Source organism: Paenarthrobacter sp. PAE-2 (genome assembly GCF_026013155.1).
In the GTDB taxonomy this organism is placed as follows: Bacteria; Actinomycetota; Actinomycetes; order Actinomycetales; family Micrococcaceae; genus Arthrobacter; species Arthrobacter ureafaciens.
In genome coordinates this window covers 57,347-113,465 of the sequence record NZ_JAPDNV010000004.1, presented here as the reverse complement: position 1 = coordinate 113,465, position 56,119 = coordinate 57,347, and the positions used below count along the sequence as shown (strand labels likewise).

The following is a 56,119-nucleotide window of genomic DNA, read 5'->3' as shown; positions in this document are numbered from 1 at the left end:
GCGCTGGCGCGCAATGCGGCAAGCTCCGCATCACGGCGCTTGGCTTCGCGCAGGAGCTCCTCGAGGTTCGAGGCGTTGACCGGGATCTGGTCGGCAACAAACTCGAGGGTAGGCGTCAGGCGCACGGTGATGTTGCGGCCGACTTCCTGCCGCAGTACGCCCTTGGCCTTCTCCAAGGCCTTTGCGGCATCGGACTGTGCAACCTCGTCGCCGAACACGGTGTAGTACACCGTGGCATGCTGCAGGTCGTTGGTGACGCGGGCGTCGGTGACGGTGACGGACTCGACGCGCGGATCCTTGACCCGACGCCCGAGGGCCTCGGCAACCACGACCTTAATCCGCTGTGCCAATTTGGCAGCGCGTGCCGGATCAGCCATGACTTCCTCCTGGAAAGTAGAAACGGGAACGGAACGGGTCCGCCGGGATAATCCCGGCGGACCCGCTCCAACGGAACCTTAGACGCGCGGCTTCTCGCGCATCTCGAAGGTCTCGATGATGTCGCCTTCGGCGATGTCGTTGTACGAGCCAAGACCGATACCACACTCGAAGTCGCTGCGGACTTCGGTGGCGTCGTCCTTGAACCGCTTGAGGGTCTCAACGGTGAGGTTGTCACCGATGACCTTGCCGTCACGGCTGACGCGTGCCTTGGCGTTACGGCGGATGATGCCCGTACGGACGATCGAGCCGGCGATGTTTCCGAACTTGGAAGAACGGAAGACCTCGCGGACCTCGGCGGTACCAAGCTGGACTTCCTCGTACTCCGGCTTGAGCATGCCCTTGAGGGCCATCTCGATGTCATCGATTGCTGCGTAGATGACGGAGTAGAAGCGCATGTCCACGCCTTCGCGGTCGGCCAGTTCGGCCACCCGCTCGGCAGGCTTGACGTTGAAGCCGATGATGATGGCGTTGTCCACCGTCGCCAGGTTGACGTCATTCTGCGTGATGGCACCCACACCGCGGTGGATGACGCGGAGCTGAACGTCGTCGTCGCCGACGTCGATCTTGAGCAAGGCATCTTCGAGGGCTTCCACGGCACCGGAAACGTCACCCTTGAGGATGAGGTTGAGGGTGTCGATCTTGCCTTCGGCAACAGCCTGGTCGAAGTCTTCGAGGCTGATGCGCTTGCGGCGCTTGGCCAGTGCGGCGTTACGGTCCGCGGCTTCACGCTTCTCGGCGATCTGGCGGGCCGTACGCTCGTCCGGCGTCACCAGGAAGGTGTCACCTGCACGCGGCACGTTGGACAAACCGAGGACCTGGACCGGACGCGACGGCAGTGCCACGTCCAGTGCCTCACCGTTCTCGTCGAACATGGCGCGGACGCGGCCGTGTGCAGTACCTGCAACGATCGTGTCTCCGACGGCCAGGGTTCCGGACTGCACCAGGACGGTGGCAACCGCACCGCGGCCCTTGTCCAGGTTCGCTTCGATGGCAATGCCGCGAGCGTCCTTGTCCGGGTTGGCACGCAGGTCCAAGGCGGCGTCGGCCGTGAGCAGGACAGCGTCGATCAGTTCATCGATGTTCAGGTTCTGGCGTGCAGAGACCTCAACGAACATGGTGTCGCCACCGTATTCTTCGGGAACCAGGCCGTACTCGGTGAGCTGGCCCTTGACCTTGTCCGGGTTGGCGCCTTCCTTGTCGATCTTGTTCACGGCCACCACGATCGGCACACCGGCCGCCTGGGCGTGGTTGAGCGCTTCAACCGTCTGCGGCATGACGCCGTCATCGGCTGCGACAACCAGGATCGCGATGTCGGTGACCTTGGCACCACGGGCACGCATGGCCGTGAAGGCCTCGTGACCCGGGGTGTCAATGAACGTGATGTCGCGGGCAGTGCCCTCGTGGACGTGGCTGATCTGGTAAGCACCGATGTGCTGGGTGATGCCGCCGTGTTCGCCGGCCACAACATTGGAGTTGCGGATGGCGTCCAGGAGGCGGGTCTTACCGTGATCAACGTGGCCCATGACCGTAACAACGGGTGCACGCGGCTCAAGGACGTCGTCACCTTCGGCATCCAGTTCACCCTGGAGGTCGATGTCGAACGAGTCGAGGAGTTCGCGCTCCTCGTCTTCCGGAGAGACAACCTGCAGCTTGTAGCCGAGTTCCTCGCCGAGCAGGGCGAAGGTGTCCTCGTCCAAGGACTGCGTTGCCGTAGCCATCTCGCCGAGGTGGAACAGAACCGTCACCAGCGAGGCGGGGTTTGCATCAATCTTCTCTGCGAAGTCAGTGATGGAGGAACCACGACGCAAGCGGATGATCGTTTCGCCGTCGCCGCGGGGTACGGTGACGCCGCCCAGCGACGGAGCGCTCATCTGCTCCAGTTCCTGGCGCTTTGCGCGCTTCGACTTACGCTGCTTGCCACGGCCTGCGCCGCCCTTGCCGAACGCACCCTGGGTACCACCGCGACCGCGGCCACCCTTGCCGAAGCCACCGCCGGCGGGAGCTCCGCCACCGGTGCCACCACCGGGTCCGCCGCCGGGACGGCCCGGACCACCCGGACGACCCGGACCACCCGGGCGACCCCCGGTGGGAGCCGGACGCTCAGTGCGGTTGGGCATCATGCCCGGTGTAGGACGGTTTCCGCCAGGGCCCCCGCCGGGGCGGGGAGCACCGGGACGGGGAGCGCCGGGACGGGGAGCGCCGGGGCGCGGACCGCCTGAGCCTGCAGCGGGACGGGGACCACCGGAACCGGCTGCCGGACGGGGACCGCCGGCGCCTGCTGCAGGGCGGGGACCGCCGGAACGCTCACCGTCAGTGCGGCCACCCGGACGGGGCATGCCCTGGGACGTTGCAAAGGGGTTGTTGCCCGGACGCGGCGGACGTTCACCATCGCCACCACGGCCGCGGGGCATGCCCTGGGACGTAGCGAACGGGTTGTTGCCCGGACGCGGACCGCCCGGACGGGGTGCCTGTCCACCCGGACGGGCAGAGGACGAGTCCGACTTGGGAGCAGGCCGGGCACCGGGCTTTGCCGCAGACGGAGCGGATGCAGCCGGAGTGGACGCAGCCGGAGCCGCGGGCGCCGCCGGAGCAGGCGTGGAGGCAGCCGGAGCTGCCGGAGCCGGAGCAGCCGGAGCCTTCGGTGCTGCAGGTCCCGGAGTCGGCGCAGCCGGACGGGATGCTGCCGGTGTTGAGGGACGTGCTGCAGGTGCAGCTGAGGGGGCGGCGGACTTTGCAGCGCCGGCACCCGGGAAAGCGTCGCGAAGCTTCTTCACGACGGGGGCCTCAATGGTGGAAGAGGCGGAGCGAACGAATTCGCCCAATTCCTGCAGTTTGGTTACTGCATCTTTGGAAGTAATACCGAGCTCTTTGGCGAGCTCATGTACGCGGACCTTGGCCACATTTCTCCTGTCTCGGTCCGCACCGAGCCAGGCACGAACCGTCTACTTCTTACTGCGGGCCCTTACCGCTTCCACGGCGGACAGGCCCATTGCAGAGCGCAACAAAGTTGTCATCGTTACGCACTCATCGCTGGGAACTCATCGGGTTTCCATCAGATTTCTGACCCGCTTTCAGGTTTGGACGGTTTTCCCGCGGAGGCCTGGGCCTCCGCAAGTGGCATACCCGGCATGAAATAGCGTTCGACGGCGGTCGTTTCGGCAGCGCCCGCAAGGGCCCTTCCGAAAGCGCGCCGCTTGATCGCCAATGCCAGGCATTTTTCGTCGGGGTGCAGCCACGCACCCCTGCCGGCCATCCGGCGTCGTTCATCCACTACGACAACGGACGAACCGTTGCCTTGGGCGACCAGCCGGAGGAGCTCGGACCGGGAGCCTTGCTTCCGGCATCCAATGCAGGTGCGGACAGGGCCAGGGCCATGTCCGGGCAGTTCAGCCACTATGTGTCCCAACCTGCCTTACGCACCTCCACGAACGGATACCGGACGTAAGCCCGGTTCCATCTATTCTAGCCCCCTGCTCCTGACAGCCGAAACCGGAACCCCCGCGGGGAATGGCGGGGGCTCACGGCACAGGCCTTATTCAGTCAGTTTTAGTGCCGGCAGCGTCGGACACGATGTCGATCCGCCAGCCGGTCAGCTTGGCGGCGAGCCGCGCATTCTGGCCCTCCTTGCCGATGGCCAGTGACAGCTGGTAGTCCGGCACAACCACACGTGCCGAACGCGTGGCCTCATCAGTGATGGTGACCGAACTCACCCTCGACGGCGACAACGAGTTCGCGATGAACGTTGCGGGATCCTCGCTGTAGTCGACGATGTCGATTTTTTCGTCGTTCAGCTCGGTCATGACCGCGCGGACACGGGAGCCCATCTCGCCGATGCATGCACCCTTGGCGTTGACGCCGGGGGCGTTGGCCTTGACTGCAATCTTGGTCCGGTGCCCGGCCTCGCGGGCGAGTGCCACGATCTCCACGGAACGGTCAGCGATCTCCGGGACTTCCATTTCGAAGAGCTTGCGGACCAAGCCGGGGTGCGAACGGGACAGGGTGATGGACGGACCCTTGGCGCCACGGTGGACATCGACGACGAAGGCACGCAAGCGGCTTCCGTGCAGGTACTTCTCCCCCGGAACCTGTTCGGGCGGCGGCAGCAAAGCCTCCACCGTGCCCAGGTTGACCTGGATCATGTGCGGGTTGTTGCCCTGCTGGATCATGCCGGCCACGAGTTCGCCCTCACGGCCCTTGAACTCACCAAGGACGTTGTCGTCCTCGACGTCGCGAAGGCGCTGGAGGATGATCTGGCGTGCGGTGCTGGCCGCAATGCGGCCGAACCCTGCAGGGGTGTCCTCGAACTCGCCAACGGCCTCGCCGTCGTCGTCGATTTCGGTTGCCCAGATGGTCACGTGCCCGCTCTTGCGGTCAAGCTCTGCGCGGGCCCGCTCGAAGGCGCCGGGCGTCTTGTGGTAGGCCACCAGGAGCGCCTGCTCGATGGTGGGGATCAGGAGGTCCAGCGGGATTTCACGCTCACGCTCCAGAAGTCTCAGTGCGCTCATGTCAATATCCATTAGGCCTCCTCGGAAGGTCCATTGTGTTCGTCTGCCAGCCCGGCCTCCTGGAGGTGGCTGAATTCAATCTCGACTTTTCCTTGGCGGATCCTGTCGAAAGGAATAGTGATGGGGTCACCCTGCTTGGGCTTCATGCCCTTCTTGACCTCGTGCTCGGGGATAAGGGTCACACCCGAATCATCCACGGATGCGATGCGCCCGAGGATGTTTTCTCCCTGAATGACGTTGACCTTGACCATGCGGCCACGTGCGCGGTGCCAATGCCGCGGTTCGGTCAACGGGCGTCCGACGCCGGGCGAGGACACCTCGAGGTCATAGGGACGGCCGTCGTCGTGGGGATCGTTGTCAAGGATATCGGACAGCCCACGGGACACATCGGCGATCGCGTCAAGGCTGACACCGCCGGTCTCCTCCTGGGGCAGGTCCACCACCACATGAACGGTCCGGTGCGACCCGGCGACATGGATGGAGACGTCCTCAAGGTAGAGCCTGTTGGCCAGGACAGCCGGCTCCAGCAGGGCCTTGAGCCTGCTTTCTTCCGGGTTGTGGACGGTGGCCGATGAGTCCGTGCCAGCACGGTCTGTTGAAGTAGTGGCTTCCGAGTCACTCACGCTGCCCGCCGCCTCCCGATAGATGTTGTTGTGACTACTAGCCTAACGATTTTCGCGGCAACATGGTGCACCGGCTTCACCCGCCGCATGACACCATGGTGATTTGTGAACAAGCTGATGAGCCCGAAAAAGACGCCGCGTCATTGGCCGCGCATCGTGCTCGTTGGCTTGGTTGCGCTGCTGGTGGCCGCTACCGGAATGGTCATCCTTCCGCGGGATTCCGGGGATCCTGAGCCGGTTCCGTTCTCTGAAAGTGCACGCGCGGCCGCCTACGAAGACGCGGCAGCCCTGCGGGAATCCGCCGGTCGGCTGGTGGACGCGCAAGGAAGCAACGCTGCGGATACCGCGTTGGCCGACGCTGTGACATTGCTGACAACCCATGCACGGGCCCTGCTGAAGGCCGGGGACCGTCCACCCGTGGAATCCCCGACACGTACCGGCGTTACGGACCTGGACACCCCGGCTGACGTGGCTACCCGCCTTTCCGCCAGCGGAGGACAGCGCCTCCGCGATGCAGAGAAGGCCGACGGCGGGACATCCCGGCTGCTGGCCGCCGTCGGAACCGCCCAGGTCCTGGAAGCCGAAAGAATCGCAGCCCGGCTCAAGCTGCCCGCCCCCGCTCCTGCAGGACCCGCCGCTTCTCCAGCACCCGCTGCTTCTCCAGTGCCAGCTGCTTCGGACTCCGGCGGACAGGACGCGGCCTGCTCATCGGCCAGCCCGGCGACGGATCCGGCCGCCGCGACCACGGCGTCGGCCTTGGCTGCTGCCGTGCGGTTGGAACACGAATCGGTCTACGTCTATCAGGTAGCACTGAAGCGGCTCCCGGAGGCGGAGGCAAGCGCAGCCGCGAAGTCGTTGGCGGCACATCAGCAGCTGCTCAAGGAAGCCGAGCTGCTGACGCGTGCCAACTGCGCGGATGTTCCCCGGCGAGAGGCAGGCTACCGCCTCGGCGAGCACTTCACGGAGGACCCTGCCGCCGCCCTGGGCATGATGGAAATCGGCTCCCTGCCGGCGTTTGGTGACCTGATCGCCCTCTCTGACGGACGGACCCGGGCGTGGGCCGCCGAAGCCCTGATGGCAGCCACACGGCGCGCCCTGGCCTGGGGTGCTGCGTGGCCCGCGCTGCCGGGCCTGGCGGTGGACGTTGAGGACCTGCCTGCACTGCCAACGCCTGTTCCCACCGCGGCGGGCAATTAGCGGGGCGTGTCCCGGCCAGGAACGGCAACAACCCGGGTGCGGGAGCTAGGCTGAGGACGTGGGACCACACGCTGCGATTCCGATCCCGGGCGAGCTGCACGCCCGGTACAACCGCGACTCCGCCGGGCGGGATTGGCTGGCAAGCCTCCCCGGGCTCATCCGGGGCGCAGTGGACCGCTGGGACCTCCAAGTGGACCTCGGGCCAGGGAACCAACCATGGAACGGCCACGGGGCCGTGGTTATCCCGGTTCTCCGCAACAACAAGCCGGCAGCCCTGAAGATCGCCTACCCCCACGACGAAGCCATTGCCGAGCCCCTCGCCCTGGCACTCTGGAACGGAAACGGCGCGGTGCGACTCCTCGAGGTGGACAGCCGGAACTGTTCAATGCTGCTGGACCGCTTGGACGCATCGGCGTCGCTGCAGGATGTACCGGTGGACCAGGCGCGCGAGGTCTGGGCCGACGTCGTCCGTCGATTGTCGATCACCCCGGACGACAGGCCGGAATGGCTGGCCATGGATCACATTGCAGCGACTGCCGAGCGATGGACTGATGAGCTCCCGCAGGACTGGGCACTCCTGGGCATGCCCTTCCCCCGCTGGCTGCTGGAAGCGGCACTGGAGGTCTGCCAGACCCGCGGCGCAGTGGGCCGCCGCTCAGGCAAGGACGTCCTGGTCCACACTGACCTTCACTTCATGAACATTCTGGCCACAGAGGACGGAAAGGGCTGTCTGGCCATCGATCCCCAACCGCAGATCGGCGAGGCCGAGTTTGCTGTGGCACCTGTTCTGTGGAACCGGATCCCGGACCTGCCGCCCGCAGACCCGGAGACGGGATTACGTGAGCGGTGCCTGGGGTTCAGCATCGCAGCCGGACTCGATCCCGAGGCCGCCCGGCAGTGGAGCATCGCCCGCGAGGTCCACAACGCCCTGTGGTATGCCCAAAAACACGGCCACAGCGGCGACGTGGCGCGTTCCCTGTGGGTGGCCAGCACGCTGGCAGGCAAGACCCTGGACGGTCTCCCCCGCGCCCACGAGCTTCCGGTTCCAGGAGCGGCCCGGAGCTAAGCGAAGTTCTCGTTCCACACGTCAATGCCAAGCTTGATGACCAGCGCGGCGACGACCACCAGGAAGACCAGCCGGACAAAACGGCTCCCCCTGGCCACGGCCGTGCGGGCTCCGAGGTAGCCGCCGGCCATGTTGGAGAACCCCAGGACGAGGCCAACGCCCCACATCAAGGAGCCGTGCGGGAGGAAGAAGAGCAGAGCACCGGCGTTGGTGGCCATGTTGACGATCTTCGCCTTGGCGCTGGCTTCCAGGAACGCATAACCGAGCGCGGACACCAAGGCGACGACCAGGAACGAGCCCGTGCCCGGTCCGATCAGGCCGTCATAGAAACCGATGACGCCGCCAATCAGGCAGGCAATGACGTAATGCCTGTGTCCGTCGTGGCGTAACGCCGTCAACTCGCCTGCGTTCGGGCGCACGGCAGTAAAAACGGCGACGACGATGAGCGCCAGCACAATAATGGGCTTGAAAACGCTGGCCGGCAGCGACGCGGCAAGAACCGCCCCGCCGAAGCTGCCGGCGAGGGCGATGACTGCCATGGGAACGGCCGTCCTGAGGTCAGGACCAACGCGCCGGTAATACGTGGCGGCACTGGTGGCAGTACCAAAGATGGACCCCATCTTGTTGGTGGCCAGCGCCTGGACAGGGGTGATCCCCGGTACCAGGAGCAATGCGGGCAACTGGATCAGTCCGCCGCCGCCCACCACTGCGTCAACCCAGCCGGCCGCGAATCCAGCCACCACAATCAAGATGAGCGTGGTGAGCTGGATTCCTTCGAAGCCGGAGATCAACGGCTGCGGACAGCGTTGACCACGTAATCGACGGCCTTGTCCACCGGGACATTTTCAGCCTCGCCGCTGCGGCGGTCCTTGATCTCAACGACGCCGTCAACCAGGCCGCGGCCGACAGCGAGGATGGTGGGAACGCCCAAGAGCTCCGCGTCCCCGAACTTCACGCCCGGAGAGACCTTGGGACGGTCGTCGAAGATGACGTCCAGGCCCGCGTCCTGCAGCTCCGCGGAAAGATTCCCGGCAGCATCGAAGATCTCGTCACCGCGGCCTACAGCCACAACGTGGACGTCGGCCGGAGCAACCGAGCGCGGCCACACCAGGCCACGGTCGTCATGGTTGGCCTCGGCGAGGGCAGCCACGGCACGCGTGACGCCTACACCGTAGGAGCCCATGGTGACCACCACCTGCTTGCCGTTCTGGTCCAGTACCTTCAGGTCCAGGGCTTCGGCGTACTTGCGGCCGAGCTGGAAGATGTGGCCCATCTCGATGCCGCGGGCAGTTTCCAAGGGACCGGAGCCGTCCGGAGCGGGATCTCCCGCGCGGACCTCCGTGCTTTCGATGACGCCGTCCCATGTGAAGTCGCGGCCGGCGACGAGTCCAAAGACGTGCTTGCCGTCCAGGTTGGCGCCGGTAATCCAGGTGGTACCGGCGACGACGCGCGGGTCCACCAGGTAGAGGAGCTTGGAGGAACCCTCGAGCCCCAGGACAGCTTCATCAACGGAAAGGCCCGGGCCAATGTAGCCTTTGACCAGCCACGGCAGCTTCTTGAGGTCTTCCTCGTTGGCAGCTTCGAGTCCCACCTCTCCGCCGATGGGCAGGAAGGCGCCGATATTGGCTTCAACGCGCTTGAGGTCAACCGCGCGGTCGCCGGGGACGCCGATGACTACGATCTGGCGCTCACCCGTGGGCAGGGTGACGGCAAGGACGACGTTCTTGAGCGTGTCGGCGGCTGTCCAGGCGCCGCCGTCGGACCCGCTGCGGGGAGCGAGCTGGTTGGCAGCGTCCACCAGGGTTTCGATGGTGGGCGTATTCGGGGTGTCCAGCACCTCGGCAGCCGGGGCGTTGGTGAAGTCGATCTCCGCCGGGACAACGGTGGTGACTGCTTCGACGTTGGCAGCGTAACCGCCGGCCGACCGGACGAAGGTGTCCTCGCCGATCTCCGTGGGGAAGAGGAATTCTTCGCTCTTGGAGCCGCCCATGGCTCCGGCGGTGGCCGCTACCGGAACAACTTCCAGGCCCAGGCGCTCGAAGATCTTGAGGTAGGCGGCACGGTGGGCGGCGTAGCTGGCGTCCAGGCCGGCGTCGTCAACGTCGAAGGAGTAGGAGTCCTTCATGATGAACTCGCGCCCACGCAGCAGGCCGGCCCGCGGACGTGCCTCGTCCCGGTACTTGTTCTGGATCTGGTAGAGGCTCAACGGCAGGTCCTTGTAGGACGAGTACAGGTCCTTGACCAGCAGCGTGAACATCTCTTCGTGCGTCGGCGCAAGCAGGTAGTCCGCCCCCTTGCGGTCCTGGAGGCGGAAGAGGCCTTCGCCGTACTCGGTCCAGCGGTTGGTGGCCTCGTAGGGTTCCCGCGGCAGGAGGGCAGGGAAATGCACTTCCTGGGCGCCGATGGCGGCCATTTCCTGGCGGATGATCTCCTCCACCTTGCGCAGCACGCTCAACCCCAGCGGCAGCCAGGTGTAGATGCCGGGAGCAGCCCGTCGAATGTAGCCGGCGCGGACCAAAAGCTTGTGGCTGGCCACCTCGGCGTCGACGGGATCTTCGCGCAAAGTGCGCAGGAACAACTGGGAGAGGCGAAGGACCACGGGTACTTATCCGTTTCTATGGCAGCAGGGCAAAAAGAACTCCTACTAATCTACCGGCTGGCGGGAGCGCCTTTGGAACGTGGAAACAGATGAGCCACGCCTTCGCGTTTGGAAGCCCCTGGCCGAACCGGCTGGTCATCCTGCAATGGCGTGGCTCAACGGCCGGCCGGCCGCAGACTCCGTATGGAGACTAGACTCCTGTTCCCTCCAGCGGAAAAGGACCTCCTGCGGCTGGGAAGCATTGGTCACTGCCGAGCTTATGGATGGACGGAGGGCACCACATACCCTTTGAGGTAAGTTCCATGGTTTCCCCCTTTGCCACCCTTGCCCCCAACGACACGGCTAGGGACGAATGTATGTGATTGGAGACACCTTTTCAAGGAACCACCCGCCCCGGGGCATTGACGGGTGGCCTGTCCCGGCCTAGCTTCAATTCACCGGTTGGTGAATCAGCTATGCGTCGGGAGGCACGCAATGCCGCGCGGAACAGCCCCTTCCCAGGACCCGGAAACTGCCGCAATCGCGGCCTCAGGGTTGCACGTCTCCAGGGGGCGGACCACAATCCTGCGCGGGTTGGAGTTCAGCATCATGCCGGGGCGGATTACGGGCCTGATTGGTCCCTCCGGCAGTGGAAAGACCACTCTCATGCGGGCGATCGTCGGCGTACAGAAGATCAGCGGGGGAACCTTGAGCGTCCTTGGCCGCCCGGCGGGCAGCGCATCCTTGAGGAACGACATCGGATATGTCACCCAGGGTGCCAGCGTCTACGGAGACCTGAGCGTGGCAGCGAACGTCAAGTACTTCGGCGCCCTGCACGGCGCGACGGCGGCGGACGTCGCCCAGGCGATTGCCGCCGTCGGGCTTGAATCCCACATGCGCCGGAAGGCCGTAGACCTTTCAGGCGGGCAGTTCAGCCGCGTGTCGCTGGCCTGTGCCTTGGTGGCGCATCCCGCGCTGTTGGTGCTCGATGAACCGACAGGGGGCCTGGACCCGGTGCTGAGGGCCGAGCTGTGGGGACGGTTCGCGGCAATGGCTGCTGCAGGAACCACGTTGCTGATCTCCTCCCACGTCATGGAGGAGGCGTCCCATTGTTCGTCGTTGCTGCTGCTGCGCGACGGACAGTTGCTGGCACAGCTGACGCCGGAGGAACTGGCCCGACGCGGCCGGAACAAGGACCTTGAACGGGCGTTCCTGGCCATGATCACCGATGCCCGCAAGGCTGGTGCCGCATCATGAACCTGCGCATGACCTTGGCTACCGCCGCACGCGTCCTGGGCCAGCTGCGGCACGATCACCGCAGTATTGCCCTCATCCTGGTGGTTCCGGCACTGCTGCTGGCAGCCGTCTATTTCCTGTTCGAAAACGAGACGTTGCCGCCAGGGGTTCCAAGGACCTTCGACCGCGTGGGCCTGATGATGCTCGCCATCTTCCCGTTTGTGGTGATGTTCCTCGTCACGTCAATCACCATGCTCCGCGAACGGACCTCGGGAACGCTTGAGCGGCTGCTGACCACACCCATTCACAAAGCGGACCTGCTGTTCGGCTACGCCCTGGCCTTCTCCCTCATGGCTGCCCTGCAGTCCCTGGTGGCTACAGCCGTTGCCTACTGGATTTTCGACTTGGACATCAAAGGAAGCCCCGGCTTGGTGGTGATGATCGCCGTGATCAATGCCGTCCTCGGCGTGGCACTGGGGCTGCTGTGTTCGGCGTTTGCCCGGACCGAGTTCCAGGCCGTCCAGTTCATGCCGGTGGTCGTAGTGCCGCAGATCCTGCTGTGCGGACTCTTTGTGGCCCGGGAGAACATGAACGATGTCCTCGACGGCATCTCAGGTGCGCTCCCGTTGACTTTCTCGGTCGATGCCCTGCAGGAAATCGCAGCCCACGCCGACGCCACGGAAGCCCTGTGGCAGGATACGGCCGTGATGGGTGGAATCGTGGTGGGAGTCCTGGTGCTCGCTTCCCTGACGCTGCGGAGGCAGACCACATAAGCCAGCGGCGGAAGGTGCTTGCCGCAGCAGAAACGCAGCGGGCAGTTGTGGCTGTTCCCGGCTTGGGAGCAACCACAACTGCCCGATGGCTGCGTGCTACTTGATGAGTGCCGCGGCCTGATCCATCAGGGCGCCTGCTGCGGCAACCCCTTCGCTCTCAGCGTTGGCACCGGAGGCGGTTGCCGAAATCAGCACGCCGTCCTTGATGGCAAAGCCCATGTACGTGGACTGGCTCCGGCCGTCGGGCAGGACCATTGCGGTCTTGAAACCCTTGGCCCCGGGCACGGAGCTGATGCCGTCGAATTTCTCGGTGCTGACCTTCAAAGTGGAACCGCCCATGGTCATGGTCATGTTCGCGCACTTGGCAGCCTGGTCCTCGTTGTCTTCCAGGCTCTTCGTCAGAACTTCCTTGTCGACGCCGGAAATGAGCGAGATGCCGGTGACCACCTGGGCATCCGTGTCAATCTTGGCTCCTGCTGCGGCCGTGGAGCCCTCGATCGACTGGGACGCACCCAGGGTGCTGAGCTCTTTGCACTCTGCCGGTTCGATGGTCATCTGGCTGATGAGTTCCTTGAGCGGGTTCTGCTGGCTGGCAAGATCGTCAATGGCAGAGACCGTAAGTTCGGACCCGTCGTCGGCCTTGATCTGCTTCACGAGGTCTACGAGCTCCTGCGTGGTGTACTGCTTTGCCTCGGTGGGCGTGGGTGTGGCGGACGGGGTTTCGCCGGCCGGAGCCGAGGACGCAGCGTCCGTCGATGCGCCGCCGCCACATGCAGTAAGTCCGATGACCAAAAGTCCTGCTGCGGCAAATCCGCGCAGAGCGTTCCTCTTCATTTTTTCCCCAATGAGTTCGAGCGATGAGCCGACAATTGTTGGCCGGGACAAGCCTACAAGCCCGAACAGGGGTTCTCCGGCACCCCGCGCTAGAAGAGCACCGTGGCAAACGTGCCCGCCTGCGTGAAGCCCACCCGCTCATAGGTTGCCCGCGCCTTGGCATTGAAGTCGTTGACGTAGAGGCTTGTGACGGGGGCGAAGGTCTTGGCGAGGTTGACGACGGCGGCCATGTAGCCGGCGCTCTCACCCCTGCCGCGGAGACCGGGGTTCATCCATACGCCCTGCACCTGGGTGACGTCCCGCGTGACCGCGCCGAGTTCGGCTTTGAACACCACGGTGCCATCCGCATCGATGTGGACCAGGGAGTGGCCTTGCCGGATCAGGCCGGCAACACGCCGGCTGTAGAAGTCCTGGCCGCCGAGGAACGGCGAATACCCTACTTCCTCTTCGAACATGGCAGCACAAGCGGGAAGTATCCGATCGAAGTCCGCCATGGTGCCGAAGATCAATGAGGGGTTGGCTGGAATGGCCGGTGCGCCCGAGATGGTGAGGAGGGGTTGCCGCTCGCGGACTTCATGGGCAAAGTGCCCTAGTTGCTCAAACTTCGAGTAGAGGGCCAGGACGCTCTCGGCCGGGCCGAAGATGGAGGCGTAGCGACGGCCCGCTTGGTGTGCCGCTGCGGCTACGTGCTCCACCAGTGCGGGGTCCAGTTGAACAGGGACCATGTTGGCTCCTGCCCAGCAAGCCCCGATGAGCCGGTCGTCGTCGAAAACGCCGTAGACCTTCGCGCCACCGCTGGTGGGCGCCGCTGTTCCTACGCTGTCCAAGTGCGCGAGGATGAAAACGTTCGCTACAGGATCTTCATTCGCAAGCGCGCGAAGGGCCAGGGTGTCGGCAGCGCCGAGCACCCTGACTCCCAGGCCGGCCTCGTTACGAGACGCTAACCACGGGGCTACCTTTGACAGCATCTTCGCCATCGGCCTCCCCCATCTCTTCGGCGATGCGCATCGCCTCTTCGATCAGTGTCTCAACAATTTGGCTTTCGGGCACGGTCTTGATGACTTCGCCCTTCACGAAGATCTGCCCCTTGCCGTTGCCGGAAGCAACGCCGAGGTCCGCTTCACGGGCCTCACCGGGTCCATTCACTACGCAACCCATCACCGCTACGCGAAGGGGAATCTCCATGCCTTCCAGCCCTGCCGTCACTTCCTCGGCGAGGGTGTAGACGTCCACCTGGGCACGGCCGCAGGACGGGCAGGACACGATTTCCAGCTTGCGCGGGCGAAGGTTGAGCGACTGCAGGATCTGGTTGCCCACCTTGATCTCCTCGACGGGAGGAGCGGACAGGGACACACGGATAGTGTCACCGATGCCGCGGGACAGGAGCGCGCCGAAAGCCGTGGCCGACTTGATGGTTCCCTGGAAGGCAGGGCCCGCTTCTGTGACGCCCAGGTGCAGGGGCCAGTCACCCTTTTCTGCGAGCATCTCGTAGGCGGCAACCATGACCACGGGGTCGTTGTGCTTCACGGAGATCTTGAAGTCATGGAAGCCGTGTTCCTCAAAGAGCGAAGCTTCCCATACGGCTGATTCCACCAGGGCTTCTGGAGTGGCCTTGCCGTACTTCTTGAGGATGCCGGGCTCCAGCGAACCGGCGTTGACGCCGATGCGTATGGAAGTGCCGTGGTCCCTGGCAGCAGCGGCGATTTCCTTGACCTGGTCATCGAACTTCCGGATGTTGCCCGGGTTCACACGGACAGCGGCGCACCCTGCCTCAATGGCGGCGAAGACGTACTTGGGCTGGAAGTGGATGTCCGCGATCACCGGGATCTGCGACTTGCGGGCAATGATCGGCAAGGCCTCGGCGTCATCGGCAGAAGGGCACGCAACACGGACGATGTCGCAACCGGACGCGGTCAGCTCGGCGATCTGCTGGAGCGTGGCATTGATGTCCGTGGTGGGAGTGGTGGTCATTGACTGCACGCTGATGGGGTAATCAGAGCCAACACCTACCGAGCCGACCTTGATTTGCCGCGTTTTGCGTCGCGGAGCGAGGACGGGTGGAGGGGCGGCTGGCATTCCCAGGCTGACCGAGGTCACGTGGACTCCTTGGGTTGGGTGTATCTGGTGGTGGGTACCTGAATCAGGAGGCGTGCTCCGAAAGAAGCCCAATAATGGGCGACCATTCGGTGGTGCGGATTCCGGCGATGGCGCCGGCGTCAGCAAACGGATCCTGCTTCAGGAGGTCAGTGAGTTCAGCTTCGTCGCGGGATTTGAAGATCAGCAGCGCGCCTGCGCCGTCACCGTACGGACCGCTGGCAAGCAGCGCACCTTCGTCAGCGAGGTCGCTAAGCCAAGCGCGGTGTGCGGGACGGGTCTCGTCGCGGATGGCCCCGGAGTCGGCCGCGTAAACATACTCAACAGCGAAAACAGTCATGGTGTTAGCCTATCCCGCCGGGTGCGGATGCTCTGCCACCGGGGAGGCCGCCGGAGACGCTCCTAGCCAAAGATGTTCACCGGCTTCACGATGTCCGCGTAGATCAGCAACGCGCCCATGGCCATCAAGAGGGCAGCCACCACATACGTTGCCGGGAGGAGCTTGGCAATGTCGAAAGCACCGGGGTCCGGCTTGCCGAGCAGCTTGGCCACCCGACGCCGGATTCCCTCGTACAGGGCACCGGCCACATGCCCGCCGTCAAGCGGGAGCAAGGGGATGAGGTTGAAAATCGCCAAGGCAAAGTTCAGGCCTGCCAGCAAGCCCACAAGCGTGCCGATTCTGGCCTCCAAGGGCACCTGCTCCATAGCGGCTACTTCACCGGCCACCCGGCCGACGCCCACCACGCTGATGGGGCCGTTGGGGTCGCGGGGCTCTTCGCTGAAGGCTGCCTTGGCCACGCCAACCACCCTGGCGGGCAGGTTGAAGATCACACCGGAGATCTGCTTGATGTTCTCCCCCGCCATGGGCAAAACGCTCGACGCCGGCTGCGGCACCAGGACGCTTTGGGCACCTATGCCCAGGAACCCGACTTCCTGGTACTTGAGGACGCCGTCGGCATCCTGTTCCTGCCGGCCATCGGAACCGATGACGGGCCGCGCAGAAAGTACAGGCGTGACGGTGGTGGACACGAGGGACCCGTTGCGCTCCACCGTAATAGGGACCTCACGCCCTGCGGATGCACGGATCCAACTGGTCAACTCGTCCCATTCCGTGACCTGTTTTCCATCGAAGGACTTAATGGTGTCATTGGGCTGCAGGCCGGCAGCCGCGGCGGGGGTGGGCGTGCACTCCGAGGAATCGGGATCGACGGTCTGGCCGGCTGCGACTTGGCATTTGGAAACATCGGCGATCGTGGTGGTGGCCTGGGCCGTACCGAAGCCCATCAGCAGCACAGCCGTCAGCACGAGTCCGATGAGCATGTTCATGGCCGGACCACCCAGCATGACGATGATCTTCTTCCAGACCGGCAGTTTGTAGAACACCCGGTTTGCGTCGTCCGGGCCCACTTCCTCGTGGGCCGCCGAGCGCGCCTCCGAGGCAAGCGTCTGGAACATACCCGTACTGGAGGGACGGACGCCGCCGTCCTCCTTGTTCGGCGGGTACATGCCGATCATGGCGACGTAGCCGCCCAGCGGCAGGGCCTTGAAACCGTACTCGGTCTCACCCTTCTTGCGCGACCACAGCGTGGGACCAAAACCGATCATGTACTTGGTCACCCGCACCTTGAACAGCTTGGCAGGAACCAGGTGCCCCACCTCGTGAAGCGCGATGGAGACCGCGACGCCGATGGCGACGAAGATGACTCCGAGGATGAAGAGAAGGACGGGGCTCATTCGGGCGGTACTGCTTCCATCAGGTGGGGTGGGGGGCTACAGGGGGCTGGTGGCTAAACGATCGTGGGTACGGCTGCGTGCCCACGCTTCAGCATCCAATACGGATTCCAGCGTTAGCTCCGAAGAGCCTGAATGTTCGCTGAGGACGGACTCCACGGTATCGACGATGTCAGTGAAGCGGATGCGGCCGGCGTGGAACGCCTCCACAGCTTCCTCGTTCGCTGCGTTGAACACCGCGGGGAAGGTGCTCCCCTGCTTGGCTGCCTCCTTGGCGAGGTTCACGGCGGGAAACGCCTCCGAATCCAGCGGTTCGAAGGTCCAGCTGGTGGCATGGCTCCAGTCACACGCCCGGGCAGCGCCGGGAACCCTGTCCGGCCAGCCGAGCCCCAGCGCGATCGGAAGGCGCATGTCCGGCGGGGAAGCTTGCGCGATGATTGAGCCGTCCACGAACTGCACCATTGAATGGACCACGGACTGGGGATGCACCACGACGTCGATCCGGTCCAGGGGCACGTCGAACAGCAGGTGCGCTTCGATCACTTCCAAGCCCTTGTTGACCAGGCTGGCGGAGTTCGTGGTGACCATCAGCCCCATGTCCCAGGTGGGGTGCGCCAACGCCTCCTGCGGGCTGACGTCCTGCAGTTGTTCGCGCGTCCGGCCCCGGAAAGGACCGCCCGAAGCCGTAAGTATCAGCTTCTGGACTTCCGCTGCCGCGCCTGAACGGAGACACTGTGCAATTGCCGAATGTTCGGAGTCGACGGGAACAATCTGGCCTGGACCCGCGGCTGCCTTAACTAGAGCACCGCCGACGATCAGCGATTCCTTGTTGGCGAGCGCCAGGGTGGCCCCGGACTCCAGGGCCGCCAAGGTAGGAGCAAGACCGATGGATCCGGTGATGCCGTTGAGGACAACGTCACTGGGGATGCCCGCGACCCTGGCTGAGGCATCGGGCCCCACGAAGATTTCCGGAGCAAAACCTTTCAGCCCGGCGGTCGCGGCAAAGCCGGCGATGAGCTGTTGCAGGGCAGCAGCGTCGCCCCGGGCAATTCCCACTGCCTGCGCGCGGGTGTGCACAGCCTGCTGCGCAATGAGTTCCGGATTTCCGCCGCCTGCGCTGAGTGCCACTACCTCGAAAAGGTGGGGAGCGGCATCGATCACCTCAATTGCTTGTGTTCCGATGGAACCGGTGGACCCGAGGATGACGATCTTGCGCGGCTGCATGAGTCAAGTATCCCAGCCGCCGCAGGGCAGGGCGAACACGGCGGACCCATATGTGCAAACGTCTGTTGGCCTCTCTGTCCCATGGGTAACGTGGAAATCGTGGAGTGGCTCTCTTGGTTCGACGCCCGGGACTACGAATTCGCCCGCCAGGTGCTGCAGCGCGGCACGGCTGCGCTCTACTTCCTTGCGTTTCTTTCGACGCTGAACCAGTTCCCGGCGCTCCTGGGCGAGCGGGGCCTGCTTCCCGTCCCGGATTTCCTTGGGGTTGTCCGGCGGATGGGGCGGCCTACGCTGTTCCGTTGGCGCTACTCGGACAGGCTGCTGCGGTCCGTCTGCGTCTTTGGGCTGGCGGTGTCCGCGTTGTTGGTCCTCGGACTTCCGCAGACAGGGCCGCCGTGGTTGCCGATGATTGCTTTCCTGGCCCTCTGGTTCCTCTACATGTCCATTGTCAACGTGGGACAAACCTTTTACGGCTTCGGCTGGGAAGTGCTTCTCCTGGAAGCAGGGTTCACGGTAGCCTTCCTGGGATCCGACCAGACTCCCCCGCCCGCCACCATCCTGGTACTGGTCGTGTGGCTGGTGTTCCGGCTTGAGTTCGGCGCCGGCATGATCAAGATGCGCGGGGGCAGGGAATGGCGGGACCTGACAGCGATGTTCTACCACCACGAGACCCAGCCGATGCCCGGCCCTCTCAGCCGCCAAGCCCACCTCCTCCCCCGGCCGCTGCACAAAGTCGAGGTGCTGGGGAACCATTTCGCCCAGCTGGTGGTCCCCTTCTTCCTGTTCGCACCCCAGCCCGTGGCCGGCATTGCCGCCGGCATCATCATCCTGACCCAGTTATGGCTTGTGGGCTCGGGCAATTTCGCCTGGCTGAACTGGGCCGCCATCATCCTTGCTTTCGCAGCTGTGAGCGATCCCGTGGCCCACGCGGTCTTCCCTTTCATCCCGCTTGAGTGGCACTCCGGTGCCACCACACCAGTGTGGTGGCACGTCGTCGTACTCGCCGTGACGTTGCTGTTGCTGGTGTTCAGCTACCGGCCGTTGCTGAACCTGGTCTCGCGGGAGCAACTCATGAATGCAAGCTTCAACCGCTGGAGGCTGGTCAATGCGTATGGAGCTTTTGGCACGGTCACCAAGCAACGCATCGAAGTAGTGGTGGAAGGAACCTCCGACGAAGACCCCGACGCCCCGGACGAGGCCTGGCTGGAGTACGGGTTCAAGGGGAAACCGGGAGATGTCCGAAGAATGCCGCGTCAATGGGCGCCCTACCACCTTCGGCTGGATTGGATGATGTGGTTCCTGCCGCTGCGCACCGTGCACGAGGAATGGCTGTACCGCTTCCTGGACAAGCTCCTCGCAGCCGATCCGCCGACGCTTCGGCTGCTTGGCCATGACCCGTTCGACGGCGGCCGCCCCCGTTGGGTGCGCGTGCAGACGTACCTTTACCGTTTCGCCAGCCGCGCCGAGTTCAGGACGACGGGCGAGCGCTGGGTGAGGGTACCGCTGTACGAGGCCATTCCGCCTATGTCCCTCGATTCCCGGCGCCGGCTTCCTTGGCAGTGAAGCGGTGGGCAGCCGGCCTCGGGGCCGCCGTGGACTCCCGAACCACCAGGTGGGTGGCCAGCTCGACCCGACGCGAATCAATGTCCTCGCCGTTCATTTGCCGGAGGATGAAGTTCACTGCGGACCGTCCCATGTCCTGCAGCGGTTGGGACACCGAGGTGAGCGGGGGAACTGATTCCGCTGCCTGGTGGGTTCCGTCGAAGCCCACAAGGCTCAGTTCCTCGGGGATGCGCACATTCTGGCGCCGGGCCTCGGCCAGTACGCCCAAAGCGATGCTGTCGCTGGCGGCGAAGATGGCCGTGGGCGGATCATCCAATGCCAGTAACGACTTCATCGCCTGAACACCGTTACTGGGGCGGAAGGGCCCGGCAAGGACGTAATCCTCCTGCACGCTGATGCCCTCGGCCATCAGCGCAGCCATGTAGCCGTGGAGCCGCGCTTGGCTGCACTCCGCCGATTCCGGCCCTCCAATGTAGGCGATCCTGCGGTGGCCGAGTGCCAGCAGGTGGGCAGCAGCAACTTTGCCGCCGGCCCAGTTGCTGGCACCGACGCTGAAGACATCGCCGGGCGGCGGATTGAGCGGATCAACCACCACAATGGGGATCCTTCGGCGCTGGAAGGCGTTGAGCTGACCTGAGTTGAAGGCGGAGGTGACCACGATCATGCCGCTGCGGCCTTCGTCGAGCAGGCGTTGGGCGCGCTCTTCAGGCCCCAAAGGCGACCCTGATTGCCGGCTGGTCACGGAGAGGACCACCTCCATGTCGGCAATCGCTGCCTGTTCGAGCACGCCATTAAGCACCTCGACCGCGTACGCCGAGTTGAGGGAATCAAACACGGCCTCCACGGCGCGGCGGGACGGGACACTCCTGCGCTGGGAAGGGGTTTTGTAACCGATCCTCTCCAGCGCCGCGAGGACCCGGGTGCGTGTCTCGTCGGCTACGTCTTCGCGTCCGTTGATGACTTTGGAAACGGTCGGCGTTGAGACGCCGGCCTCTTGGGCCACTGCGGCCAGGGTTGGCTTGGACGGCTTTGTCCCGGTAGTCATAACCCCCACTTTCGAAATTATTTCGGCATTTTCGAGGATCCGCTGCCTCGCCAAAAATTGCAAGTTCAGCTCAGATACGAAGAAAAAACGCGTCTTGACGGATCACTCATTTAGCTTTAGTTTAGACCGTGATCTTAATCACGGTTGCGAAATATTTCGATTTTTTTCGGAGCCTTCTTGTTCAACCTAGCGAAAACACATGGAGAAGCAATGAAGCAATTCCAGTCCTCCCGGCGTTCCTTCCTGGCCCTCGCTGCACTCACACCCTTCGCAGCCATGGCAACGACCGCCTGCGGAACGTCAGGACCGGGCGGGAGCGGCGGAGGCGGCGGTGCCAGCATGTGGTTCCTTACCGGCGAGCCCAACCAGACCACCATGCAGAACGCCGTTGACGCGTTCGTCGCCGCGAACCCCGACAACAAGATCAACGTCACCTACTTCCAGAACGATGCGTACAAGACCAAGATCAAGACGGCCATTGGTGCAGGCCAGGCCCCGACCATTGTCTATGGCTGGGGCGGCGGCGGGCTGAAGACCTACGCCGAGGCCAACCAGGTGGAGGACCTGACTCCTTGGTTCGACGCCAATCCGGACGTCAAGGAAAAGTTCTTCCCGTCCTCGTTCGGCGCTGCGACGGTCAACGGCAAGATCTACGCCCTGCCTAACCAGTACGTGGCTCCGATCGTGCTCTTCTACAACAAGGAGCTCTTCGAGAAAGCCGGAGTGCAGCCTCCCAAGACCTGGGACGACATCATGTCCTTGGTCAAGACCTTCAACGACATGGGCGTGGCACCGTTCTCGCTCGGTGGCCAGTCCCGATGGACCTCAATGATGTGGCTCGAATACCTCCTTGACCGCATTGGCGGCGCCGAGGTCTTCAACGCCATCTTCGAAGGCAAGACCGATGCCTGGATGCACCCGGCAGTCATCGAGACCGGCACCAAGATCCAGGAGCTGGTGTCCGCTGACGGCTTCATCAAGGGGTTCTCCTCGATCACGGCAGACTCCAAAGCCGACCAGGCACTGTTGTTCACCGGCAAGGCTGCGATGATGCTCCACGGTTCCTGGACCTACGGTGCCATGAAGAAGGAAGGCCAGAACTTCGTCCAGGACGGAAAGCTCGGCTTCGTCCATTTCCCCACCGTCGCCGGCGGCAAGGGCGATCCGAAGAGCGGCGTCGGAAACCCTGCGCAGTACATGTCCATCTCCTCCAAGGCCAGCGACCAGGAAAAGGAGACCGCCAAGAAGTTCTTCAAAGAGGGCATTCTGACGGACAAGGTCATCGATGCCTACATCAACTCCGGCTCCGTGCCGATCGTGAACGGCATCGAGGACAAGCTTGCATCCTCACCTGACAAGGACTTCCTGAACTTCGTTTACGACCTTGCCAAGAACGCACCAACGTTCCAGCAGTCCTGGGACCAGGCGCTGAGCCCCACCGCTGCCGAGGCGCTCCTGAACAACATCGACCAGTTGTTCCTGAGGTCCATCACGCCCAAGCAGTTCGCCGAGAACATGAACGCAACGCTTGGCAAATGAGCAGCTCAACGTTGACCAGGACGGCCGCCCACCGAACTGGCGAGAAGACCAAGGGGCAGAAAAATTCCGCACTCGCATGGCTGACGGTTCCGGCGCTGCTGTTCTTTGTCCTGTTCGCCGTCGTTCCCCTGGCCGGGGTCCTGGTCCTCAGCTTCGCCGACTGGGACGGCATCGGCGCAATCGGCGTCGCCGGGATGGACAACTGGACTTCGGTCCTCGCCGATCCCGGACTCTACAACGCGTTGGGGCTGACGTTCGTGATCATGATCGTGTCCTGGCTGGTCCAGACTCCGATCAGCCTGCTGTTGGGAGTCTTCACTGCGGGTAGCCAAAAATACCGTGCGGCCCTGGCAGTGTTGTATTTCCTGCCCCTCCTCCTGTCATCGGCAGCGGTGGCCATCGCCTTCAAAGCCCTCCTGGACCCGAACTTCGGCCTGGCCATGGGCTTGGGGTTGCCTTTCCTGGCGCAGGACTGGCTGGGTGTTCCGCAGCTGGCACTGGGACTGGTCATCTTCGTCATCGCCTGGCAGTTCGTGCCGTTCCACACGTTGATCTACCAAGGCGGGGTGCGCCAGATACCGAAGTCCCTGTATGAGGCGGCCCAGATCGACGGAGCCGGCACCATCAAACAGTTTTTCCACATCACGCTCCCGCAGTTGAAGTACACCATCATCACGTCCTCCACCTTGATGGTGGTGGGATCCCTGACCTACTTCGACCTGATCTTCGTGCTCACAGGCGGCGGCCCGGGCAACTCCACCCGGATCCTGGCCCTGGACATGTACCTCAGGGGCTTCCGGGCCAACCTCATGGGCCCGGCAAGCGTCATCGCCGTGATCCTGGTCGTCATCGGCCTCGCACTGGCCTTGTTCCTCCAGCGTCTTGGAGGCAAGGACAAGCAGGGCAGCCAATTGGAAGGTATGTAGGGTGAGCACCGTTCTGACGAACACAGAAGAGACACCGGCAACCGGCACCAAGGCCGACCCGCCCGTGGTCAAGCTGAGCCTGGCCACACGCATCCGCCGCCTCAACATCCCCGGCGGCCTGGGCGGATGGATCTGGCTGGCCATCATCATCATCCCCGTCTACTACATCGTGATCACCAGCCTGAAGACGGCAGAGGGCTACTTCGGGCAAAGTCCGCTGGCTCCGCCGACGTCTCCGACCTTGGAGAACTACCAGCTGGTCCTGGAATCGAACTTCGCGACGTACTTCATGAACAGCGCGATCGTGACGCTCGGTTCCGTCATCCCGACGGTCCTGATCTCCTTCATGGCGTCCTTCGCGATCGTCCGCGGACGTGGCAGGTTCCTGAAACTGGTCAACGGAATGTTCCTGATGGGCCTCGCCATCCCCCTGCAGGCGACCATCATCCCCATCTACCTGATGATCATCAGGCTGAACCTCTACGACAGCCTGCTGGCCATCATGCTCCCGTCCATCGCCTTCGCAATCCCGCTCACCGTGCTCATCCTGTCCAACTTCATTCGGGACGTTCCCAATGAGCTGTTCGAATCCATGCGGCTGGACGGGTGCAGCGAATGGCAAACCATGTGGCGCCTGGCGCTGCCCCTGACCCGTCCGGCGATCGTGACGGTCTCCATCTACAACGGCCTGCACGTGTGGAACGGGTTCCTGCTCCCGCTGGTGCTGACCCAGAACCCGGACCTTCGCGTCCTCCCCTTGGGACTCTGGACGTTCCAAGGCGAATTCAGCGTGAACATCCCGGCGGTCCTGGCCTCGGTGGTCCTGAGCACCCTGCCAATCCTGGTGCTGTACGTCGTAGGACGGCGCCAGCTCCTCAGCGGCCTGACCGCCGGATTCAGCAAGTAACCGGATCAGGCAGACAAGAAAGGATCAGTTGTGACTGAACCACAACCCCTGCGTGTAGGCATGGCGGGCTATTCCTTCATGGGTGCCGCCCACTCCCACGCGTGGCGTACCGCCCCCCGCTTCTTCGACCTGCCCCTCGCACCGCAGCTCACCGCGGTGGCCGGCCGCAACGAAGAAGGAGTCCGGGCGGCGGCAGCCAAGTACGGCTGGGACTCGGTGGAGACGGACTGGCGGCGGTTGATCGAGCGCGACGACATCGACCTCATCGATATTTGCACTCCCGGCAACACCCACGCCGAGATTGCGATCGCCGCCCTGGAAGCAGGCAAGCACGTCCTGTGCGAAAAGCCTTTGGCCAACTCCGTGGAGGAGGCCGAAAAAATGACGACTGTGGCCAGGGCCGCGGCCGAACGCGGAGTCCTCTCCATGTGCGGCTTCAGCTACCGCCGTACGCCCGCGCTCGCCTTGGCCAAGCGGATGGTTGACGAAGGGCGTCTGGGCGATATCCGCCACGTCCGCGCCCAGTACCTTCAGGACTGGCTCTCGGATGCCGACGCTCCCCTCACGTGGCGCTTGGACAAGTCGAAATCAGGCTCCGGCTCCCTGGGCGACATCGGCGCCCACAGCATCGATGCGGCCCAGTGGATCACCGGACAAACCATCACCGGGGTCTCCGCCCTGATGGAAACATTCGTCAAGGAACGCCCGGTGGGTGGTGACTTCGTGGGACTCGGCGGCCACGGTGGCTCCGACGGCCCCAAGGGCCCGGTAACCGTTGACGACGCCGCCCTTTTCACTGCCCGGTTCAGCGGAAAGCACGACGGCGGCACTGGTCCCGTTGGCATTTTCGAGGCCACCCGCTTCGCGCTGGGCCGAAAGAACGCGATGCGACTGGAACTGAACGGCACCAAGGGTTCGCTGGCCTTCGATTTCGAGGACATGAATTCCCTGCAGTTCTACGATGCCTCGCTTGAACCCGATGCGGGCTTCCGCAAGATCATGGTCACCGAACCGTCCCACCCTTATACGGGCAACTGGTGGCCGACCGGCCATGGCCTGGGGTACGAGCACGGCTTCACCCATCAGGTGGTGGACCTCGTGAATGCCATCGGCGCCGGTGAGCAGCCGTCGCCGTCGTTCGCTGATGCTTTGCAGGTCCAGAAGGTATTGGCCGCCGTAGAGGCGAGCGCTGCGGCGGAAAGCCGTTGGCAGAACGTTGACAAGGAGCACTGATGAACCGACCCATCACACTTTTTACCGGTCAGTGGGCAGACCTTCCCTTTGAGGAAGTTGCCCGATTGGCAGGCGAATGGGGCTTCGACGGCCTGGAGATCGCCTGCTGGGGCGACCACCTCGATCCGGTACGGGTAGTGGACGACGATGCCTATCTCCGGAACAAGCTGGAGATCCTGGACAAGCACAACTTGTCGGTCCACGCCATCGCCAACCACCTCACGGGGCAGGCAGTTTGCGACGATCCCATTGACGAACGGCACCGGGATATCCTGTCCCCCGATGTCTGGGGTGATGGTGATGCAGAAGGCGTCCGCCGGCGCGCAGCAGAGACCATGAAGGCTACGGCCCGCGCTGCGGCCAGGCTGGGGGTTAAGACCGTCACCGGATTTACGGGTTCCTCCATCTGGAAATGCGTTGCCATGTTCCCTCCCGCCTCTGATGCCATGATCGAGCGCGGCTACCAGGACTTCGCCAACCGCTGGAACCCCATCATGGACGTCTTCGACGAGGTGGGGGTCCGGTTCGCACTGGAAGTCCACCCCTCTGAGATTGCCTACGACTACTGGACGGCCAAGCGGACGCTCGAAGCCATTGGGCACCGGGAAAGCTTCGGGTTGAACTTTGATCCGTCCCACTTCATCTGGCAGGACCTGGACCCCGTAATGTTCCTGCAGGACTTCGCAGACCGGATCTTCCACGTCCATGTGAAGGAATCCGTCCGGCAGTTGAACGGCCGCAACGGACGCCTGGGGTCGCACTTGCCCTGGGCAGATCCCCGCCGCGGTTGGGACTTCGTCACGGCCGGCCACGGAGACGTGCAGTGGGAACCGATCTTCCGGACCCTCAACGCCATCGGCTACGCAGGACCCACCAGCATCGAGTGGGAAGACGCGGGCATGGACCGCCTGGTCGGTGCCCCGCAGGCGCTGGCCATGGTCAAGGAACTGGCCACTATCCAACCACCCGCAGCGGCCTTCGACGCCGCATTCTCAACACGCTGAACGACTCAACGGATACGCCCCGAAAATTAAGGAAAACATGTCGAGCAACAACAAAACCGCCCTGGTGGTACGCGGGGGCTGGGACGGACACCAGCCTGTGGAAGCCACGGAACTCTTCATCCCGTACCTCAAAGCCCAAGGCTTCGAGGTACGGGTGGAGGAATCGCCCAAAATCTACGCAGACGCCGACTACATGGCAACTGTGGACCTGATCGTGCAGTGCATGACCATGTCCACCATCGAAAAGGACGAGTTCGAGGGACTTCGTGCCGCCGTCGAGAACGGTACGGGCCTGGCAGGCTGGCATGGCGGCATCGCCGACTCCTACCGCAACAACTCCGACTACCTCCACCTGATCGGGGGCCAGTTCGCCTGCCATCCCGGCAAGCACCCGGACGAAAGAATCGGCGAGCAGTCGGACAACTACGTTCCCTACACGGTGGACATGCTGCCGGCTGCCGCGGACCACCCGATTACCAAGGGGTTGTCCGACTTTGAGCTGGTCACCGAGCAGTACTGGGTCCTGGCCGACGACTACATCGACGTCCTGGCCACCACCACCCAGAAGGTGCGCGAATGGGATCCCTGGAACCGGGAGGTCACTTCCCCTGCCATCTGGACGCGCCAGTGGGGCAAGGGCAGGATCTTCGTCTGCACCCCGGGACACCGTGTGGAAGTTCTCCAGGACTCCAACGTCCGCACCATCATCGAGAGGGGCATGCTGTGGGCAACCCGCTAGAAGACACCAAGCAGCTTAACGTCGGAATCATCGGCTGCGGCGCCATCATCGCCCAGTACCTGAGCAGTTTCCGGCGCCTTGATTCGATCAACCTCATGACCGTGGCGGACCTCGATCCAGCCCGTGCCCAGGCAGTGGCCGACTCCTACGAAGGCGTCCGGGCAGTGTCGGTGGACGAGCTGTTGGCGGCGGACGACGTCGACCTGGTGCTCAACCTGACCATCCCGGCGGCGCACGCCGACGTGGCCCTCAAGGCCATCGCCAACGGCAAGTCCGTGTACGGGGAGAAGCCGCTCGCCGCTACCACCGAAGAGGCCCGGCAGATTCTCGACGCTGCACGGGCCGCCGGAGTGGTGGTGGGCTGTGCGCCGGATACGGTCCTGGGCACGGGCATCCAAACGGCCCGCAAAGCGATCGACGACGGCCTGATCGGTGCCCCGATTTCGGCGACGGCCACCATGGCCACGCCCGGCCACGAACGCTGGCATCCGAACCCGGACTTCTACTACCAGCCCGGCGGCGGACCGCTGCTGGACATGGGCCCGTACTACGTCTCGGCATTGGTCACCCTCTTGGGTCCCGTGGTCTCCGTGGTGGGCACCGCGAGCCACACGCGCAACGAGCGCACCATCGGTTCCGGTCCTCGAGAAGGCCAAAAAGTACCGGTAGACATCGACTCGCACGTAACCGGAGTATTGGTCCACGCCTCGGGTGCGCTGTCAACCCTCTTCATGAGCTTCGACGCGGTCAAGACCAAGAGCCCCAACCTGGAAATCCACGGCGAGAAGGGTTCCCTGGTGGTTCCGGATCCCAACCATTTCGACGGCGAGGTCCAGTTGTTCGCCCTCGGCGCCGAGGACTGGGAAACACTGCCCGTCTCGGCCGGTTATGTGGATTCGGGCCGGGGCTTTGGCATTGCCGACCTTGCGGCCACTCCAGCAGGCCAGGAACCGCGTGCAGGGGGCGGGCTCGCGTTCCACGCCCTTGAGGTGATGGAGTCGGTCCTCGAGTCTGCGAAGTCGGGGCAGTCGGTATCGATCAAGAGCACGGCACAACGGCCGCCGGCAGTGCCGCTGACTGAGCTGGCCACCAAGGTCTCAGCCTAAGAACCACACGAGGTGGCATTTGATGACAGTGTTTCCGGGAAACATTGGCATTAAATGCCACCTCGCGCCTGTTTACGGGCCTTAGCGGGCCCTCCGCAGCACCGATTCAGCGTGCTTAAGGATGGGGCCGTCGATCATCTTCCCTTTGAACTGGAACACACCGCTGCCCGCAGCGGAAGCGGCGTCCAACAACTCGCGCGCTTCCTCTACCGCTTCAGGCGCAGGCGCATAGGCTTCCCGCACCGCAGCCACTTGAGACGGATGGATGCAGGCTTTCGCCCCGAAACCGCTCGCCACGGCATCCCGCGATTCCATGGCCAGGCCGTCGAGGTCCGGAATGTTCACGTAGACGGCGTCGATGGCTTCCTTGCCCGCGGCTTTTGCGGCAAGCAGCACAGTGGAACGGGCGTGCAGGGCGACAGCCCGGTACCCGCCGTCGTCGTTCCTGCTGGAAAGCCCGCCCAGGGATGCCAGCAGGTCCTCCGCACCCCACATGAGCGCCACCACATTCGGTTCCGCCGCGATGGCAGCGGCATTCAGCACGCCGGCAGCTGTTTCGCAGAGGGCAATCACCCGGTAACCGTCAAGGGCCCGCATGTCCTCTGCGCTCTCCGCCTTGGCAACCATCACAGTGCGGTAGGGCGTGTGGGCCAGGCTGTGGAGGTCCTTTTCAAACTCAGCCGAGCCCACGGGGTTGACCCTCACGATGGTGCGGCTGGGTTCCAGCTCCGGCGCATCTCCCGCCGCGCCCAGCTGGGCCAGGATGGCACCCCGGGCACGCTGCTTGTCAACAGGCGAAACGGCATCTTCCAGGTCCAGGATCACCGCATCGGAGCGGTCGGCCGCCTTGCTGTAGCGTTCCGGGCGGTCCGCAGGGCAGAACAGGAGGGCAGGACCCATGGTGAAGGGAAGGTCGGCAGGAGTGGGCATCGGGTTCCTTGCTGCTGGGCGTGATTAGTGCTTGGAGACGTCGGTTTGGGAGGCGTGCGCTTCCTTGGTCCACATCAAACACGTCCGCGTTGCCAGCGCCACTTCCTTGCCGTCCTGGTTCCGGCCGGTGTGTTGCATGGTCACCAAGCCCTGGCCGGGACGGGACGATGAAAGCCTCTTCCCGGTGACCTCTGTCTCCGTGTACAGCGTATCGCCGTGGTAGAGCGGGTGCGGGAAAGCAACATCCGTCAGCCCCAACTGCGCCACGATGGTGCCCTGCGTCAGCTGGGTCACGGACTGGCCCACCATGACCGACAGCGTGAACATGGAGTTCATCAGGCGCTGGCCGAATGGCTGCGTCGAACTCCAGGCTGCGTCCAGATGCAGCGCCTGGGTGTTCATGGTCATGGTGGTGAAGAGGACGTTGTCCGCTTCGGTCACTGTGCGGCCGGGCCTGTGCGCATACACGACGCCCTCTTCCAGTTCGTCAAAATAGAGACCGCGCTGCACCACTACCCGGGTCATACGGTGAGTTCCTGGTCTTCTTCAAACAGTTCCGCGCCAGTTGCCGCCACGACGTCGTCCAAAGTGACGTTTGGCGCAAGTTCCCGCAGGACCAGCCGGGGTTCGCCTTCGTCCTTCACGACGTCGATCACGGCAAGGTCAGTGATGATGCGGTCCACGCATCCCTTGCCGGTCAGCGGAAGGGTGCAGTCCTTCACGATTTTCGGGCGGCCGTTACGGTCAACGTGTTCCATCATGACGATCACCTTCTTGGCGCCGAACACCAGGTCCATGGCCCCGCCCATGCCCTTGACCATCTTCCCCGGGATCATCCAGTTGGCGAGGTCGCCGTTGGAGGCCACCTCCATGGCGCCCAAGACGGCGACATCCACGTGGCCGCCGCGGATCATCCCGAACGACGACGCGGAATCGAAGAAAGCTGCACCGGCGTTCACTGTGACCGTTTCCTTGCCGGCATTGATCACATCGGGGTCGATTTTGTCCTCGGCCGGGTAGGGACCCACGCCCAGGATGCCGTTCTCCGAGTGCAGGATGACCTCTACTCCGTCAGGGATGTAGTTGGGAATCAGGGTGGGCATGCCGATCCCCAGGTTGACGTATTGCCCGTTCTCCAGTTCGCGGGCCACCCGGGCGGCCAGTTCATTCCGCGTCCAGCCTTTGGCCTCGTGATGGTCGACGTCGGCCCTGCGGTATTCGTGCCGCACGGCTTCGGGACGTGGCGGGACATCGTGATACGTGTTCGATTCCATGGTTAGGCTCCTCCCGCCTGCTGCTCCGCCGTGCCTGCGCCGGATGTGTCCGTGACGGAAACCGTGCGCTTCTCGATCCGTTTCTCCGGCGTCGGCGAAACCACCACGCGCTGGACGAAGATGCCAGGAGTGTGGATGTGTTCGGGATCCAACTCCCCCGGTTCCACCAGTTCCTCCACTTCGGCGATGGTGGTCTTCGCTGCCATGGCACACAGCGGGTTGAAGTTCATTGCCGTTGCATGGAAGACGAGGTTGCCGTGGCGATCTCCCTTCCAGGCGTGGACAAGTCCAAAGTCCGGGGTCAGGGACTCTTCAAGGACAAAGTCGGCACCGTTGAAGGCGCGCACCTCCTTGGGCGCCGACGCTTTCTCAACGTTCCCGTCGGCGTCGTACTTTTGCGGCAGCCCGCCTTCGGACACCTGGGTGCCCACGCCGGCTTTGGTATAGAAAGCGGGGATCCCGGCGCCGCCGGCACGCAGTTTCTCCGCCAGGGTTCCCTGCGGGGTGAGGACCACTTCCAGTTCACCGGCGAGGTACTGGCGGGCGAATTCCTTGTTCTCCCCCACGTAGGAACTGATGGTTCGCCGGATGCGGCCGTCCTTGAGGAGGATGCCAAGGCCCCAGTCGTCCACGCCGCAGTTGTTGCTGACCGTCTCCAGCCCGGTGGTGCCTTGTTGATGCAGGGCGTCTATCAGCGCGACCGGAATTCCGCACAGTCCGAACCCGCCGACGGCCAGCGAGGCACCGTCCGGGATGTCCTTCACCGCTTCCGCGGCGCTGGCAACAACCTTGTCAATCATCCTTGATCCTTCCCCTGCGGTTAAAGACCCAGCTCGCGGGCGATGAGCATCAATTGAACCTCCGTGGTGCCCTCCCCGACCTCGAGGATCTTGGAGTCCCGGTAATGCCGGGCCACGGTGAATTCGTTGATGAAGCCATACCCGCCGAATACCTGGGTGGCATCCCGCGCGTTGTCCATGGCTGCCTCGCCTGCGACCATCTTAGCGATGGCCGCCTCGGTCTTGAACGGCTTCCCCGCGAGCATCCTGGCCGCTGCGTCGTAGTAGGCAAGACGTGCCGTGTGGGCCCTGGCCTGCATCCGCGCGATCTTGAATTGGATGGCCTGGTACTTGGCGATGTTCTGCCCAAAGGCACTGCGTTCCTTGGCGTACTTCACGGACAGGTCCACGCATCCCTGGGCGGCTCCTGTACCCAAAGCCGCGATCGCGATGCGGCCTTCGTCAAGGATGGAAAGAAAGTTGGCGTAGCCGCGTCCGCGCTCGCCGAGCAGGTTGGATTCGGGAACCCGGACGTTGTCCAGTGTCAACGGGTGGGTGTCCGAAGCGTTCCAGCCCACCTTGTTGTAGGCCTTTTCCGCTTTAAAGCCGGGGGTTTCCGTGGGCACCAGGATGGTGGAGATCTCCTTTTTGATACTGCCGTCCGGGCGTTCTTCCTTGCCGGTGACCGCGGTGACCGTGACCAGCCGGGTGATATCCGTGCCGGAGTTGGTGATGAACTCCTTGTTACCGTTGATCACCCATTCGCCGGCTTCCAGGTGGGCGTGGGTCTTGGTGCCCCCGGCATCGGATCCGGCTTCGCGTTCGGTCAGCCCGAACCCGGCGAGCGCCTGCCCGGAGGCAAGGGGCGGAAGCCATTGTTCCTTCTGTTCCCCGGTCCCGAACCGGTAGACAGGCATCGCCCCGAGGGACACTCCGGCTTCCAAGGTGATCGCTACCGACTGGTCCACGCGGCCCAGTTGTTCCAGGGCCAGTGCGAGCGCGAAGTAGTCCCCGCCCATGCCGCCGTACTCTTCGGGGAAGGGCAGGCCGAAGAGTCCCATCTCCCCCATCTGCTTGATGACCTCGTAGGGGAAGCTGTGTTCTTCGTCGTGCTTGGCCGAGACGGGGGCCACTACTTCATCGGCGAACTCGCGGACGGAGTCACTGAGGTCCTGGTATTCCTCGGAAAGGTCGAAAGTGCTCACGGCTGGGTTTCCTTAGTGGTTGGGACGGCACTGGTTGGGGTGGCATGGATGCTGGCGAGTACCTGGTCTGCCTTGACGAGGTCGCCTGTTGCTACGGTGAGGTGGACTGTCCCATGGACGGAGGCCAGCAGTTGGTGCTCCATTTTCATGGCCTCGACGGCGAGGAGTACCTGCCCTTCGGCGACCGTTTCGCCGTCGGAAACGGCCACGGAGACCACTGTTCCGGGCATGGGCGAGCGCACCTCGGGGTCCGCGGTTCCTTCCTCCTGTTGGATTCCGGCCAGCATGCGCTTGAGCCTTTCGGCGCGGTTCAGGACCTCCAGGCGGCAGGACCAGCCGGCGTTTCCGAGGTGGATTCCCCGGTTGTCCCGGCCCAGCGCGTAGGTGAGGTTCACGCCGTCGACGTCCAGGCTGATCCGGTCGTCGGTCCGCTCCACCCCGGTCACGGTGACGGCCTGGCGCCCGACGCCGGGACCGCCGTCGAGCGCTACTCCCACCTGGCCGCCATGGTCAGTTACAGAGGCGGTGGCCACAGAGCCGTCCGGCAGCCCGAAAGCGGCTGTCCAGGCCGCTGGCTGCCCTACGCGCCAGGAGTCCGGCAACGCCCAGGCATCCCCCGCCAGCGGGGAACCGGTCCGCTCAAGCCAGAGCGCGACTCCGGCCGCCGCCACTTCCTCCGGTCCGACGTGGCGGAAGGTCATGCCCGGCAGTTTCCGCTCAATGAGTCCGGTGTCCAGGTGGCCCCCACGGACCTCGGGTTCGTTGATCAGCAGCCGCAGGTACTCCACATTGGTGTCCAGGCCCAGCAGCGTATACCGGCCCAACGCGGCATCCAGTTCGTCAAGGGCGGCCGCGCGGTCCGGGCCCCAGGCGATCACTTTGGCAAGCATCGGATCGTAGTCGCCCGTGATGTCGAGCCCTTGCCGCATGGCCGAATCGATCCGGACCGTTGCATCGTCCACCCGGGCTCCGGAGATCCGCCGATCCGGCAGTCCCCGCTCGGCCAGCTGCACAACCCGCCCCATGGACGGCATGAAGTTCCGTTCGGGAACCTCCGCGTAAACCCTCGCCTCTACTGCGTGCCCGTTAAGTACGACGTCGGACTGCGCCAGGGTGAGGACCTCACCTGCAGCGATCCGCACCTGCCATTCCACCAGGTCGATGCCCGTCACGAGTTCCGTCACGGGGTGTTCCACCTGCAGGCGCGTGTTCATCTCCATGAAAAAGAACTCGTCAGGATGGTCATCGGACACCAGGAATTCCACGGTGCCGGCGCCGCTGTAGTTGACTGACCGGGCCGCGTTGCAAGCTGCTTCCCCGATCCTGGCCCGTTGCGCTTCACCCTCCGGCATGGAACGGAAAAGCGCCGAGGGGGCTTCTTCGATCACTTTCTGGTGCCGGCGCTGCAAGGAACATTCGCGCTCGCCCACATGGATGACGTTCCCGTGGTTGTCTGCCAGGATCTGGACTTCGATGTGGCGGGGGGAACGGACCAAACGTTCCAGGAAAAGGGTGTCGTCGCCAAAGGCGGCCGCTGCAACCCGCCGGGCTGCGGCCAGGGCTGCAGGGAGGTCTTCGGGCCGTTCCACCGCCTGCATGCCTTTTCCGCCGCCACCGGCTGACGGTTTGATGAGCAGGGGGAAGCCCACCGATGGTGCGGCGTCAATCAGGTCCTGGTCCGTCAGCCCGGCCTTTGCGATACCCGGCGTGCAGGGAACGCCGTAGGACATCACGTGGTTCTTGGAACGGATCTTGTCGCCCATCAGTTCGATCGCTTCGATCCCCGGCCCAATGAACACGATGCCGGCGGCATCCAGCGCCTTGGCGAACTCAACGTTTTCGGACAGGAAACCGTATCCCGGGTGCACGGCTTCGGCGCCTGTTTGCCGGCAGGCCTCAATGATCGCGTCGACCTTGAGGTAGCTCTCTGCCGGGGCCGTTCCACCGATGCCCACGGCAGCGTCTGCCATGGCCACGTGCTTGGCGTCCTTGTCCGCATCTGAGTAGACAGCCACGGCCCGGATGCCCATGTGCTGCAGCGTCCGGATGACCCTGCAGGCGATCTCTCCCCTGTTGGCTACCAGGACTGACGTGAAGGAATGCCGCTCGGCCGGCTCTGCCGGCGCATTCCGGGTTGTTGTGGGCACGGTCATGGTCACATCCTGAAAAGGCCGAAGGAAGTTTCGGGCAGCGGTTGGCGGGAAACGACGTCCAGGGCCATCCCCAGGACCCGGCGGGTGTCGGCGGGGTCGATGATGCCGTCGTCCCAGAGCCGCGCCGTTGAGTAGTAAGGGCTCCCCTGGTCCTCGTATTGTTTTTTGATGGGCGCCTTGAAGGCTTCCTCGTCGTCGGCGGACCACTCCTGGCCCGCGGCCTCCAACTGTTCGCGTTTGACGGTGGCAAGGACACTGGAAGCCTGGTTTCCGCCCATCACGGAGATACGGGCTGCCGGCCACATCCACAGGAACCGTGGCGAGTAGGCACGGCCGCACATGGAGTAGTTGCCCGCCCCGAAGCTGCCGCCGATCACTACCGTCAGTTTCGGAACCCGGGCTGTGGCAACCGCGGTGACCATCTTGGCGCCGTTCTTCGCTATGCCGCCCTGTTCATAGTCCTTGCCCACCATGAACCCGGAAAGGTTCTGCAGGAAGATCAAGGGAATTCCACGCTGGTCACACAGTTCAATGAAGTGCGCCCCCTTGAGTGAGGACTCGCTGAACAGCACTCCGTTGTTGGCCACGATGCCCACGGGGTGTCCGTGCAGATGCGCAAAACCCGTCACCAACGTAGTCCCGTAGTTCTTCTTGAACTCATGGAATTCGGAACCGTCCACGATCCTGGCAATGACTTCGCGAACGTCGTACTGCGCGTTGACGTCGGTCGGAACCACGCCGTAGATACCGGACGGTTCGACGACCGGCGGCAGGACGACGTCGAGCACGTCCCAGGCCGGCGGGGCCGGCTGTGGCAACGTCGCCACGATGTCGCGGACAATTTCCAGCGCGTGCTGGTCGTTCTCGGCCAGGTGGTCCGCTACTCCGGATACCTTGGCGTGAACGTCCCCGCCACCGAGTTCTTCCGCCGTGACGATCTCTCCGATGGCCGCCTTCACCAGCGGCGGTCCGCCAAGGAAGATGGTGCCCTGGTTCCGCACAATGACTGTCTCATCGCTCATGGCCGGGACGTAGGCGCCACCAGCGGTGCAGGAACCCATCACTGAGGCGATCTGTGGAATCTTGGCAGCCGACATGCGCGCCTGGTTGTAGAAGATCCGGCCGAAGTGCTCCTTGTCCGGGAACACCTCGTCCTGCTTGGGAAGGAAGGCGCCCCCGGAGTCCACGAGGTAGATACACGGCAGCTTGTTCTCCAGGGCAATCTCCTGCGCCCGGAGGTGCTTCTTCACCGTCATGGGATAGTAGGTTCCGCCTTTGACGGTGGCGTCGTTGGAGATGACCAGCACGTGCCGGCCATGGACCAGCCCGATGCCTGCGATGACCCCGGCGCCGGGTGAATCGTCGTTGTACATTCCGTTGGCCGCCAGCGGCGCAATCTCCAGGAACGGGCTGCCCTCGTCCAGGAGGTAGTCGATGCGCTCCCTGGGAAGGAGTTTCCCACGGGAAATATGGCGCTCGCGGGACTTGGGCGGGCCGCCCAGCGCAGTGGTTGCGAGGCGCTCCTTCAGTTCTGCCACCAGCTTGCGCTGGGCTTCCTCGTTGGCCGCAAAGGTGCTCGTGGCAGCCCCTGCAACGCTGGCTATCGTCTCCATCGACTACTGTCCCATTCCGGTCCGAACGGTGTCAGATCCACGTCATTTCGGTTAGTGCCTCATAACTGAAATTTAGGTTAGTCTTGATTAACTGTGATGTCCAGCACGTACTGCGGGCGGCGAGGAGGAAACTGTGACCCAGCATGCTCAAGCAACCCAGCGCAGCCAAGCCACCCAGCGCGCCCAAGCCACCCAGCGCAGCCAGGCCAAGGAAGAGCGGCGCGTGGCGTTGCTTTCCGCCGCTGCCGGCCTCTTCGCGGAGAACGGATTCGCCAGGGTTTCCCTGGAGGATCTCGGCGCCGCCGCGGGCGTCAGCGGACCTGCCGTGTACCGGCATTTCCCCGGTAAGCAGGCCGTGCTGGGCGAGCTCCTCCTGAGCGTCAGCCGCGAGCTGCAGGACGGTGGGCTCAAGGTGGTGGCCGAAGCCGGGAATGCGCTTGCAGCCCTGGACGGCCTGGTTGCCTTCCACGTGGACTTTGCCTTGCGGAATCCGGACGTCATCAGGGTCCAGGACCGCGACTTCGGAAGCCTGAGCGAAGCTGACCAGGCGGAGGTCCGGGCCCTCCAGCGTGGATATGTGGAGACGTGGGTTGATGTCCTCAGGGAGGTGCATCCGGGCAGTGATCCCGCCGAGCTTCGGGTCCGCGCGCATGCCGCTTTCGGCCTGATCAATTCCACCCCGCATTCTGTCCGCCAGCATGGCAGGAAGATCGCCGTGAAGTCTGCCCGGCCCGTCCTTGAACGGATGGCATTGGCGGCCTTGACTGTTGGAACGCCGGCAGGCTGAGGAACTGCCTTCCCAAGACCCGCGCTGCCCTTCCTAGGACTCACAGGGCCAGCTTGAAGTATGTCCCCGCCCATGGGCCGCCGCCTAGGGTTGGAAACAGCTTTGAAACGTCACACCTGATCATCGAAGGAGAACCCCATGAAGATTGCTGTCACCGGTGGAAGCGGAAAGTTGGGCAGGAGCGTCGTGCGGAAGCTGACGGAGGATGGCCACCAAGTGTTCAACCTCGACCGGGACGGCGAGCGGGGCCATGGATACGTCAGCGTCGACCTGCGCAACTACGGCCAGGTGGTGGACGTGATCCTTGGGCTCGACGACCGGCACGACGGACTGGATGCGATCGTCCACCTAGGGGCCATCCCGGCCCCCGGGCTGGCCCCCGACTCCGCGATCTTCGAGAACAACATGCTCTCCACCTACAACGTGTTCCAGTCAGCACGCCGTGCAGGTATCAAGAAGGTCGTCTACGCCTCCAGCGAGACAGTGCTCGGCCTGCCCTTCGATGCGCCGCCGCCTTACATCCCGGTGGACGAGGAATACGACGCACGGCCCGAAAGCACGTATTCGCTGGTCAAGCACCTGGAAGAGCAGATGGCCATCCAACTCACCCGCTGGGACCCTGAGCTCAGCATCACGGCCCTGCGTTTTTCGAATGTCATGGATCCTGAAGACTACGCCGCGTTCCCGTCCTTCGACGCTGACGCGACCCGGCGTAAGTGGAACCTTTGGGGCTACATCGACGCCCGCGACGGCGCCCAGGCCGTGGCCCGCGCCCTCGAGGTTGCCCCGCCAGGGTTCGAACGGTTCATCATCGCCGCGGCAGACACCGTCATGAGCCGGAGCAGTGCCGAACTTGCCGCGGAAGTCTTTCCCGGCGTCGACGTCGTCAAGGAACTGCAGCAGCACGAAACGATGCTGTCCATCGACAAGGCCCGCAGGCTCCTGGGATTCGAACCCGAACACAGCTGGCGGGACACCCACCAGGCAAGCTAGACCATGGTCAGCACCATCGCCGGGTCGGAAAGGATCGCACCGAGGTCGGCCAGGAACCGCGAACCCTGTTCCCCGTCCACCAGGCGGTGGTCGAAGGACAGGCTGAGCGACATCACCTGGCGGACCACCAGTTCGTCGTCCACCACCCACGGTGCTTTCCGCACCGCTCCCAACGCCACAATGGCCGCTTCGCCCGGGTTGAGGATGGGCGTCCCGGCGTCAATGCCGAAGACACCTATGTTGGTGATGGAGATCGTGCCTCCCGACAGATCCGCCGGGGATGTCTTACCTGCCCGGGCAGTGTCCGTCAGTTCGGACAACTGAACGGCGAGTTCACGCAGCGGCAGTTGCTCCGCATCCTTGATGTTCGGCACCGTCAGGCCGCGTGGAGTAGCGGCCGCGATGCCGAGGTTGACGTAGTGGTACTGGACAATCTCCTGCTTTTCATCGTCCCAGTGCGTATTGAGGGTGGGGTTGTTCCGCAACGCAATCAGCACGGCCTTTGCCGCGATGGTGAGCGGGGTCAACTTCACGCCGTCGAACGCTCTGTTGCTCTTTAGCCGGGCCAACAGCTCCATGGTGGGAGTGACATCCACGGTAAGGAACTCCGTGACGTGCGGTGCGGTGAAGGCGCTTTGCACCATGGCAGCCGCGCTGAACTTGCGTACGCCCTTGACCGGGGTCCTGGTTTCCCGGTCGCCGGCGGCCGGCGCCACGGAGGCCTGTGCGTCCGGTGCCGGTGCGCCCGCAAAGTTCTGGACATCCTCGCGGGTGATCAGCCCGTGCGGGCCGGTTCCGGTGACGCGCTCCAGATCGACGCCGAGGTCCCGGGCCAGTTTGCGGACGGGCGGCGTGGAACGTGGCCGCTCCCCGACGGCGGTTTCCCCTGCCCGGGGAGCAACCGCCGGGGCAACAGCGCGGGCACGCCTCGCTGGCCGCCCGGAATGCTCGACGACGGCGCCGTAACCTACCAGGTTCGGCTCGCGTTTGGCGGGCCCGGCCGGAGATTCGGCGTCCGTCGCCTCTGCGCCCTGGGAAGCTCCGGCGTCGTCCACTTCGAACGAGACAATCGGCTTGCCCACCTCAACCACCGTGCCGGGTTCCTCATGCAAAGCCGCTACCACTCCCGCAAACGGGGACGGAAGTTCCACCACTGCTTTGGCCGTCTCAACCTCGGCAATGACCTGGTTGAGGCTGACGGTATCCCCCACCGCCACTTTCCAGCTAAGGATCTCGGACTCCGTGAGGCCCTCGCCGAGGTCCGGCAGCTTGAATTCCTTGATCATGGTGGCGCTCATCCTTCCAGTCCACTCAACGAGTTGGGGCGGCCCAGCGCGCGATCAACGCCATCCAGGATCCGGTCCAGGTCCGGCAGATGGTGCATTTCGAGCTTGGAATAGGGGTAGGGAACGTCGAAGCCAGTGATCCGCACCGGCGCTGTTTCGAGGTAGTTGAAGCAGCGCTCCGTGATGCTGGCCGCGATCTCGGCACCCAGGCCGCCGGATTGGGCTGCCTCATGCGTGATGACCAGGCGGCCGGTCTTGCGGACCGACGCCTCGACCACGGGATAGTCCACCGGCGCCAAGGACCGAAGATCGATGACTTCCACCGAGGTTCCCTCGTCCGCCGCTGCCTGCGCGGCATCCCTGGCCGTCTTGACCAGGGGGCCGTAGGCCACCAGGGTGACGTCCGTACCGGCGTTCACCACGGCTGCCTTGTCCATGGGAAGTGCCGATGAGAGGTCCGCGGCCTCATCCACATCGCCCATGTCGTGATAGCGGCGCTTGGGTTCGAAGTACAGCACCGGGTCATCGGAGGCGATGGCTTGCTGGATCATGGTGTAGGCATCCTGCGGATTGGATACGGCCACCACCCGCAGCCCGGAAGTGTGGGTGAAATAGGCCTCCGGGGACTCCGAGTGGTGCTCCGGAGACCCTATGCCGCCACCGAAGGGCACACGGATGGTGATGGGCATCTTGACCCTGCCCTGCGTCCGGTAGTGCATCTTGGCCACCTGGCTGACGATCTGGTCGAAAGCAGGGTAGATAAAACCGTCGAACTGGATCTCGCACACAGGGCGGTAGCCGCGGTAGGCAAGGCCGACTGCCGTCCCCACGATGCCTGACTCCGCCAGCGGCGAATCGATGACGCGGTGCCGCCCGAAGTCCTTCTGGAGTCCGTCGGTGACTCGGAAAACACCTCCGAGGGTACCGATGTCCTCGCCGATGAGAACTACCTTGGGATCGTTTTCCAATGACTTTCGGAGCCCTGCGTTGATGGCCCGGGCAAAAGTGAGCTTGGACATCAGCGGGCACCTTCCTCGACGGCGTTGAAGCTGTTCAGGTAGCGCGAATAGTGGTCCTTCTGCCGTTCAATCCACGGATTGGGAGTGCTGTAGACGTGGTTGAAGACGTCCAGTGGCTGGGGATCGGGCATGGTGATGCAGCTGGTCCTCAACTCTGTGCCCACGGCGTCTGCCTTCGCTTTGACCTGCGCTTCAAGTTCTTCAGTCAGCAGGCCCTTGGCATCGAGCAGCCTGTGTATCCGGAGGATGGGATCCTTTGCCGCCCAATCTTCCAGCTCGTTGGCGTCCCGGTAGCGGGTGGGGTCGTCCGCCGTCGTGTGTGGACCCATGCGGTACGTGACCGCTTCTATGAACGTTGGCCCGCCGCCCTTGCGTGCCCGGTCCAGCGCCACCCGGGTAGCTGCCATGACGGCCAGCACGTCGTTGCCGTCCACCCGCATGCTGGGAATGCCGAAACCGGTGGGACGATCAGCCAGCTGGACGTGGGACTGCACGCGCACGGGCTCGGAAATGGCCCAGTGGTTGTTCTGGCAGAAGAACACCACCGGGGCCTGGAAGCTGGCGGCGAAGACCATGGCCTCGTTGACGTCGCCTTCACTGGTAGCTCCGTCGCCGAAGTACGCCAGGACGGCGGAGCTGGCGCCGTCCAGTTGAACGCCCATGGCGTAGCCGGTGGCGTGCAGGCTCTGGGACCCGATGATGATTTGGGGTGTGGCCATGTTGATCCGCTGCGGATCCCAGCTGTATAAAGCGTTGCCGCGCCAGACCTTGGCGATCTCGGAGACGTGGGCGCCGCGCACATACGCCACGCCGCTCTCGCGGTAGCTGGGAAACACGAAATCTTCGTCACGAAGGGCCCGGCTGGAACCAATCTGCGATGCTTCCTGGCCGAGCAGGGGCGGCCACAGGGCCAGTTCACCTTGGCGTTGCAGGGCGGTGGCCTCGGCGTCGATGCGGCGGATGACAGTCATGTCCTCAAAGAGGGAACAAAGCTGTTCGTCTCCGATGTCCTTGATCCAGAGATCGAACTCGGGATGGCTTATCCGCTCCCCCTCCGGGGAGACCAGTTGCAGCATCCCGCCGCCGGTCCGCAAGGGATTGTGTCCGCTGAGTCCCGGGTCCGGAGCAGTGGTGCCTGCGTCCGTTCCCGCCTTGTCCGTCAACATTGGTGATCGCGACCTTCCGGCTCGTATTCGTCGGCCCGCGCGGGACTTGTGATCCAGCCGCAGACCGGCCCCCGGGCTCCTTCGCCCGGGTTATTTGTGACCCTACTCACAAAGGGCATGGGGCACAACTACCCTGCTGGAAATTGAGCATCCTGCCATGTTTGTCCCTTCAGGCCCGTGCTAATCTTGCGCATTATGCAACCACTGGATGGCACCGATACCCGTCTCCTCTCGGCCATGGCGAAGGACCCGCGGGGAACAGTGGTCGCCTTGGCCCAGAAGCTCGGCCTCTCCAGAAACACCGTCCAGGCGCGCATGGCACAGCTCGAGAAGAAGCACGCCTTCCTGTCCTTCGAACGGCGGATCAATCCGGTCGCGCTGGGGTACCCGCTCACAGCCTTCATCAGTGTCCACGTACAGCAGCAGAAACTGGCAACGCTGGCAAAGGACCTGGCCGATATCCCGGAAATCCTGGAAGGCTTCGGCCTGACCGGCTCGGCTGACCTGCTGTTGCGGGTGGTGGCCTTGGATGCGGAGGACCTCTTCAGGATCAACGGCAAGATCCTGGCCTGCGACGGCGTTGAGCGCACGGATACAGCGCTGGCCATGCGGGAGATGATTCCCTACCGGGTCCAGCCGCTTCTGGGAAGGCGCTCGGAAGGGTAGCAGTCACTCTTGCCCGGACTGTCAGGATGCTGTTTGATTCAAAGGAAAGCATCGGGGGCTGCCGGAAGTTCCCGGCCACAAAGGTGGCGCGGAAGCAGGCTGCTGAAAGGGGTCCGAGAGTGAGTAATCCACAAGAGCCCAACGGACAGGGCGAGGTTCCACGCAATCCCAATCCGGCGGGTCCGTACCCGCCGCCATCAAGCAACCCCGCGCAGTCCGGGACGCCCTCGCAGTGGCAACAGCCGCCGTCGTACGCAGCTCCGCAGGGAAGTCCGGCGGGAGGCGCACCCAACTACGGAAGTCCAAACCCCTACCCCCAACAAGGGCAAGGGCAATACCCGCCCCAACCAGGCCAGTACCCGCCGGGGCAGTACGGGCAGCCGTCCACTCCTCCCGCCAAGAAGCGGAAGACGCTGTGGATCGTCCTGGGCATCGTAGCCGGCGTGATCGTCCTCGCCGTGGTGGGAGTGTTGGTGCTCGTGAACGTCGTGGGCAACGCGACGTCCAAGGCGCGCGGGCTGGCCGACGAGTTCACCAAACTGGTTGTGGCCGGCGATACCGAAGAAGCCTACGACGACTACCTCCACCAGGCCCTCAAGGATGAACTGGACAAGCAGTCGTTCATTGACGGCATTGCAAGCCTTGAACTGGATAATTCCTGCAAGCCCAACTACAACTCCGTCAGCGTGAACAACAACAACGGAAACAACAAGGCCGATCTCTCCGGGACGCTGCAGTGCGATGGCAAGACGATCAACCTCCATTATGTTTTCGAGGGCACGAACGACCTCAAAATGAGCAGTATCCGCCTGCGCCCATAGCATCGGGGATCATGGAGCCATGGATCCCGTTGAGGCGCTCGATGAAATTTCCTTCTGGCTGGAACGCAGCCTCGCACCGACGTTCAAAGTGCAGGCCTTCAGGAAAGCAGCCGACGTCGTGCGGCAGCTGCCGCCCGGCGAGCTGTCGCGCCTGATCGCGTCCGGTCGCTTGACGAGCCTCAAGGGGGTTGGCAACCGCAGCGCGGAAGTCATTTCGCAGGCCATGGAAGACCGCGTTCCGGACTACTTGGCCGACCTCCGCGAGCGGGGCAGCGAACCGCTCGCCGCCGGTGGCCATGGGCTTACTTCGGCCTTGCGCGGCGACCTGCACAGCCACAGCAACTGGTCGGACGGCGGATCGCCGATCGAAACGATGGTGGCGGCAGCCCGCACCCTGGGCCGCGAGTACCTCGCACTGACGGACCACTCCCCCAACCTCACGATTGCCAACGGCCTCAGCGCGGAACGCCTCGACCGGCAATTAGGAATAGTGGAGGAGGTCAACGCCGGCCAGGACGGGTTCCGGCTACTCAAGGGCATCGAAGTGGACATCCTGGAAGACGGAACCCTGGACCAGGCGCCGGAAATGCTGGAACGGCTGGATGTGGTGGTGGCCAGCGTACATTCCAAGCTGCGCTCCGATTCGAAGACCATGACACAGCGCATGCTCGGCGGCATCAGCGACCCCCACACCAACGTTCTGGGCCATTGCACCGGACGGCTGGTCCAGGGTTCGCGCGGCACCAGGCCCGAATCCGAGTTTGACGCCGCAAAGGTGTTCAAGGAATGTGCGGAATGGGGAGTAGCGGTGGAGATCAATTCCCGACCGGAGCGCCAGGACCCGCCCGAACGGCTCATCCACATGGCCCTTGATGCAGGGTGCTTCTTCAGCATCGACAGTGACGCCCACGCTCCCGGCCAACTGGACTTCCTGCAATACGGCGCGGAGCGCGCAGAGGCCGCCGGTGTTCCCCGGGAAAGGATCGTGACAACCTGGCCGCTGGCGCAGTTGCGGGAATGGCTGGCCCTCAAGAGGTAGCGACGCTCAAAGAAGCAGTGCCCCTCCGCCCGAAGGCATGAGGGGCACTGCTTCCACAGCGTGACCGCAATGGTTTAGCGGATCAGTGGTCTACCGCTTTCTCGGCTCCGACGCCGGTCAGCGAGCGCACCTCCATTTCGGCCTGCTTGGCAGCGTCTTCACGCCGCTTGTCCAGGACGGTACCCAACCAGCCCAGGAAGAAAGCCAACGGGATGGAGACGATACCGGGGTTGCTGAGCGGGAAGAACGCGAAGTTGGCACCCTGGATCATGGAGGTCTTGGCACCGGACACCACCGGCGAGAAGGTGATCAGCAGGATGGCTGATGCCAGGCCGCCGTACATGCTCCATACCGCACCTTGCGTGGTGAACTTCCGCCAGAACAGGGAGTAGACAATGGTGGGCAGGTTGGCCGAGGCCGCGACCGCGAAGGCCAGTGCCACCAGGAAGGCAACGTTCTGTCCGTTGGCGAAGATCCCGCCGAGGATTGCCAGGATGCCGATGACCACTACGGTGCGCCGCGCAACCTTCACTTCGGTGGTGGCGTCGGCTTTGCCCTTGGAGATGACGTTGGCGTAGATGTCGTGGGCGAACGATGCCGCCGCCGTGATGGTGAGGCCGGCAACCACCGCGAGGATGGTGGCGAAGGCGACAGCCGAGATAAAGCCCAGCAGCAGCGGCCCGCCCAGGTGGAAGGCCAGCAGCGGAGCCGCGGAGTTCACGCCGCCCGGGGCAGATTTGATGGTCTCCGCGCCCACCAGGGCTGCGGCACCATAACCCAGCACCAGGGTGAAGAGGTAGAAGAGGCCGATCAACCAGATGGACCACACCACGGACTTGCGCGCTTCCTTGGCCGTGGGAACGGTGTAGAAGCGCATCAGGACGTGCGGCAGTGCTGCTGTGCCCAGGACCAACGCCAGGCCAAGGGACATGAAGTCGAGCTTGGAGGTGTCCGACTTGCCGTATTGCAGGCCGGGGTTCAGGATTGCGGGGTTGTTGGCGGCTTCCGCTGCCGATCCCAGGAGGTTGGACAGGTTGAAGCCGTAGATGGAAAGTACCCAGGCTGTCATAACGGCGGCGCCGGCGATGAGCAGGATGGCCTTGATGATCTGCACCCAGGTGGTGCCCTTCATGCCGCCGATCAGGACGTACATGATCATGAGGGCGCCGACGACAATGATCACCAGTGCTTGGCCGCCCCAGTCGCTGATGCCCAGCAACAGCGAAATAAGGCTGCCTGCTCCGGCCATCTGGGCCAGGAGGTAGAAGAAGCAGACCGCCAGCGTCGAGAGCGCGGCGGCAATCCGGACCGGCCGCTGGCGGAGGCGGAAGGACAGGACGTCGGCCATGGTGAACTTACCGGTGTTCCGCAGCAGCTCTGCCACGAGCAGCAGGGCAACCAGCCAGGCCACGAGGAACCCGATGGAGTAGAGGAATCCGTCGTAGCCGTTAATGGCGATCGCGCCGGTGATTCCGAGGAACGAGGCCGCCGAAAGGTAGTCGCCGGCGATGGCCGTTCCGTTCTGGGAGCCCGTGAAGGAACGTCCGGCGGCGTAGTAGTCGGCCGCAGTCTTGTTGTTCCTGCTGGCACGGAAGACGATCACCATGGTGACGGCGACGAAGAGGGCGAAGATGCCCATGTTCAAGAGTGTGGTGTCTTTGAGTGCAGCAACTTCCACTGCAGGGACCATGGTGTTCACTGTGCTCCCCCGCGGGTCAGGCTGCCGGACTTATCAAACTCATGGCCTTCGATTTCGTTCCGGATTTCGGCGGCGATGGGGTCGAGTTTCCTGTTGGAGTAGCTGACGTACCACGCGGTGATCCCGAAAGTGGTGACGAACTGGAGCAGCCCCAGGATCAGGCCGACGTTGATGTTTCCCCACACTTTGATGGACATGAAGCCGACCGCGTAGTCGGCCAAGAGAACGTAGGCGAAGTACCACAGCAGGAACGCTGCTGCCATGGGGAAGACGAAGCTCCTGTGCCGCTTGCGCAACTTCTTGAACCGCTCCGTCTGCTGGACTTCCTGGAAGTCCACGGACGCTGTCGCGTCCTGGGGTTGGGCCTCATTACCCATGGTTCCTCCTGGTTGTTGTGCCCACATCGGCTCCACACAGCCGGCCAATGTGACTGCAATCACTATTGACGGGCCGGGGCGGCCATTCCAGCACATTGGCCGCCGTTGTCGCCCAACGGTCCCTATGCTGCGCCAAACGGCAGGCGGCGGGCTGGCCGCCGTCGTCGTGCCCGCGCATTGGCTACTCTTGCTCCATGCCCGATTCCCCGCTTTTCACAGCAGCCGCGATCGCCGTGATCGTCCTGGCGGTGGCCGTCGTCGTGGGTGTCGGCCTGAAAGTGGTGCGATCCTTCCGGGACCTCGGCACGGACGCCGAGCAGGCAACCTACAAGACGCTGCACGCCGCATCGCGGGCGGGACAGCACCTTCGCGGCGGTCTGGAACCCGCCGGGGCGGGGAAGGCCAGCAAGCAATTGCGGGCGCTCCTTGGCTGCGAGGCCTTGGCGATCACGGACACTGAAGCGGTGGTGGCGTGGGACGGAACGGCCGAGGACACCAGGCCGGCGCTCATGGGCATTGTCCGAGGGGTGCTGGAAAGCGGGCGCACCGCGGTGGTTCCCCACGCGACAGGTCAACCGGGCAGTTTCAGTGCCGTCATCGCTCCCATCCGCGCCGGTTCCAAGGTGGTGGGGACAGTTGCGGCCCTGGCGCCGTCGGCGGGCGCCGGGTTGGTCCGGGCCACCAGCGAAGTGGCCGATTGGATCGGCGCCCAGCTGGAACTGGCTGAGCTCGAGGCATCCCGGACCCTCCTGATGGAGGCCGAAGTCCGCGCCCTCAGGGCCCAGATCAGCCCGCACTTCATCTACAACTCCTTGAACGCCATTGCCTCGTTCATCAATACGGACCCCGCCCGGGCACGTGAACTGGTAGTGGAGTTTGCCGACTTCACCAGGTACTCCTTCCGGCGCCACGGCGACTTCACCACGCTCGCCGAGGAACTTCGCTGCATTGACCGCTACCTCCTGCTGGAACGGGCCCGGTTTGGCGAGCGTGTCCAGGTCAGCCTGCGGATCGCGCCGGAGGTGCTGAGTACTGTCATCCCGTTCCTCAGCCTCCAGCCGCTGGTTGAGAACGCGGTCCGTCACGGTCTCGAGGCGAAGGAAGGGCCCGGACACATCACCATTTGTGCCAATGATTCCGGCGCATTTGCGGAGGTCACCATCGAGGACGACGGCGTGGGGATGGACCCGGAGCACCTGCGGCAAGTGCTCGCCGGGCACAGCGACGGCGATCACGTCGGCCTGCGCAACGTGGATGCACGGCTTCGGCAGGTCTACGGCGACGAGCACGGCCTGGTGATCGACACGGCCCCCGGCGAAGGCACCCTGATCACAATGCGCGTGCCCAAGTCCCAACCTCGCCACGACGCATGAGGCTAATCTGGAACCATGATCAACGTGCTCGTCGCCGATGACGAACTGCCCGCAGTTGAGGAGCTCGCCTTCCTGCTGGGGCGGGACGGCCGCATTGGCACAATCCACCGCGCTTCCTCCGGTGGTGAGGCCCTGCGGACCCTGGAAACCGAGTCCGTAGATGCTGTTTTCCTCGACATTCACATGCCGGCCTTGTCCGGTCTGGACATCGCAAGGGCCATCTCCCGCAGCAGCAGCCCTCCCGCCGTCGTCTTTGTAACGGCCGACGAGGACTGCGCTTTGGAGGCGTTCGACCTTGCCGCCGTCGATTACCTGCTGAAGCCGCTCCGGGCCGAACGGCTGACCAGGTCCGTGGACCGGATCAGCGAGCTCATCAAGGACGGGGCCCCGGCGCCGGAGATGATCACCGTTGACCTCGGCGGCACCACCCGCATGATCCGCCGCGACGATGTCAGCTACGTCCAGGCCCAGGGCGACTATGCCCGGCTGCACACCGCCGAAGCGAGCTACCTCATCCGCGTTCCCCTCAGCGACCTTGAACAGCAGTGGGCGGAGGCGGGCTTCATCCGGATCCACCGCAGCTACCTGATTGCGCTCAACCACGTGGGACACCTCAAACTTTCGGCTTCCTCCCCCAGCGTCACGGTGGCCGGTGCCGAGCTGCCCATCAGCCGCCGCCACCTTCCCTCCGTCCGGGACCGGCTGGAAGCCACGCGTCCCCGGCCGCAAGGATGACGCGGGTCCGTGTCACCGCGCCGCGCCATTCGGTACCGGTACCCCGGGGCCGGCTTGCGTACGGTGATGTCAACGAAGAGTCCGACGCCGGCAAGGTTTTTGTCCGTTCGCTCATCCGCTCGCAATTGCGCCTGGCGCTGGTGGTGGCCTGCGGTTTCCTGCTGATCATCGCCGCTTTCGCGGCATTCCTGGTGTTTGGACCCGGGGTGGCGGAGACAACTGTGCTGGGAATCCGTCTGGACTGGCTTCTGCTGGGCGTTGGGGTGTATCCGGTCATAGGGCTCAGCGCGTGGTTCTTCACCCGCGCGGCGGCCCGCAACGAGGCCCGCTACCGGGATTTGGTGGAGGAGCGGTGAACCCGGCGGTCGGTCTGTTCGCTTTCGTCGCGGTCTCCCTCGCGACGGCGGCCATCGGTTTCTACGGCCTCCGCATTTCGCGGACCACCGGGGATTTCTACGTCGCGTCCCGAACCGTCCGGCCATGGTGGAACGCCTCGGCCATCGGGGGCGAATACCTGTCGGCCGCCAGCTTCCTGGGCGTTGCCGGCCTCATCCTCCTGTCCGGTACTGACGCCCTGTGGTTCCCGGTTGGCTACACGGCCGGCTACCTGATGCTGCTGTTATTCGTCGCGGCTCCCCTGCGCCGGTCCGGGGCCTACACGATTCCCGACTTCACCGAAGCCCGCCTGGACTCCAAGATGGTCCGGCGGGTCACGAGCCTGGTGGTAGTCGCCGTGGGGTGGCTGTACATCGTGCCGCAGCTCCACGGTGCGGCACTCACCATCCGCATCACTACGGGCCTGCCGTCGTGGATAGGCTCGACGGCGGTGGTGCTGGTTGTGTGCGTGACGGTTGTGGCAGGCGGGATGCGTTCAATCACGTTTGTCCAGGCTTTCCAGTACTGGCTCAAACTCACGGCACTGGCTGTTCCGGTGGTCTTTATCCTCCTCGCCTTGACGGCCAATGACACGGCTCCCGTGGCAGCGCTTCCCATCAACCCCACGGAAACGGCCACCGCAGGCGTCTACCACAACGTGTCCTTGCTGGTTGCCCTGCTGTTCGGGACGCTGGGCCTGCCCCACGTGCTCGTCCGGTTCTACACCAATCCCGATGGGCAATCGGCCCGGCGTACAACGTTGATTGTGCTGGGCCTGTTATCGGTCTTCTACCTCTTCCCTACCCTGGCAGGTGCCATGGGGCGGATCTACGCTCCGGAGCTGGCCCGATCCGGCCAGGCCGACGCCTTGGTATTGCTGCTTCCGGGCAAGCTTGTGGGCGGCCCGGCCGGCGACCTTCTCTCCGCGCTCGTCGTGGCAGGCGCGTTTGCGGCTTTCCTGTCCACCACGTCCGGCTTGGTGGTTTCACTGTCGGGCGTCATCAGCCAGGATCTCTTCGGAGGCAGCGTCCGCGGCTTCCGGCTCGCGGCGCTGCTGGCCGCCGTCGTCCCCTTGGGTTTCGCCTTGACCACCGATTCCCTGGCGTTGGCAGGCAGCGTCGGTTTGGTCTTTGCCTTCACGGCATCCACCATCTGCCCGGTGCTGCTCCTGGGCATCTGGTGGCGGGGCTTGACGGACGCGGGCGCCATCGCAGGAATGGTCACGGGTGGCGTGTTGTGCGGCGGTGCGATGGTGGCTGGCACTGTCCTGGGCGCAAGTGCAGCCCCCTTCTGGCTGGCCCAGCCTGCAGCCTGGACGGTTCCGGCGGCGTTCGCCGTGACCGTTGGCGTGTCCGTGGCCACCAAAGGACGGGTACCTGCCTCGGTGAACCGCGTGATGTCCAGGCTGCACGTACCGGAACGGCCGGTAGTCACCGAACGCCAACTGCCCTGACCGGTTGTCCGCGGCTCCTGCGGGGTGGACAATGGCGCCATGTCCCACGAAGCGGGCCCTGCGGACATCCAGCCACCAGCTGATCCGGCAGCCGCCCCCGGTGTCCGGGCCCAGTTGCTGGCCACTGAGCATTGGAGCCTGCTCGCTTCACGCAGTACCACCCAGGGCGAGGTCCTCACCCGGATCAGCATGTTCCTGACGTTCACCTCGGCGAGCCTGCTCAGCGTGGCCTTGGTGGGCAACGCAACGCAGTTCTCGGATGCGTTCCGGGCTTTCGCGTTGACCATCCTCAGCATCGACGTGCTGGTAGGCCTGCTGACCCACGTCCGCGTCATGAGCGTCGGCATGGAAGACCTCATGTACGTCATAGCCATGAACAGGCTGAGGGCTGCCTACGTTGACCTGGATCCCGGTGTTGCCCCCTACCTCATGGCCGGCTTCACCGGTGACGAAGAAGGCGCCAAGCGGACATACTACTTCTTCGGCGGTCGCCGGGACTTCAGCCAGGTGGCAGGCAGCAGCATGGTGTTCATGGGCACGGTCAACGCTGCACTGATCGGCCTGCTGGTGGGGTCGGCGTTGTTGGTGGCCGGGTTGGCAGCACCATTCGCCGTGGGCGCAGGGGTGATGGCCGGGCTGGCCTTCCTGGTGACGTCCTTGTTCCGTGGTAAACGTCGCTACGACGACGTCTGGCGGAAGCTCACATCCGTCTCCCCTGCCGGGGGCGGCCCTGCCGGGGGAAACCCGAAGACGCCCTAATCGATGGCCGCCATCAACTCCACAACGCGGTCCAGGAAGACGTCCACCTGTGCCTCGTCGTAGCCTTCGTCGCCCTTCGCCGCCCGGAAGACAGCCCTCCTGACCGTATCCACGCTGAGCGGCTGATCGTTTTCGAGGTAGTCGGTCAACTGGACGCACAGTGCGTCAACGTCCTGGACGTTGTAGCTGCGGGTCCGCTTCCTGGCCGGCCGACGGAACCGCTCGCCGTCGGGACGGTGAAGCCGGCCACGCAAAATGCCGGAGAGCTTACCGATCTGCCGAAGCCAGGCTTCCTCGCCCTGCTGGTTGATCAGGTCATCCCGCTCGCGGCGCGCAAAGGCATCCTCCAGCCTGTCCAAGGCGGCATCGACGCTTTGGGCGTCATACCCGCCCTTGACGGGATCGAAGGCCACATCCCTGACGTCGGCGCTGGCCACGGGATCGGCCGTGTTGCCCGGGTTCTCAAACGAGTTCCGTGCACGGCTAAGGAACGCGTCTACTTGCTTGGCGTTGTAGCCGTACTTGTTGCGCTCCACGCGCTCGAATGTTGCCGGGATCTGGCGTCGAATATCCAATGCCATCAACTATCCTTCGTCGGGGGTGTCAGACGCCGCTCAGCAGCGCGAACAGAACAAAAGCCACGGGGGCTGCGAACACGATTGAATCCAGGCGGTCCATGACGCCGCCGTGGCCGGGGAGGATGCTGCTCATGTCCTTCACCCCAAGTTCACGCTTGACCATGGACTCGGCAAGATCGCCGGCAGTGGCTGCGGCAACCATGCCGGTGGCCAGGATCAGCCCGACCCACCAGGGCTTGTCCAGGAACAGCAGGCAGGCCAGCACGCCGATGACCATGGCACCGGCAACCGATCCTGCGAAACCCTCCCAGGACTTCTTGGGGCTGATTTTGGGCGCCATGGGGTGTTTGCCGAACGAGGCACCAACGATGTAGCCGAAGGTGTCGTTGGCCACCACCAGCAGGAGCATCGACGCGATCTGCCATGCCCCGGCGGGGATTCCGTTCGGCCACAAGCCCACGGGAGTCGCACCACCCGCGGCATGGAGCGGCAACGCCGCGAAGCTGATCAGGAAAGGCACCCATGCCAGCGTGAACACCCCGGCAAAGACACTGCGCGGCGCCCCGGCGGCACTTTCGATGGAACGCCACAAGAGCACGGCAACACTGCTGGCCACCATGGTGAAGAGGAGCCCCTCAAGTCCGCCGAAGTAGGCGGATACGGGCATCGCCAGGGCACCCACCATCACCGGAATCACCGGCATGCGGGTGCCTTGGGCCTCAAGGGCGCGGAATACTTCCCACACACCCAGGACAGCGAAAGCGGTAACCAGCAGGACAAAGCCCAGCGGCAGGAAAAGCAGTCCACCAAGGACGGCAAACAGCATGGCAAGCCCGACGCCGATGGCGGCGGGCAGATTGCGGCCAGCCTTCGGCGTCGGGTTACCTTGCAGGCGCCTGGCCAGTCTGCGCGCCCCTGACGTCGGGACCTGCCCGGCGGGCGCCGGCTCTGGCTGACTCATCAGACCTCGAGCAGCTCGGCTTCCTTGCGCTTCAGCAGGTCATCGATGCTGTCGACGTGCTGCTTGGTGATGGCGTCGAGTTCCTTTTCGGCGCGGGCACCCTCGTCTTCACCGGCTTCGCCGTCCTTGACCAGCTTGTCCAGGGCATCCTTGGCCTTGCGGCGGATGCTGCGGACGGACACCTTGGCGTCCTCGCCTTTGCCCTTGACGATCTTGACGTATTCCTTGCGGCGTTCCTTGGTGAGCTCAGGAATGGTCACGCGGATGACGTTGCCGTCGTTGGAGGGGTTGGCACCCACCTCGGAGTCACTCAGGGCCTTCTCGATGTCGCGGAGCGCGCTCTTGTCGTAGGGCGTGATGAGGATGGTGCGTGCGTCCGGAACGGCGAAGGAAGCAAGCTGCTGGAGCGGCGTGGGGGTGCCGTAGTACTCCACGATCACTTTGTTGTAGAGTCCGGGGTTCGCCCGGCCCGTACGGATCGAGGCGAAGTCTTCCTTGGCTACCTCAACCGCCTTGTCCATCTTCTCGCCGGCTTCGAGCAAGGTCTCTTCGATCACGGGGTTCTCCTCAGTAATAGTCGCTGCCCTGCTACGGGCGGCCATGCACAGTAAAGATCCGCCACTGCGGGCGGACGGTCCTAGAAATATCCTAGCCGCTGCTAGGGCGTAACCAGGGTTCCGAGGGTTTCACCGCGGATGGCGCGGGTTACGTTGCCCTCGCCCTCCATGCCGAAGACCACCATGGACAGGTTGTTGTCCTTGCACATGGTCATCGCCGTCTGGTCCATGACACGGATATCGCGGCGGAGGGCGTCGTCGTAGCTGAGCACATCCAGCTTTTCCGCGGTGGGGTCCTTCTTGGGATCGGCGGTGTATACGCCATCCACGCCGCTCTTGGCCATCAGGACGACGTCGGCGTGCACTTCAAGCGCACGCTGCGCGGCTACGGTGTCGGTGGAGAAGTATGGCAAGCCGGCGCCTGCACCGAAGATGACCACGCGGCCCTTCTCCATGTGGCGGATGGCGCGGCGCGGAATGTATGCCTCGGCCACCTGGCCCATTGTGATAGCGCTCTGCACCCGCGTCTCCACACCGGCCTGCTCCAGGAAGTCCTGAAGGGCCAGGCAGTTCATGACCGTACCAAGCATGCCCATGTAGTCCGCACGGGAGCGGTCCATGCCGCTCTGGGAGAGTTCGGCGCCGCGGAAGAAGTTACCTCCGCCCACCACGATCGCCACCTCAACGTCGGAGACAGCGGCAGCGATCTGCTTCGCGATCGCCCGGACGGTTTCAGGATCGACGCCGAGCTTGCCCCCGCCGATGACCTCGCCGGACAGCTTCAGCAGTACACGACGGCGGCTCTTCTCGGGCTGGATTGCAGTGTTGACGGTTTCCATGGTGCCTTCCCGTTGGTGGACTTGGGCTAGATTATCGTGCTGTTGGTCCGCCCAGGTACTACCCTGACGGATGCATGAAAAAGGGGCGGCCACCGAAGTGACCACCCCTCTTCATGACTTGCTAGTTTCCGACGCGGAAACGGGTAACTGCGGTTGCCTTGACGCCGGCTTCCTCGAGGACCTGGGCAACGGTCTTCTTGGAGTCCTTGGCGAATGCCTGGTCAACCAGAACTTCACCCTTGTAGAAGCCCGTCACGCGGCCTTCGACGATCTTGGGAAGTGCAGCTTCCGGCTTGCCTTCAGCCTTGGCGGTCTCTTCCGCAATGCGGCGCTCGGACTCGACCAGTTCGGCCGGAACGTCTTCGCGGGTCAGGTAGTTCGGAGCCATGGCGGCAACGTGAACGGCGATGTCGTGTGCTGCGGTGGCAGCGGCTTCGCCTTCGCCGTCAACAGCGAACAGGACGCCGACCTGGGCCGGGAGGTCCTTGGAGGTCTTGTGCAGGTAAGCGTCAACCGTGGTTCCCTCAACGCGGGAGATACGGCGGACAACAACCTTCTCGCCGAGGACTGCACCCTCTTCGATGACGACGTCGGCAAGCTTCTTGCCGTCTACCTCGGTGGCGAGCAGGGTGTCGAGGTCGGCTGCGCCGGACTCGACTGCAACGTTGAGGACCTTGTCAGCCAGCTGGATGAACTTGTCAGCCTTGGCAACGAAGTCGGTCTCGCAGTTGACCTCGATCATCACGCCAACGCCGCCGGTGACCTTGGCAGCAACCAGGCCCTCGGCAGTGGAACGGCCTTCGCGCTTGGTAGCGCCCTTGAGGCCCTTGATGCGAATGATTTCGATGGCCTTCTCGGCGTCACCGTTGGCCTCGTCAAGAGCCTTCTTGACGTCCATCATGCCGGCGCCGGTGCGCTCACGCAGGGCCTTGATGTCAGCAGCAGTGTAGTTCGCCATGGGAACCCCTCTGTCTAGAAATTTTTGGTGTTTACGTAACTAACAGGACGGCAACCCACAGTGTGGGCCGCCATCCTGTCAGTAGCCCCCGATGCGGTTTCCGGCATCAGGGAAGGTACAGATTTACTTGGCTTCTTCGGCTTCGCCGGCTGCAGGAGCCTCGGTTGCTTCAGCGGCCTTGGCTTCTGCTTCTGCCTTGCTGCCTTCCAGGAGTTCGCGCTCCCACTCGGCGAGCGGCTCTTCCGGAGCTTCGGTGGTGCCGGAGGAGCGCTGGTTGCGGGCAATGAGGCCCTCAGCAACAGCGTCGGCAACAACGCGGGTAAGCAGGTTCACGGAGCGGATGGCGTCGTCGTTGCCCGGGATCGGGAAATCGACTTCGTCCGGATCGCAGTTGGTGTCCAGGATGGCAACAACCGGGATGTTCAGCTTCTTGGCTTCGTCAACAGCAAGGTGTTCCTTCTTGGTGTCAACAACCCACAGAACGGAAGGAGCCTTGGTCAGGTTGCGGATACCACCGAGGTTGGCTTCGAGCTTGGTGAGTTCGCGCTTGAGGAGCAGAAGCTCCTTCTTGGTGTATGCCGAGCCTGCGACGTCGTCGAAGTTAATCTCTTCGAGTTCCTTCATGCGCTGGATACGCTTGGCGACAGTCTGGAAGTTGGTCAGCATACCGCCGAGCCAACGCTGGTTGACGTACGGCTGGCCAACGCGGGTTGCCTGCTCGGCAATTGCTTCCTGGGCCTGCTTCTTGGTGCCGACGAACAGGACGGTGCCGCCGTGGGCGACAGTAGCCTTGACGAACTCGTAGGCGCGGTCGATGTAGGACAGCGACTGCTGGAGGTCAATGATGTAGATGCCGTTGCGCTCCGTGAAGATGAAGCGCTTCATCTTCGGGTTCCAACGACGGGTCTGGTGTCCAAAGTGGACGCCGCTGTCAAGCAGCTGGCGCATGGTTACGACGGGCATGCCGACGCTCCTTCCGGCAGGTCATTCATGAGAGAGCCCGAGGGCTGCTCTTACCCTGCCAATAGTTGACGGTTTTTAGCCATGGCCCGGACGGGCACGGCTCCTGGCATCCATTGCGCTTCCCATCCGGACAAGTCAGGCCGGACCGCAGGAGGCGCAATCCTCCGCAGCGTGGAGCCACGAGGCTCCGCTGGTGGAGGGCTGGATACGCGTAGTCAGGTTGAGCCCCTCGCGCACCTGAATGAGACGCGCTCCTGAATAAGCTTGAGGGCACAGCAAACTGCTCCATCAAGTGTACTACAGCAGACCCGCATTTTTGACCGTCCGCCGGGGCAGGCCAAGGCGTGCTTATCCACATACGGAACCCGGGCCGTGGCCCCGCGCAGCCACACGCTGGAGG

General features: G+C 64.0%; 55 protein-coding genes (1 of these 55 only partly in view). 23 read left to right on the top strand and 32 right to left on the bottom strand.

Going from position 1 to position 56,119, the window contains the following annotated elements; all coding sequences use genetic code 11:
- From rbfA to OCL88_RS03635, 3 genes are all read right to left on the bottom strand, one after another.
- On the bottom strand, positions 1 to 377 hold the 5' portion of the coding sequence (rbfA, locus tag OCL88_RS03645) for a 30S ribosome-binding factor RbfA (protein ID WP_264961655.1). 127 nt of this gene lie to the left of the window's left edge; 377 of the gene's 504 nt are visible here — the first part of the coding sequence; its start codon is at positions 375 to 377; the stop codon falls past the left edge of the window.
- A 78-nt stretch (positions 378 to 455) separates the two neighbouring features.
- Complete coding sequence (gene infB / locus OCL88_RS03640) at positions 456 to 3,338, bottom strand: translation initiation factor IF-2 (protein WP_021472626.1); 2,883 nt, start codon at positions 3,336 to 3,338, stop codon at positions 456 to 458.
- Positions 3,339 to 3,490: 152 nt separating this feature from the next.
- On the bottom strand, positions 3,491 to 3,745 hold the full coding sequence (locus OCL88_RS03635; protein WP_410868074.1) for a YlxR family protein: 255 nt from the start codon (positions 3,743 to 3,745) through the stop codon (positions 3,491 to 3,493).
- Here OCL88_RS03635 and OCL88_RS21255 point away from each other — a divergent pair.
- A complete protein-coding gene (locus OCL88_RS21255; RefSeq protein WP_370583593.1) occupies positions 3,665 to 3,883 on the top strand; it encodes a hypothetical protein in 219 nt (72 codons plus the stop codon). The genes OCL88_RS03635 and OCL88_RS21255 overlap by 81 nt on opposite strands.
- 91 nt (positions 3,884 to 3,974) lie before the next feature.
- On the opposite strand, the gene nusA is transcribed toward OCL88_RS21255, so the two are convergent.
- Both nusA and rimP read right to left on the bottom strand, forming a co-directional pair.
- Entirely contained in the window at positions 3,975 to 4,955 is a 981-nt protein-coding gene (gene nusA, locus OCL88_RS03630; RefSeq protein ID WP_062095972.1) for a transcription termination factor NusA, read from the bottom strand.
- On the bottom strand, positions 4,955 to 5,566 hold the full coding sequence (gene rimP, locus OCL88_RS03625; protein WP_062095970.1) for a ribosome maturation factor RimP: 612 nt from the start codon (positions 5,564 to 5,566) through the stop codon (positions 4,955 to 4,957). The genes nusA and rimP overlap by 1 nt, the downstream gene beginning before the upstream one ends.
- A 117-nt stretch (positions 5,567 to 5,683) precedes the next feature.
- Here rimP and OCL88_RS03620 point away from each other — a divergent pair, with 117 nt between their 5' ends.
- Complete coding sequence (locus OCL88_RS03620; protein ID WP_264961653.1) at positions 5,684 to 6,763, top strand: ferritin-like domain-containing protein; 1,080 nt, start codon at positions 5,684 to 5,686, stop codon at positions 6,761 to 6,763.
- Positions 6,764 to 6,821: 58 nt separating this feature from the next.
- Positions 6,822 to 7,829 (top strand): aminoglycoside phosphotransferase family protein, encoded by a 1,008-nt coding sequence (locus OCL88_RS03615; RefSeq protein WP_264961652.1) that lies wholly within the window; start codon positions 6,822 to 6,824, stop codon positions 7,827 to 7,829.
- Here the strand turns inward: OCL88_RS03615 and OCL88_RS03610 are convergent.
- Entirely contained in the window at positions 7,826 to 8,620 is a 795-nt protein-coding gene (locus OCL88_RS03610; RefSeq protein WP_264961651.1) for a sulfite exporter TauE/SafE family protein, read from the bottom strand. The genes OCL88_RS03615 and OCL88_RS03610 overlap by 4 nt on opposite strands.
- Positions 8,617 to 10,428 (bottom strand): proline--tRNA ligase, encoded by a 1,812-nt coding sequence (locus tag OCL88_RS03605; protein WP_264961650.1) that lies wholly within the window; start codon positions 10,426 to 10,428, stop codon positions 8,617 to 8,619. The genes OCL88_RS03610 and OCL88_RS03605 overlap by 4 nt, the downstream gene beginning before the upstream one ends.
- A gap of 474 nt (positions 10,429 to 10,902) precedes the next feature.
- On the opposite strand from OCL88_RS03605, the gene OCL88_RS03600 reads away from it, so the two are divergent.
- Together OCL88_RS03600 and OCL88_RS03595 are read left to right on the top strand one after the other, a co-directional pair.
- A complete protein-coding gene (locus OCL88_RS03600) occupies positions 10,903 to 11,664 on the top strand; it encodes an ABC transporter ATP-binding protein (RefSeq protein ID WP_264961649.1) in 762 nt (253 codons plus the stop codon).
- Between the two features lie 8 nt (positions 11,665 to 11,672).
- Positions 11,673 to 12,416: an ABC transporter permease gene (locus OCL88_RS03595; RefSeq protein WP_166184186.1), complete on the top strand. Its 744-nt coding sequence runs from the start codon at positions 11,673 to 11,675 to the stop codon at positions 12,414 to 12,416.
- Between the two features lie 96 nt (positions 12,417 to 12,512).
- On the opposite strand, the gene OCL88_RS03590 is transcribed toward OCL88_RS03595, so the two are convergent.
- The 6 genes from OCL88_RS03590 to dxr form a co-directional block, all read right to left on the bottom strand.
- A complete protein-coding gene (locus OCL88_RS03590) occupies positions 12,513 to 13,250 on the bottom strand; it encodes a hypothetical protein (protein ID WP_193591641.1) in 738 nt (245 codons plus the stop codon).
- An 89-nt stretch (positions 13,251 to 13,339) separates the two neighbouring features.
- The gene (locus OCL88_RS03585; RefSeq protein ID WP_193593767.1) at positions 13,340 to 14,218 is read right to left on the bottom strand and encodes a GNAT family N-acetyltransferase; all 879 of its coding nucleotides are present in this window, start codon (positions 14,216 to 14,218) and stop codon (positions 13,340 to 13,342) included.
- Positions 14,181 to 15,347: a flavodoxin-dependent (E)-4-hydroxy-3-methylbut-2-enyl-diphosphate synthase gene (gene ispG, locus OCL88_RS03580; protein ID WP_021472614.1), complete on the bottom strand. Its 1,167-nt coding sequence runs from the start codon at positions 15,345 to 15,347 to the stop codon at positions 14,181 to 14,183. The genes OCL88_RS03585 and ispG overlap by 38 nt, the downstream gene beginning before the upstream one ends.
- 43 nt (positions 15,348 to 15,390) lie before the next feature.
- On the bottom strand, positions 15,391 to 15,684 hold the full coding sequence (locus tag OCL88_RS03575; RefSeq protein ID WP_021472613.1) for a YciI family protein: 294 nt from the start codon (positions 15,682 to 15,684) through the stop codon (positions 15,391 to 15,393).
- A 62-nt stretch (positions 15,685 to 15,746) separates the two neighbouring features.
- Positions 15,747 to 17,078, bottom strand: coding sequence for a M50 family metallopeptidase (locus tag OCL88_RS03570; RefSeq protein ID WP_264961648.1), 1,332 nt, complete (start codon positions 17,076 to 17,078; stop codon positions 15,747 to 15,749).
- A gap of 36 nt (positions 17,079 to 17,114) precedes the next feature.
- A complete protein-coding gene (gene dxr, locus OCL88_RS03565; RefSeq protein WP_264961647.1) occupies positions 17,115 to 18,299 on the bottom strand; it encodes a 1-deoxy-D-xylulose-5-phosphate reductoisomerase in 1,185 nt (394 codons plus the stop codon).
- Between the two features lie 99 nt (positions 18,300 to 18,398).
- Here dxr and OCL88_RS03560 point away from each other — a divergent pair, with 99 nt between their 5' ends.
- On the top strand, positions 18,399 to 19,862 hold the full coding sequence (locus tag OCL88_RS03560) for a lipase maturation factor family protein (protein WP_264961646.1): 1,464 nt from the start codon (positions 18,399 to 18,401) through the stop codon (positions 19,860 to 19,862).
- Here the strand turns inward: OCL88_RS03560 and OCL88_RS03555 are convergent.
- Complete coding sequence (locus tag OCL88_RS03555; RefSeq protein WP_264961645.1) at positions 19,822 to 20,907, bottom strand: LacI family DNA-binding transcriptional regulator; 1,086 nt, start codon at positions 20,905 to 20,907, stop codon at positions 19,822 to 19,824. The two genes, OCL88_RS03560 and OCL88_RS03555, sit on opposite strands and share 41 nt — an antisense overlap.
- A gap of 210 nt (positions 20,908 to 21,117) precedes the next feature.
- On the opposite strand from OCL88_RS03555, the gene OCL88_RS03550 reads away from it, so the two are divergent.
- From OCL88_RS03550 to OCL88_RS03520, 7 genes are read left to right on the top strand one after another with little or no spacing between them, the layout of a single operon-like run.
- On the top strand, positions 21,118 to 22,446 hold the full coding sequence (locus OCL88_RS03550; RefSeq protein WP_264961644.1) for an extracellular solute-binding protein: 1,329 nt from the start codon (positions 21,118 to 21,120) through the stop codon (positions 22,444 to 22,446).
- Positions 22,443 to 23,372 carry a carbohydrate ABC transporter permease gene (locus OCL88_RS03545; protein WP_062095951.1) on the top strand — a complete coding sequence of 310 codons (930 nt, stop codon included), beginning with the start codon at positions 22,443 to 22,445 and terminating at the stop codon, positions 23,370 to 23,372. The genes OCL88_RS03550 and OCL88_RS03545 overlap by 4 nt, the downstream gene beginning before the upstream one ends.
- A 1-nt stretch (position 23,373) precedes the next feature.
- Positions 23,374 to 24,279 (top strand): carbohydrate ABC transporter permease, encoded by a 906-nt coding sequence (locus OCL88_RS03540; protein WP_021472606.1) that lies wholly within the window; start codon positions 23,374 to 23,376, stop codon positions 24,277 to 24,279.
- A 30-nt stretch (positions 24,280 to 24,309) separates the two neighbouring features.
- The gene (locus OCL88_RS03535) at positions 24,310 to 25,512 is read left to right on the top strand and encodes a Gfo/Idh/MocA family protein (RefSeq protein WP_264961643.1); all 1,203 of its coding nucleotides are present in this window, start codon (positions 24,310 to 24,312) and stop codon (positions 25,510 to 25,512) included.
- Positions 25,512 to 26,516: a sugar phosphate isomerase/epimerase family protein gene (locus tag OCL88_RS03530; RefSeq protein WP_264961642.1), complete on the top strand. Its 1,005-nt coding sequence runs from the start codon at positions 25,512 to 25,514 to the stop codon at positions 26,514 to 26,516. The genes OCL88_RS03535 and OCL88_RS03530 overlap by 1 nt, the downstream gene beginning before the upstream one ends.
- Before the next feature lie 37 nt (positions 26,517 to 26,553).
- Positions 26,554 to 27,255 carry a ThuA domain-containing protein gene (locus tag OCL88_RS03525; RefSeq protein WP_264961641.1) on the top strand — a complete coding sequence of 234 codons (702 nt, stop codon included), beginning with the start codon at positions 26,554 to 26,556 and terminating at the stop codon, positions 27,253 to 27,255.
- Entirely contained in the window at positions 27,240 to 28,361 is a 1,122-nt protein-coding gene (locus tag OCL88_RS03520; protein ID WP_264961640.1) for a Gfo/Idh/MocA family protein, read from the top strand. The genes OCL88_RS03525 and OCL88_RS03520 overlap by 16 nt, the downstream gene beginning before the upstream one ends.
- Positions 28,362 to 28,442: 81 nt before the next feature.
- Here OCL88_RS03520 and OCL88_RS03515 read toward each other — a convergent pair whose 3' ends face one another.
- From OCL88_RS03515 to OCL88_RS03485, 7 genes are read right to left on the bottom strand one after another with little or no spacing between them, the layout of a single operon-like run.
- A complete protein-coding gene (locus OCL88_RS03515; RefSeq protein WP_264961639.1) occupies positions 28,443 to 29,291 on the bottom strand; it encodes an HpcH/HpaI aldolase/citrate lyase family protein in 849 nt (282 codons plus the stop codon).
- A gap of 24 nt (positions 29,292 to 29,315) precedes the next feature.
- Positions 29,316 to 29,816 carry a MaoC family dehydratase gene (locus tag OCL88_RS03510; RefSeq protein WP_166183944.1) on the bottom strand — a complete coding sequence of 167 codons (501 nt, stop codon included), beginning with the start codon at positions 29,814 to 29,816 and terminating at the stop codon, positions 29,316 to 29,318.
- The gene (locus tag OCL88_RS03505; protein WP_021472599.1) at positions 29,813 to 30,565 is read right to left on the bottom strand and encodes a CoA transferase subunit B; all 753 of its coding nucleotides are present in this window, start codon (positions 30,563 to 30,565) and stop codon (positions 29,813 to 29,815) included. Before OCL88_RS03505 ends, OCL88_RS03510 begins: the two co-directional genes overlap by 4 nt.
- Positions 30,566 to 30,567: 2 nt before the next feature.
- A complete protein-coding gene (locus OCL88_RS03500; protein ID WP_021472598.1) occupies positions 30,568 to 31,365 on the bottom strand; it encodes a CoA transferase subunit A in 798 nt (265 codons plus the stop codon).
- 20 nt (positions 31,366 to 31,385) lie between these two features.
- Positions 31,386 to 32,549: an acyl-CoA dehydrogenase family protein gene (locus tag OCL88_RS03495; protein WP_166183939.1), complete on the bottom strand. Its 1,164-nt coding sequence runs from the start codon at positions 32,547 to 32,549 to the stop codon at positions 31,386 to 31,388.
- The gene (locus OCL88_RS03490) at positions 32,546 to 34,702 is read right to left on the bottom strand and encodes an acetyl/propionyl/methylcrotonyl-CoA carboxylase subunit alpha (protein WP_264961637.1); all 2,157 of its coding nucleotides are present in this window, start codon (positions 34,700 to 34,702) and stop codon (positions 32,546 to 32,548) included. Before OCL88_RS03490 ends, OCL88_RS03495 begins: the two co-directional genes overlap by 4 nt.
- Positions 34,703 to 34,704: 2 nt before the next feature.
- Positions 34,705 to 36,315, bottom strand: a complete 1,611-nt coding sequence (locus tag OCL88_RS03485; RefSeq protein ID WP_264961636.1) for a carboxyl transferase domain-containing protein — start codon at positions 36,313 to 36,315, stop codon at positions 34,705 to 34,707.
- A 133-nt stretch (positions 36,316 to 36,448) separates the two neighbouring features.
- On the opposite strand from OCL88_RS03485, the gene OCL88_RS03480 reads away from it, so the two are divergent.
- The gene (locus tag OCL88_RS03480) at positions 36,449 to 37,102 is read left to right on the top strand and encodes a TetR/AcrR family transcriptional regulator (protein ID WP_264961635.1); all 654 of its coding nucleotides are present in this window, start codon (positions 36,449 to 36,451) and stop codon (positions 37,100 to 37,102) included.
- A gap of 138 nt (positions 37,103 to 37,240) precedes the next feature.
- Complete coding sequence (locus tag OCL88_RS03475) at positions 37,241 to 38,095, top strand: NAD-dependent epimerase/dehydratase family protein (RefSeq protein ID WP_264961634.1); 855 nt, start codon at positions 37,241 to 37,243, stop codon at positions 38,093 to 38,095.
- Here the strand turns inward: OCL88_RS03475 and OCL88_RS03470 are convergent.
- Genes OCL88_RS03470 through pdhA form a run of 3 tightly spaced genes read right to left on the bottom strand, consistent with a single transcriptional unit; the run spans position 38,092 to position 41,566 of the window.
- Entirely contained in the window at positions 38,092 to 39,393 is a 1,302-nt protein-coding gene (locus OCL88_RS03470) for a dihydrolipoamide acetyltransferase family protein (RefSeq protein ID WP_264961633.1), read from the bottom strand. The genes OCL88_RS03475 and OCL88_RS03470 overlap by 4 nt on opposite strands.
- Positions 39,390 to 40,400: an alpha-ketoacid dehydrogenase subunit beta gene (locus OCL88_RS03465; RefSeq protein WP_264961632.1), complete on the bottom strand. Its 1,011-nt coding sequence runs from the start codon at positions 40,398 to 40,400 to the stop codon at positions 39,390 to 39,392. The genes OCL88_RS03470 and OCL88_RS03465 overlap by 4 nt, the downstream gene beginning before the upstream one ends.
- Complete coding sequence (pdhA, locus tag OCL88_RS03460; protein ID WP_264961631.1) at positions 40,400 to 41,566, bottom strand: pyruvate dehydrogenase (acetyl-transferring) E1 component subunit alpha; 1,167 nt, start codon at positions 41,564 to 41,566, stop codon at positions 40,400 to 40,402. The genes OCL88_RS03465 and pdhA overlap by 1 nt, the downstream gene beginning before the upstream one ends.
- A 195-nt stretch (positions 41,567 to 41,761) precedes the next feature.
- Between pdhA and OCL88_RS03455 the strand changes: the two genes are divergently transcribed.
- The 3 genes from OCL88_RS03455 (at position 41,762) to OCL88_RS03445 (ending at position 44,092) form a co-directional block, all read left to right on the top strand.
- Positions 41,762 to 42,232, top strand: a complete 471-nt coding sequence (locus OCL88_RS03455; protein WP_031216615.1) for an Lrp/AsnC family transcriptional regulator — start codon at positions 41,762 to 41,764, stop codon at positions 42,230 to 42,232.
- A 119-nt stretch (positions 42,233 to 42,351) separates the two neighbouring features.
- A complete protein-coding gene (locus tag OCL88_RS03450; RefSeq protein ID WP_264961630.1) occupies positions 42,352 to 43,053 on the top strand; it encodes a hypothetical protein in 702 nt (233 codons plus the stop codon).
- Positions 43,054 to 43,072: 19 nt separating this feature from the next.
- Complete coding sequence (locus OCL88_RS03445; RefSeq protein ID WP_264961629.1) at positions 43,073 to 44,092, top strand: PHP domain-containing protein; 1,020 nt, start codon at positions 43,073 to 43,075, stop codon at positions 44,090 to 44,092.
- 82 nt (positions 44,093 to 44,174) lie between these two features.
- Here the strand turns inward: OCL88_RS03445 and OCL88_RS03440 are convergent, their stop codons facing one another.
- Entirely contained in the window at positions 44,175 to 45,782 is a 1,608-nt protein-coding gene (locus OCL88_RS03440; protein ID WP_031216614.1) for a cation acetate symporter, read from the bottom strand.
- 5 nt (positions 45,783 to 45,787) lie between these two features.
- Positions 45,788 to 46,168, bottom strand: a complete 381-nt coding sequence (locus OCL88_RS03435; RefSeq protein ID WP_264961628.1) for a DUF485 domain-containing protein — start codon at positions 46,166 to 46,168, stop codon at positions 45,788 to 45,790.
- 194 nt (positions 46,169 to 46,362) lie between these two features.
- Here OCL88_RS03435 and OCL88_RS03430 point away from each other — a divergent pair, with 194 nt between their 5' ends.
- Genes OCL88_RS03430 through OCL88_RS03410 form a run of 5 tightly spaced genes read left to right on the top strand, consistent with a single transcriptional unit; the run spans position 46,363 to position 50,863 of the window.
- Positions 46,363 to 47,541 carry a histidine kinase gene (locus tag OCL88_RS03430; protein WP_069694488.1) on the top strand — a complete coding sequence of 393 codons (1,179 nt, stop codon included), beginning with the start codon at positions 46,363 to 46,365 and terminating at the stop codon, positions 47,539 to 47,541.
- A gap of 15 nt (positions 47,542 to 47,556) precedes the next feature.
- Complete coding sequence (locus OCL88_RS03425; RefSeq protein ID WP_264961627.1) at positions 47,557 to 48,276, top strand: LytR/AlgR family response regulator transcription factor; 720 nt, start codon at positions 47,557 to 47,559, stop codon at positions 48,274 to 48,276.
- The gene (locus OCL88_RS03420) at positions 48,273 to 48,632 is read left to right on the top strand and encodes a hypothetical protein (RefSeq protein WP_264961626.1); all 360 of its coding nucleotides are present in this window, start codon (positions 48,273 to 48,275) and stop codon (positions 48,630 to 48,632) included. Before OCL88_RS03425 ends, OCL88_RS03420 begins: the two co-directional genes overlap by 4 nt.
- Entirely contained in the window at positions 48,629 to 50,104 is a 1,476-nt protein-coding gene (locus OCL88_RS03415) for a cation acetate symporter (protein ID WP_264961625.1), read from the top strand. Before OCL88_RS03420 ends, OCL88_RS03415 begins: the two co-directional genes overlap by 4 nt.
- 39 nt (positions 50,105 to 50,143) lie before the next feature.
- The gene (locus OCL88_RS03410) at positions 50,144 to 50,863 is read left to right on the top strand and encodes a hypothetical protein (RefSeq protein WP_264961624.1); all 720 of its coding nucleotides are present in this window, start codon (positions 50,144 to 50,146) and stop codon (positions 50,861 to 50,863) included.
- Here OCL88_RS03410 and OCL88_RS03405 read toward each other — a convergent pair.
- From OCL88_RS03405 to rpsB, 6 genes are all read right to left on the bottom strand, one after another.
- Positions 50,860 to 51,444 carry a DivIVA domain-containing protein gene (locus OCL88_RS03405; protein WP_264961623.1) on the bottom strand — a complete coding sequence of 195 codons (585 nt, stop codon included), beginning with the start codon at positions 51,442 to 51,444 and terminating at the stop codon, positions 50,860 to 50,862. The two genes, OCL88_RS03410 and OCL88_RS03405, sit on opposite strands and share 4 nt — an antisense overlap.
- Before the next feature lie 22 nt (positions 51,445 to 51,466).
- A complete protein-coding gene (locus OCL88_RS03400; protein WP_062095914.1) occupies positions 51,467 to 52,402 on the bottom strand; it encodes a phosphatidate cytidylyltransferase in 936 nt (311 codons plus the stop codon).
- Positions 52,402 to 52,959: a ribosome recycling factor gene (gene frr / locus OCL88_RS03395; protein WP_021472577.1), complete on the bottom strand. Its 558-nt coding sequence runs from the start codon at positions 52,957 to 52,959 to the stop codon at positions 52,402 to 52,404. Before frr ends, OCL88_RS03400 begins: the two co-directional genes overlap by 1 nt.
- A gap of 101 nt (positions 52,960 to 53,060) precedes the next feature.
- Positions 53,061 to 53,798, bottom strand: coding sequence for a UMP kinase (gene pyrH, locus OCL88_RS03390; RefSeq protein ID WP_264961622.1), 738 nt, complete (start codon positions 53,796 to 53,798; stop codon positions 53,061 to 53,063).
- Between the two features lie 121 nt (positions 53,799 to 53,919).
- Positions 53,920 to 54,756 (bottom strand): translation elongation factor Ts, encoded by an 837-nt coding sequence (gene tsf / locus OCL88_RS03385; protein ID WP_021472575.1) that lies wholly within the window; start codon positions 54,754 to 54,756, stop codon positions 53,920 to 53,922.
- Positions 54,757 to 54,879: 123 nt separating this feature from the next.
- On the bottom strand, positions 54,880 to 55,719 hold the full coding sequence (rpsB, locus tag OCL88_RS03380; RefSeq protein ID WP_062095912.1) for a 30S ribosomal protein S2: 840 nt from the start codon (positions 55,717 to 55,719) through the stop codon (positions 54,880 to 54,882).
- Positions 55,720 to 56,119: the final 400 nt, after the last annotated feature.

Excerpts from the sequence above, each read along its gene's own strand:
- OCL88_RS03505 (WP_021472599.1), bottom strand. The coding sequence starts at position 30,565 with ATGGAATCGAACACGTATCACGATGTCCCGCCACGTCCCGAAGCCGTG.
- OCL88_RS03530 (WP_264961642.1), top strand. The coding sequence starts at position 25,512 with ATGAACCGACCCATCACACTTTTTACCGGTCAGTGGGCAGACCTTCCC.
- rpsB (WP_062095912.1), bottom strand. The coding sequence starts at position 55,719 with ATGCCCGTCGTAACCATGCGCCAGCTGCTTGACAGCGGCGTCCACTTT.
- tsf (WP_021472575.1), bottom strand. The coding sequence starts at position 54,756 with ATGGCGAACTACACTGCTGCTGACATCAAGGCCCTGCGTGAGCGCACC.
- OCL88_RS03420 (WP_264961626.1), top strand. The coding sequence starts at position 48,273 with ATGACGCGGGTCCGTGTCACCGCGCCGCGCCATTCGGTACCGGTACCC.
- dxr (WP_264961647.1), bottom strand. The coding sequence starts at position 18,299 with ATGCAGCCGCGCAAGATCGTCATCCTCGGGTCCACCGGTTCCATCGGA.
- OCL88_RS03550 (WP_264961644.1), top strand. The coding sequence starts at position 21,118 with ATGAAGCAATTCCAGTCCTCCCGGCGTTCCTTCCTGGCCCTCGCTGCA.
- OCL88_RS03485 (WP_264961636.1), bottom strand. The coding sequence starts at position 36,315 with ATGGAGACGATAGCCAGCGTTGCAGGGGCTGCCACGAGCACCTTTGCG.
- OCL88_RS03590 (WP_193591641.1), bottom strand. The coding sequence starts at position 13,250 with ATGAAGAGGAACGCTCTGCGCGGATTTGCCGCAGCAGGACTTTTGGTC.
- OCL88_RS03470 (WP_264961633.1), bottom strand. The coding sequence starts at position 39,393 with ATGAGCGCCACCATGATCAAGGAATTCAAGCTGCCGGACCTCGGCGAG.
- OCL88_RS03405 (WP_264961623.1), bottom strand. The coding sequence starts at position 51,444 with ATGGCATTGGATATTCGACGCCAGATCCCGGCAACATTCGAGCGCGTG.
- OCL88_RS03435 (WP_264961628.1), bottom strand. The coding sequence starts at position 46,168 with ATGGGTAATGAGGCCCAACCCCAGGACGCGACAGCGTCCGTGGACTTC.
- OCL88_RS03510 (WP_166183944.1), bottom strand. The coding sequence starts at position 29,816 with ATGACCCGGGTAGTGGTGCAGCGCGGTCTCTATTTTGACGAACTGGAA.
- OCL88_RS03585 (WP_193593767.1), bottom strand. The coding sequence starts at position 14,218 with ATGCTGTCAAAGGTAGCCCCGTGGTTAGCGTCTCGTAACGAGGCCGGC.
- OCL88_RS03545 (WP_062095951.1), top strand. The coding sequence starts at position 22,443 with ATGAGCAGCTCAACGTTGACCAGGACGGCCGCCCACCGAACTGGCGAG.
- OCL88_RS03465 (WP_264961632.1), bottom strand. The coding sequence starts at position 40,400 with ATGTCCAAGCTCACTTTTGCCCGGGCCATCAACGCAGGGCTCCGAAAG.
- OCL88_RS03620 (WP_264961653.1), top strand. The coding sequence starts at position 5,684 with ATGAGCCCGAAAAAGACGCCGCGTCATTGGCCGCGCATCGTGCTCGTT.
- OCL88_RS03595 (WP_166184186.1), top strand. The coding sequence starts at position 11,673 with ATGACCTTGGCTACCGCCGCACGCGTCCTGGGCCAGCTGCGGCACGAT.
- OCL88_RS03410 (WP_264961624.1), top strand. The coding sequence starts at position 50,144 with ATGTCCCACGAAGCGGGCCCTGCGGACATCCAGCCACCAGCTGATCCG.
- OCL88_RS03430 (WP_069694488.1), top strand. The coding sequence starts at position 46,363 with ATGCCCGATTCCCCGCTTTTCACAGCAGCCGCGATCGCCGTGATCGTC.
- OCL88_RS03570 (WP_264961648.1), bottom strand. The coding sequence starts at position 17,078 with ATGAGCCCCGTCCTTCTCTTCATCCTCGGAGTCATCTTCGTCGCCATC.
- OCL88_RS03555 (WP_264961645.1), bottom strand. The coding sequence starts at position 20,907 with ATGACTACCGGGACAAAGCCGTCCAAGCCAACCCTGGCCGCAGTGGCC.
- OCL88_RS03575 (WP_021472613.1), bottom strand. The coding sequence starts at position 15,684 with ATGACTGTTTTCGCTGTTGAGTATGTTTACGCGGCCGACTCCGGGGCC.
- OCL88_RS03440 (WP_031216614.1), bottom strand. The coding sequence starts at position 45,782 with ATGGTCCCTGCAGTGGAAGTTGCTGCACTCAAAGACACCACACTCTTG.
- nusA (WP_062095972.1), bottom strand. The coding sequence starts at position 4,955 with ATGGATATTGACATGAGCGCACTGAGACTTCTGGAGCGTGAGCGTGAA.
- pdhA (WP_264961631.1), bottom strand. The coding sequence starts at position 41,566 with ATGTTGACGGACAAGGCGGGAACGGACGCAGGCACCACTGCTCCGGAC.
- OCL88_RS03455 (WP_031216615.1), top strand. The coding sequence starts at position 41,762 with ATGCAACCACTGGATGGCACCGATACCCGTCTCCTCTCGGCCATGGCG.
- pyrH (WP_264961622.1), bottom strand. The coding sequence starts at position 53,798 with ATGGAAACCGTCAACACTGCAATCCAGCCCGAGAAGAGCCGCCGTCGT.
- OCL88_RS03425 (WP_264961627.1), top strand. The coding sequence starts at position 47,557 with ATGATCAACGTGCTCGTCGCCGATGACGAACTGCCCGCAGTTGAGGAG.
- OCL88_RS03600 (WP_264961649.1), top strand. The coding sequence starts at position 10,903 with ATGCCGCGCGGAACAGCCCCTTCCCAGGACCCGGAAACTGCCGCAATC.
- OCL88_RS03525 (WP_264961641.1), top strand. The coding sequence starts at position 26,554 with ATGTCGAGCAACAACAAAACCGCCCTGGTGGTACGCGGGGGCTGGGAC.
- OCL88_RS03490 (WP_264961637.1), bottom strand. The coding sequence starts at position 34,702 with ATGACCGTGCCCACAACAACCCGGAATGCGCCGGCAGAGCCGGCCGAG.
- OCL88_RS03515 (WP_264961639.1), bottom strand. The coding sequence starts at position 29,291 with ATGCCCACTCCTGCCGACCTTCCCTTCACCATGGGTCCTGCCCTCCTG.
- OCL88_RS03445 (WP_264961629.1), top strand. The coding sequence starts at position 43,073 with ATGGATCCCGTTGAGGCGCTCGATGAAATTTCCTTCTGGCTGGAACGC.
- OCL88_RS03400 (WP_062095914.1), bottom strand. The coding sequence starts at position 52,402 with ATGAGTCAGCCAGAGCCGGCGCCCGCCGGGCAGGTCCCGACGTCAGGG.
- OCL88_RS03475 (WP_264961634.1), top strand. The coding sequence starts at position 37,241 with ATGAAGATTGCTGTCACCGGTGGAAGCGGAAAGTTGGGCAGGAGCGTC.
- OCL88_RS03500 (WP_021472598.1), bottom strand. The coding sequence starts at position 31,365 with ATGATTGACAAGGTTGTTGCCAGCGCCGCGGAAGCGGTGAAGGACATC.